59 protein-coding genes and 1 pseudogene (1 of these 60 only partly in view) are annotated in these 56013 nt (G+C 61.7%); 16 read left to right on the top strand and 44 right to left on the bottom strand.

The window, feature by feature from the left end; all coding sequences use genetic code 11:
* The 5 genes in view from tsaD to O148_RS16235 are tightly spaced (at most 44 nt apart) and all read right to left on the bottom strand, a layout consistent with a single transcriptional unit that may run on beyond the window.
* Nucleotides 1–434 carry the 5' portion of a tRNA (adenosine(37)-N6)-threonylcarbamoyltransferase complex transferase subunit TsaD gene (gene tsaD / locus O148_RS16245; RefSeq protein ID WP_084157274.1) on the bottom strand. It extends 1189 nt beyond the left edge of the window, so 434 of the gene's 1623 nt are visible here — the first part of the coding sequence; the start codon lies at nt 432–434; its stop codon lies off the left edge, out of view.
* Between the two features lie 44 nt (nt 435–478).
* Nucleotides 479–1141, bottom strand: coding sequence for a tRNA (adenosine(37)-N6)-threonylcarbamoyltransferase complex dimerization subunit type 1 TsaB (gene tsaB / locus O148_RS0111165; RefSeq protein WP_026530981.1), 663 nt, complete (start codon nt 1139–1141; stop codon nt 479–481).
* Between the two features lie 3 nt (nt 1142–1144).
* Nucleotides 1145–2875: an alanine racemase gene (alr, locus tag O148_RS16240; protein WP_240470855.1), complete on the bottom strand. Its 1731-nt coding sequence runs from the start codon at nt 2873–2875 to the stop codon at nt 1145–1147.
* Between the two features lie 28 nt (nt 2876–2903).
* Nucleotides 2904–5471 (bottom strand): MMPL family transporter, encoded by a 2568-nt coding sequence (locus O148_RS0111155; RefSeq protein WP_026530980.1) that lies wholly within the window; start codon nt 5469–5471, stop codon nt 2904–2906.
* Between the two features lie 2 nt (nt 5472–5473).
* Nucleotides 5474–6097, bottom strand: a complete 624-nt coding sequence (locus tag O148_RS16235) for a TetR/AcrR family transcriptional regulator (protein ID WP_051620127.1) — start codon at nt 6095–6097, stop codon at nt 5474–5476.
* Between the two features lie 181 nt (nt 6098–6278).
* On the opposite strand from O148_RS16235, the gene O148_RS0111145 reads away from it, so the two are divergent.
* A complete protein-coding gene (locus O148_RS0111145; protein ID WP_026530979.1) occupies nt 6279–6647 on the top strand; it encodes a DoxX family protein in 369 nt (122 codons plus the stop codon).
* 29 nt (nt 6648–6676) lie between these two features.
* On the opposite strand, the gene O148_RS0111140 is transcribed toward O148_RS0111145, so the two are convergent.
* Genes O148_RS0111140 through O148_RS16230 form a run of 3 tightly spaced genes read right to left on the bottom strand, consistent with a single transcriptional unit; the run spans nt 6677 to nt 9486 of the window.
* Nucleotides 6677–7720, bottom strand: coding sequence for an L-idonate 5-dehydrogenase (locus tag O148_RS0111140; RefSeq protein ID WP_026530978.1), 1044 nt, complete (start codon nt 7718–7720; stop codon nt 6677–6679).
* Between the two features lie 36 nt (nt 7721–7756).
* Nucleotides 7757–8530 carry a glucose 1-dehydrogenase gene (locus tag O148_RS0111135; protein ID WP_026530977.1) on the bottom strand — a complete coding sequence of 258 codons (774 nt, stop codon included), beginning with the start codon at nt 8528–8530 and terminating at the stop codon, nt 7757–7759.
* Entirely contained in the window at nt 8527–9486 is a 960-nt protein-coding gene (locus O148_RS16230) for an NAD(P)-dependent oxidoreductase (protein ID WP_051620126.1), read from the bottom strand. Before O148_RS16230 ends, O148_RS0111135 begins: the two co-directional genes overlap by 4 nt.
* Nucleotides 9487–9632: 146 nt before the next feature.
* Between O148_RS16230 and O148_RS0111125 the strand changes: the two genes are divergently transcribed.
* Nucleotides 9633–10673, top strand: a complete 1041-nt coding sequence (locus O148_RS0111125; protein ID WP_026530976.1) for a D-2-hydroxyacid dehydrogenase — start codon at nt 9633–9635, stop codon at nt 10671–10673.
* Nucleotides 10674–10678: 5 nt separating this feature from the next.
* Here O148_RS0111125 and O148_RS0111120 read toward each other — a convergent pair whose 3' ends face one another.
* Both O148_RS0111120 and O148_RS0111115 read right to left on the bottom strand, forming a co-directional pair.
* A complete protein-coding gene (locus tag O148_RS0111120; RefSeq protein ID WP_051620125.1) occupies nt 10679–12013 on the bottom strand; it encodes an MFS transporter in 1335 nt (444 codons plus the stop codon).
* A 217-nt stretch (nt 12014–12230) separates the two neighbouring features.
* Nucleotides 12231–13013 (bottom strand): IclR family transcriptional regulator, encoded by a 783-nt coding sequence (locus O148_RS0111115; RefSeq protein WP_026530974.1) that lies wholly within the window; start codon nt 13011–13013, stop codon nt 12231–12233.
* A 211-nt stretch (nt 13014–13224) separates the two neighbouring features.
* On the opposite strand from O148_RS0111115, the gene O148_RS16225 reads away from it, so the two are divergent.
* Complete coding sequence (locus O148_RS16225) at nt 13225–14955, top strand: DUF885 domain-containing protein (RefSeq protein ID WP_084157269.1); 1731 nt, start codon at nt 13225–13227, stop codon at nt 14953–14955.
* Here the strand turns inward: O148_RS16225 and O148_RS0111105 are convergent.
* From O148_RS0111105 to glmS, 8 genes are all read right to left on the bottom strand, one after another.
* Entirely contained in the window at nt 14921–15247 is a 327-nt protein-coding gene (locus O148_RS0111105; RefSeq protein ID WP_205618187.1) for a DMT family transporter, read from the bottom strand. The two genes, O148_RS16225 and O148_RS0111105, sit on opposite strands and share 35 nt — an antisense overlap.
* A complete protein-coding gene (locus O148_RS0111100; protein WP_026530972.1) occupies nt 15244–15594 on the bottom strand; it encodes a DMT family transporter in 351 nt (116 codons plus the stop codon). Before O148_RS0111100 ends, O148_RS0111105 begins: the two co-directional genes overlap by 4 nt.
* Nucleotides 15591–16121, bottom strand: coding sequence for a mycothiol transferase (locus O148_RS0111095; RefSeq protein WP_026530971.1), 531 nt, complete (start codon nt 16119–16121; stop codon nt 15591–15593). Before O148_RS0111095 ends, O148_RS0111100 begins: the two co-directional genes overlap by 4 nt.
* 27 nt (nt 16122–16148) lie before the next feature.
* Nucleotides 16149–17171, bottom strand: coding sequence for an L-glyceraldehyde 3-phosphate reductase (gene mgrA / locus O148_RS0111090; protein ID WP_026530970.1), 1023 nt, complete (start codon nt 17169–17171; stop codon nt 16149–16151).
* Nucleotides 17172–17199: 28 nt separating this feature from the next.
* Nucleotides 17200–19323, bottom strand: a complete 2124-nt coding sequence (gene glgX / locus O148_RS0111085) for a glycogen debranching protein GlgX (protein ID WP_026530969.1) — start codon at nt 19321–19323, stop codon at nt 17200–17202.
* A gap of 30 nt (nt 19324–19353) precedes the next feature.
* A complete protein-coding gene (locus O148_RS0111080) occupies nt 19354–20889 on the bottom strand; it encodes a bifunctional ADP-dependent NAD(P)H-hydrate dehydratase/NAD(P)H-hydrate epimerase (RefSeq protein ID WP_026530968.1) in 1536 nt (511 codons plus the stop codon).
* Between the two features lie 9 nt (nt 20890–20898).
* Complete coding sequence (locus tag O148_RS0111075) at nt 20899–21249, bottom strand: holo-ACP synthase (RefSeq protein ID WP_026530967.1); 351 nt, start codon at nt 21247–21249, stop codon at nt 20899–20901.
* 184 nt (nt 21250–21433) lie between these two features.
* Nucleotides 21434–23317 (bottom strand): glutamine--fructose-6-phosphate transaminase (isomerizing), encoded by a 1884-nt coding sequence (glmS, locus tag O148_RS0111070; RefSeq protein ID WP_026530966.1) that lies wholly within the window; start codon nt 23315–23317, stop codon nt 21434–21436.
* A 230-nt stretch (nt 23318–23547) separates the two neighbouring features.
* On the opposite strand from glmS, the gene coaA reads away from it, so the two are divergent.
* Together coaA and mscL are read left to right on the top strand one after the other, a co-directional pair.
* Nucleotides 23548–24498: a type I pantothenate kinase gene (coaA, locus tag O148_RS0111065; protein ID WP_026530965.1), complete on the top strand. Its 951-nt coding sequence runs from the start codon at nt 23548–23550 to the stop codon at nt 24496–24498.
* A gap of 93 nt (nt 24499–24591) precedes the next feature.
* Complete coding sequence (gene mscL / locus O148_RS0111060) at nt 24592–24969, top strand: large conductance mechanosensitive channel protein MscL (protein WP_026530964.1); 378 nt, start codon at nt 24592–24594, stop codon at nt 24967–24969.
* Nucleotides 24970–25031: 62 nt separating this feature from the next.
* Here mscL and O148_RS16220 read toward each other — a convergent pair whose 3' ends face one another.
* Nucleotides 25032–25727 carry a TetR/AcrR family transcriptional regulator gene (locus O148_RS16220; protein ID WP_035745899.1) on the bottom strand — a complete coding sequence of 232 codons (696 nt, stop codon included), beginning with the start codon at nt 25725–25727 and terminating at the stop codon, nt 25032–25034.
* Between the two features lie 127 nt (nt 25728–25854).
* On the opposite strand from O148_RS16220, the gene O148_RS0111050 reads away from it, so the two are divergent.
* Nucleotides 25855–26787: a Rossmann-fold NAD(P)-binding domain-containing protein gene (locus O148_RS0111050; protein WP_026530963.1), complete on the top strand. Its 933-nt coding sequence runs from the start codon at nt 25855–25857 to the stop codon at nt 26785–26787.
* A 42-nt stretch (nt 26788–26829) separates the two neighbouring features.
* Here O148_RS0111050 and glmM read toward each other — a convergent pair whose 3' ends face one another.
* From glmM to rplM, 3 genes are all read right to left on the bottom strand, one after another.
* Nucleotides 26830–28176 (bottom strand): phosphoglucosamine mutase, encoded by a 1347-nt coding sequence (glmM, locus tag O148_RS0111045; protein WP_026530962.1) that lies wholly within the window; start codon nt 28174–28176, stop codon nt 26830–26832.
* A 144-nt stretch (nt 28177–28320) separates the two neighbouring features.
* Nucleotides 28321–28827, bottom strand: coding sequence for a 30S ribosomal protein S9 (gene rpsI / locus O148_RS0111040; protein ID WP_026530961.1), 507 nt, complete (start codon nt 28825–28827; stop codon nt 28321–28323).
* A gap of 36 nt (nt 28828–28863) precedes the next feature.
* The gene (gene rplM / locus O148_RS0111035; RefSeq protein WP_026530960.1) at nt 28864–29307 is read right to left on the bottom strand and encodes a 50S ribosomal protein L13; all 444 of its coding nucleotides are present in this window, start codon (nt 29305–29307) and stop codon (nt 28864–28866) included.
* 462 nt (nt 29308–29769) lie between these two features.
* On the opposite strand from rplM, the gene O148_RS0111030 reads away from it, so the two are divergent.
* The 4 genes from O148_RS0111030 (at nt 29770) to O148_RS17180 (ending at nt 33332) form a co-directional block, all read left to right on the top strand.
* A complete protein-coding gene (locus O148_RS0111030) occupies nt 29770–30819 on the top strand; it encodes an efflux RND transporter periplasmic adaptor subunit (protein WP_026530959.1) in 1050 nt (349 codons plus the stop codon).
* Nucleotides 30816–31535 carry an ABC transporter ATP-binding protein gene (locus O148_RS0111025; protein ID WP_035745896.1) on the top strand — a complete coding sequence of 240 codons (720 nt, stop codon included), beginning with the start codon at nt 30816–30818 and terminating at the stop codon, nt 31533–31535. The genes O148_RS0111030 and O148_RS0111025 overlap by 4 nt, the downstream gene beginning before the upstream one ends.
* Entirely contained in the window at nt 31532–32704 is a 1173-nt protein-coding gene (locus O148_RS0111020; protein WP_026530957.1) for an ABC transporter permease, read from the top strand. The genes O148_RS0111025 and O148_RS0111020 overlap by 4 nt, the downstream gene beginning before the upstream one ends.
* Nucleotides 32705–32807: 103 nt before the next feature.
* Entirely contained in the window at nt 32808–33332 is a 525-nt protein-coding gene (locus O148_RS17180; protein WP_051620123.1) for a PepSY domain-containing protein, read from the top strand.
* 74 nt (nt 33333–33406) lie between these two features.
* On the opposite strand, the gene O148_RS0111010 is transcribed toward O148_RS17180, so the two are convergent.
* Nucleotides 33407–34678, bottom strand: coding sequence for a HAMP domain-containing sensor histidine kinase (locus O148_RS0111010; RefSeq protein ID WP_026530956.1), 1272 nt, complete (start codon nt 34676–34678; stop codon nt 33407–33409).
* The gene (locus tag O148_RS0111005; protein WP_026530955.1) at nt 34675–35376 is read right to left on the bottom strand and encodes a response regulator transcription factor; all 702 of its coding nucleotides are present in this window, start codon (nt 35374–35376) and stop codon (nt 34675–34677) included. Before O148_RS0111005 ends, O148_RS0111010 begins: the two co-directional genes overlap by 4 nt.
* A gap of 113 nt (nt 35377–35489) precedes the next feature.
* Here O148_RS0111005 and O148_RS17990 point away from each other — a divergent pair, with 113 nt between their 5' ends.
* Entirely contained in the window at nt 35490–36023 is a 534-nt protein-coding gene (locus O148_RS17990) for a hypothetical protein (RefSeq protein WP_026530954.1), read from the top strand.
* A 9-nt stretch (nt 36024–36032) separates the two neighbouring features.
* Here the strand turns inward: O148_RS17990 and O148_RS0110995 are convergent, their stop codons facing one another.
* From O148_RS0110995 to infA, 7 genes are all read right to left on the bottom strand, one after another.
* The gene (locus O148_RS0110995) at nt 36033–36968 is read right to left on the bottom strand and encodes a tRNA pseudouridine synthase A (RefSeq protein WP_420805789.1); all 936 of its coding nucleotides are present in this window, start codon (nt 36966–36968) and stop codon (nt 36033–36035) included.
* A gap of 75 nt (nt 36969–37043) precedes the next feature.
* Nucleotides 37044–37655 (bottom strand): 50S ribosomal protein L17, encoded by a 612-nt coding sequence (gene rplQ, locus O148_RS0110990; protein WP_026530952.1) that lies wholly within the window; start codon nt 37653–37655, stop codon nt 37044–37046.
* Between the two features lie 70 nt (nt 37656–37725).
* Nucleotides 37726–38739 (bottom strand): DNA-directed RNA polymerase subunit alpha, encoded by a 1014-nt coding sequence (locus tag O148_RS0110985; protein WP_026530951.1) that lies wholly within the window; start codon nt 38737–38739, stop codon nt 37726–37728.
* A 177-nt stretch (nt 38740–38916) separates the two neighbouring features.
* Complete coding sequence (rpsK, locus tag O148_RS0110980; protein ID WP_026530950.1) at nt 38917–39315, bottom strand: 30S ribosomal protein S11; 399 nt, start codon at nt 39313–39315, stop codon at nt 38917–38919.
* 50 nt (nt 39316–39365) lie between these two features.
* The gene (rpsM, locus tag O148_RS0110975; protein WP_026530949.1) at nt 39366–39734 is read right to left on the bottom strand and encodes a 30S ribosomal protein S13; all 369 of its coding nucleotides are present in this window, start codon (nt 39732–39734) and stop codon (nt 39366–39368) included.
* A 190-nt stretch (nt 39735–39924) separates the two neighbouring features.
* Nucleotides 39925–40038: a 50S ribosomal protein L36 gene (gene rpmJ / locus O148_RS0110970; RefSeq protein WP_017833320.1), complete on the bottom strand. Its 114-nt coding sequence runs from the start codon at nt 40036–40038 to the stop codon at nt 39925–39927.
* A gap of 12 nt (nt 40039–40050) precedes the next feature.
* Complete coding sequence (gene infA, locus O148_RS0110965) at nt 40051–40272, bottom strand: translation initiation factor IF-1 (RefSeq protein WP_035745913.1); 222 nt, start codon at nt 40270–40272, stop codon at nt 40051–40053.
* Between the two features lie 1007 nt (nt 40273–41279).
* On the opposite strand from infA, the gene O148_RS0110955 reads away from it, so the two are divergent.
* Genes O148_RS0110955 through O148_RS0110945 form a run of 3 tightly spaced genes read left to right on the top strand, consistent with a single transcriptional unit; the run spans nt 41280 to nt 44548 of the window.
* Nucleotides 41280–42212 carry a carbohydrate ABC transporter permease gene (locus O148_RS0110955; RefSeq protein ID WP_026530946.1) on the top strand — a complete coding sequence of 311 codons (933 nt, stop codon included), beginning with the start codon at nt 41280–41282 and terminating at the stop codon, nt 42210–42212.
* The gene (locus O148_RS0110950) at nt 42209–43129 is read left to right on the top strand and encodes a carbohydrate ABC transporter permease (protein WP_026530945.1); all 921 of its coding nucleotides are present in this window, start codon (nt 42209–42211) and stop codon (nt 43127–43129) included. Before O148_RS0110955 ends, O148_RS0110950 begins: the two co-directional genes overlap by 4 nt.
* 54 nt (nt 43130–43183) lie before the next feature.
* The gene (locus tag O148_RS0110945) at nt 43184–44548 is read left to right on the top strand and encodes an ABC transporter substrate-binding protein (RefSeq protein ID WP_240470854.1); all 1365 of its coding nucleotides are present in this window, start codon (nt 43184–43186) and stop codon (nt 44546–44548) included.
* A 95-nt stretch (nt 44549–44643) separates the two neighbouring features.
* On the opposite strand, the gene map is transcribed toward O148_RS0110945, so the two are convergent.
* From map to O148_RS16210, 13 genes are all read right to left on the bottom strand, one after another.
* Nucleotides 44644–45474 (bottom strand): type I methionyl aminopeptidase, encoded by an 831-nt coding sequence (gene map, locus O148_RS0110940; RefSeq protein WP_026530943.1) that lies wholly within the window; start codon nt 45472–45474, stop codon nt 44644–44646.
* 86 nt (nt 45475–45560) lie between these two features.
* Nucleotides 45561–46136, bottom strand: a complete 576-nt coding sequence (locus O148_RS0110935; protein WP_026530942.1) for an adenylate kinase — start codon at nt 46134–46136, stop codon at nt 45561–45563.
* Nucleotides 46133–47446, bottom strand: coding sequence for a preprotein translocase subunit SecY (secY, locus tag O148_RS0110930; protein WP_026530941.1), 1314 nt, complete (start codon nt 47444–47446; stop codon nt 46133–46135). The genes O148_RS0110935 and secY overlap by 4 nt, the downstream gene beginning before the upstream one ends.
* A 212-nt stretch (nt 47447–47658) precedes the next feature.
* Complete coding sequence (rplO, locus tag O148_RS0110925; RefSeq protein ID WP_051620122.1) at nt 47659–48150, bottom strand: 50S ribosomal protein L15; 492 nt, start codon at nt 48148–48150, stop codon at nt 47659–47661.
* Nucleotides 48150–48365: a 50S ribosomal protein L30 gene (gene rpmD, locus O148_RS0110920; protein WP_026530939.1), complete on the bottom strand. Its 216-nt coding sequence runs from the start codon at nt 48363–48365 to the stop codon at nt 48150–48152. Before rpmD ends, rplO begins: the two co-directional genes overlap by 1 nt.
* Before the next feature lies 1 nt (nt 48366).
* Entirely contained in the window at nt 48367–49086 is a 720-nt protein-coding gene (gene rpsE, locus O148_RS0110915; protein ID WP_035745891.1) for a 30S ribosomal protein S5, read from the bottom strand.
* Complete coding sequence (rplR, locus tag O148_RS0110910; protein ID WP_026530937.1) at nt 49083–49466, bottom strand: 50S ribosomal protein L18; 384 nt, start codon at nt 49464–49466, stop codon at nt 49083–49085. The genes rpsE and rplR overlap by 4 nt, the downstream gene beginning before the upstream one ends.
* Nucleotides 49467–49468: 2 nt before the next feature.
* Nucleotides 49469–50005, bottom strand: a complete 537-nt coding sequence (rplF, locus tag O148_RS0110905) for a 50S ribosomal protein L6 (RefSeq protein ID WP_026530936.1) — start codon at nt 50003–50005, stop codon at nt 49469–49471.
* Nucleotides 50006–50025: 20 nt separating this feature from the next.
* Nucleotides 50026–50424 carry a 30S ribosomal protein S8 gene (gene rpsH, locus O148_RS0110900; protein WP_026530935.1) on the bottom strand — a complete coding sequence of 133 codons (399 nt, stop codon included), beginning with the start codon at nt 50422–50424 and terminating at the stop codon, nt 50026–50028.
* Between the two features lie 144 nt (nt 50425–50568).
* Nucleotides 50569–51144, bottom strand: a complete 576-nt coding sequence (rplE, locus tag O148_RS0110895) for a 50S ribosomal protein L5 (protein WP_026530934.1) — start codon at nt 51142–51144, stop codon at nt 50569–50571.
* Nucleotides 51141–51506 (bottom strand): 50S ribosomal protein L24, encoded by a 366-nt coding sequence (gene rplX / locus O148_RS0110890; RefSeq protein WP_026530933.1) that lies wholly within the window; start codon nt 51504–51506, stop codon nt 51141–51143. The genes rplE and rplX overlap by 4 nt, the downstream gene beginning before the upstream one ends.
* 3 nt (nt 51507–51509) lie before the next feature.
* On the bottom strand, nt 51510–51878 hold the full coding sequence (gene rplN, locus O148_RS0110885) for a 50S ribosomal protein L14 (protein ID WP_026530932.1): 369 nt from the start codon (nt 51876–51878) through the stop codon (nt 51510–51512).
* A gap of 737 nt (nt 51879–52615) precedes the next feature.
* Nucleotides 52616–54751: a catalase gene (locus tag O148_RS16210; RefSeq protein ID WP_338035377.1), complete on the bottom strand. Its 2136-nt coding sequence runs from the start codon at nt 54749–54751 to the stop codon at nt 52616–52618.
* A 223-nt stretch (nt 54752–54974) separates the two neighbouring features.
* On the opposite strand from O148_RS16210, the gene O148_RS0110875 reads away from it, so the two are divergent.
* Nucleotides 54975–55553: an isochorismatase family protein gene (locus O148_RS0110875; protein WP_026530931.1), complete on the top strand. Its 579-nt coding sequence runs from the start codon at nt 54975–54977 to the stop codon at nt 55551–55553.
* A 237-nt stretch (nt 55554–55790) separates the two neighbouring features.
* Nucleotides 55791–56013, top strand: a pseudogene (locus O148_RS17985) (hypothetical protein); the annotation flags it as partial.

The following is a 56013-nucleotide window of genomic DNA, read 5'->3' as shown; positions in this document are numbered from 1 at the left end:
GCGCCGAGTTCCTTCCGCATGACCGCCGCGTCTGCGCCGTCGCCGTAATATCGCGGCCTTTCGCCGATCGTTTCAAAGCCAAAACGCTCGTAAAGCCGAGTAGCCCGCTCATTGTCCTTGCGCACCTCAAGCATGATCGCTTCGGCACCGCGGCGAATGCTTTCGGAAATCATCCGCTGCAACAGGCTGCTCCCGATGCCCTGACCCTCATAATCCGGGTGCACCGCGATGGTTTGAATATCGGCAATCGGGGACAGGTACATGAGCCCCGCATAGCCGATGACTCGCCCGGGTTCCGCCTCGGATTCGACCACCCAATACCAGCGGGTGTCCTCATGGGTGAGCTCGGAATGAAACAGTGCCAGCGGCCACGCATCATGGGGGAAGAGCTCGGTTTCCAGATCATGCACCACGTGGATATCGGCGAGTTGCATGCTCCGGAAGCGAACCGCGGAAGGCGACCTCACGCCGTCGTTCATCATGCTTTTCCCCCGAGTTTCCGGGCCGCGGGGATCTTCGCGTCCGAGTCGCGTAAGTACAACGGTTCAGTGCCGGGCAACGCGATGCCGGCCGCAAGCGCACCCTGGCCATAACGCCCCAGCGATGCGGCGCCGGGTTGGCGGTGTGCAAAGTCTGGGTCCACGTGGAAGGCGTCCGGATAGAGTCCGGCGCCAAACCCGAAGGCCCGGTAGTGCGCGTAGCTCGACGGCACCTCGGTGGGTGCGCTCACGTGTGGCCCGTCGAGCAGAGTGCCTTCGGCAGAAAACGCGCTCCAATACACCTCGCGGCGGCGCGCGTCGGTGACGATCAAGAATGGCGCGCTGTGACCGGATGCCATGACGTCCCAGGCAAGCGCATAGTGCGCCATCACCCCGTAGAGGGGCACACCCCACACTTCGGAAAGGACCCGCGCCTCGGCGATGCCCACTCGCAAACCCGTGAACGGCCCGGGTCCCACCGACACAAAAATGCCGTCGAGGCGTTCTGGACCCACCCCGGCCTCGGCCAAAACGGCGGCGACCTGTGGCACGCTCACTTCGGAGTGCGAACGGGTGTCCTGGGTGGAGGTTTCGGCCAGGACGATGCCGTTGGAAATGAGTGCGGCGCTTGCGGTAGCGGAGGTATCAATGGCCAGGTGCATGCGTTACTCCGCGCCCGTCAACTGCGGCGGTTTGCCGCGCCAGCGCTCACCGAAGGCACGGAAAGTGATGGTGCGTTGGTCCTCGTCTTCGGCGGAAAAGTCGGTTTGAACCTCGGCGTCGGCGGGATGGGTGTGACCGGGCGATGCCGTCTCGCGCCGCAGCGATACCTGAACAAAATTTGGCGTCAAATACTCCACGCGTTCCTTCCCCCACTCCACGACCGTGACGGAGGTATCCAAGGTTGATTCCAAATCGAGGCTATCGAGCGCATCCGGATCCTCGCCCAACCGGTAGGCGTCAACGTGGATGAGGTCGGGGCCGCCGCGAAGCGAGCGGTGCACCCGCTGGAGCACAAAGGTCGGCGAAATGATTCCGTCTTCCACGCCCAACCCCGCACCGAGCCCCTGGGTGAAGGTGGTCTTGCCGGCGCCGAGTTCCCCATCGAGGATGATGAGGTCGCCCGGCCGTAACGCTTGAGCAAACTGGGCGGCAACGGATTGTGTTTGCTCCAGGGAGTCCGTCGAGACCGTGATCTGCCACTGCGCCTCGCCCGGCGTCTGCGGCTCGGCAGAATTCACAAATTCGCGGGTGACCCGCGGACCGATCCTGGTGACGATTTCATAGTTGATGGTTCCCGCGGCCCGCGCCCATTCGTCGGCTAGCGGCTGCTCGCCGTCGGCGCCGAAGAGGATGGCCTCGCTGCCCACAAGGTCGCCCGGATTCTCGTAGGCGCGGCCCATATCCACCACCAGCTGGTCCATCGCGATGGTGCCGACCACCGCACGTTTGTGCCCGTCCACCAGTACGGGACCGCCGGACGCGGAACGCGGAATGCCGTCGGCATAACCGAGGGGAATCAGGACCAGTGTGGTTGCTTCCGGTGTGGTGTATCGCAGCCCATAAGACACGCCGTGCCCGGCGGGAACGTTTTTCGCGTTGGCAACAACGGTCGCCAGCGTCATCGCCGGGACGAGCCCCAAATCCGCCGGGCTCAAATGTTCAAAGGGCGAGAGCCCGTACATGCCAATACCCACGCGCACCAAATCAAAGTGCGTATCGGGGCGGGACAGCGCCGCCGGGGTGTTGGCCAGATGGCGCACTTCCACATCTAGCCCGGCATCCTCTGCCATCGCGATGGCTTCATGAAATTTCGCGAGCTGTTCATCGGTCTCGGTGCGGTGCGGCTCATCGGCCACAGCCAGGTGAGAAAAAATTCCGGTGACGCGGATCAAGCCGGATTCTTGTAGCTCCAGCGCCTGACCGAGCAAGGCATCCCAATTCTCAGCGGTGGCACCGTTCCGGCCAAGCCCGGTATCGATCTTGAGTTGGACCCGGGCCGGCTGCTCCAGCCGACGCGCCGCTTGCGCGATGTGCGCCAGCTCCCAGCCCGACGTGGCGACATCGATCCCGGATCGAATGGCAGCGTCAAAATCGGTTTCACTGGTGTGCAACCAGGTCAAAATCGGGACGCTCACCCCGGCACCGCGTAGCTCGACGGCTTCGCTGACGTGGGCGGTGCCCAGCCACGCCGCACCGCCTCGGATGGCGGCCTGCGCAACCGGAACCATGCCGTGCCCGTAACCGTTGGCTTTGACCACCGCCATCACCCGGCTGGGCGAGACCATGCTACGGATTCGCTCCACGTTGGCTTGAATGGCCCCGAGGTCGATGCGCGCCACCCGCTCGGGCAAGCCGGCGCGAGAGAGAACGGGTTCATCTAGTGGAGCACACACGCTCCTCATTCTCTCACTTTCGACCCGCTCACACGGTTTGGGCGTGGCGTCCGCGAGTACTGTTCGCCCCGGGCTTACTGAGCTTCGCGCCCTCCACATCCACATCGGGCAGAATGCGGTCGAGCCAGCGCGGGATCCACCACGCCCACTTGCCGAGCAAGGTCATGACAGCGGGGGTAAAGGTCATGCGGACAATGAACGCATCCACCAGCACACCGAACGCCAGCCCCAACCCGAGCGGCCGCACCATGGCCAGGTGCGCGAAAATGAAGCCGGCAAACACCGAGATCATGATGATCGCAGCCGCGGTGACCACCCGGGAACCGTGGTTGAAACCGTCAACGACCGATTGCCGCGCGCCGGCACCGTGCACAAAGGATTCACGCATCCCGGATACCAGGAACATTTGGTAGTCCATCGCCAGCCCGAAGAGCACACCGGTCAGAATGAGCGGCGCAAAACTCAGGATGGGCCCCGGGTTGTGCACGCCGAACAGGTCCGGCAGCCAGCCCCAGCTATAGACCGCAACCACCGCGCCAAACGTGGCACCGATGGTGAGAACAAAACCGATGGTCGCAACAATGGGCACCAGGATGGAGCGGAATACCAACAGCATCAACACCAAGGAAAGTCCGACGACGACACTCAAGTACACGGGCAGCGCTTCGGTGAGTTTCTCGGAGACATCGATTTGAATCACCGGCACGCCGGTGATCTTGACCGTGGTGTCGGTTTGGGCGCCTATCTCGCCGAGCGAGGTGCGCATGTCCTGCACGAGCTTCTCTGTCGCCTCATCCGAGGGACCGGTGGTCGGGATGATGCGCAAAGTGGCGGTGCTGTAGTCGGCGTTGAAACCACCGGGGGTAATGGCGGCAATGTCGTAGCGGTCCCTGACCTGGGTAGCGACCTGCGCCAACGTCTGAGTGCCGGTGGTTTCGTTGGAGCCCTGGGGCAGATCCACCACCATCAAGAGCGGCGCGTTGTAGCCGGCACCGAAGTTGTCCTCAATGCTCTTATAGGACTTGTACGCGGTGCTTTCGGCTGGTTCGAACCCGCCGTCGGGCAGGGCCAAGCGGAGCGAGGCGGCCGGGATGGCCGCGACGCCGAGAACCACGATCGTGGCGATGCCCACGAGCCAGGGATGCTTGGTCGTGACGTTCGCCCAACTGCGGCGCGGGGTGTGGACCACTTCGCCGTCTTCGCCTACCGGTTCGCTGCCAACCTTGGCCCACTGGCGCTTGGAGAGGATGCGTGTACCAATCAGGGACAAGAGCGCCGGTGTGAGCGTGATGGCCACCAGGACGGCCACCGCAACGGTTGCCGCACCGGAATAGCCGATGAGCGAAAGGAACGGGATCCCGGGCACCGCGAGCGCAATGAGCGCGATGATGACGGTGATTCCAGCAAACAGCACCGCGTTGCCGGAGGTGCCAATGGCGCGGGCTATGGACTCGCGCAGGTCCATGCCGCCCAGCAACTGGTTGCGGTGTCGGTTCACAATAAACAGCGAGTAGTCGATACCCACTGCGAGCCCCAACATGAGGCCGAGAACCGAGGTCATGGACCCCATTTCCACCCAGGCAGTGAGCACATAGGTTCCGCCTACCCCGACCGCGACGCCCACCAGCGCCATCAGCAGCGGGAGTCCGGCCGCGATTAAGGTGCCGAGCATGATGAGCAGGACCGCTACCGCGACCGCGACACCGATCGCCTCGGAGGGGCCAAAGAGCGAGATCTCTTGGACGATTTCTTGGCTGAGATTGACCTCGACCCCATTGCCCTGGGCCGTGTTCGCCGCTTCCTTGACCGCGTCGCGTTGTTCCGCAGTCAGATTTTGCAGCGCGTCGGTGAACACCACCTGGGCGTAGGCGACATCCCCCTCCGCGTTGACCGTGCGGTACCCTTCGGTGATGGTTTGCTGCGCTTCGCCCTGGCGAAGTTTTTCGGTGTTTTCGGCGATCTGGGTGTTTGCCTCATCGAGCTGCTTCTTCGCCTGGTCATACTGCGCTTGACCCTGCTGATATTGCTGCTCTCGCGGCGCCAGTTGGGCGGCGGCGGCATCGGCGGCGGCGCTCTGCCCGGCGTCGCGCAATTGCTGGATTTGCGTCTTGGCGGCATCGATCTGCTGTTTGGCCGCATCCAGGACTGGCTTTTGCTGATCTAGTTGCTGTTGGCCCTGCGCAACCTCGGCCTTGGCCTTATCGAGCTCTTGCTGGCCGCTGGCAATTTTTTCGGCGGCACCATCGAGTTGCTGCTGCACCTCAAACGGGTTGGCGACCGCTTGCACCGTGTCCTGACGGCCAATCTCTTCCAGCGCGCTGGTGATGGACTCGCGCTGCTCAGCAGTGAACGCCTTACCGTCACTAGTGGAGAAGGAGATGACGCCGAGCCCGCCGGTGGAGTCCGGGAACTTCTTCTCCAAATCATTCAAGACTTCTTGCCCGGGTGTGCCGGGGAGTTCAAAGTTGTCTTTGAACCCCTTGCCTAGGCTCAGCGCACTGGAGGCGACGGCAATAACAATGAGCGCCCACACCGCGATAAACCACCAGCGCTGGGCGGCCGCGGACTTGCCTAGTCGGTAAAGAAAAGTAGCCACGTCTAACTCCTCGAGGTGGGGGAAGTGAATCCAGAGCGGAGCGCCTGGATGGAGCGGATGAGGTTGGAACGGAAATCTTGCATATCTATGGGGTTGGAGCCGTCATACCGGGAGGCGGCGCAGTCCATGGCGGTCTTGCCGCAACTGAAAATCGCGGCGGCGGCGGTGGCCAAGAAAAGCTCGTCCACGTCGGCGGGGAAGCGGGAGCGCAGGCCCTCTTGGAGCCTGGATTGGGCCTCATGCCACATTTGCAGTTCGTAGCGCTCTAGGCTCGGCCGGTCTTGGGCGGTCACCATGAGCGTGCACACGGTGGTGAAGCTCTCATCGTCGATGTCTTCGGCGAGCGCCGAGAGCACGGCCTCGAGCAGATCTTCCTCTGCGGGCCGGGCAGACAAGCGGGAAATGGCGCTTTCCAGGAAATCCCGCACCGGCGCCATGATGGCCTCATCCACCGAGGAAAAGTAGTTAAAGAAGGTACGCCGGGAGATTTCGGCGCGTTCGGCCACCGCGTCGGCGGTCAAGTTTTCGTATCCGGACGCGCCTAGGTCGAAGGCGGCCTGCACAATGGCGGAGCGGGTACGTTCGCGGTTGAGTTCGCGGCGCCCGGTGACAGCTGATTCACTCACACTCCTACACTATGGGCAAGTTTGCACACTGTGCAAACTACCTGGTTGTGCGATCGCTCACATCCGCACGCAAACTCGCCCAATGCGCTCCGGCTCGCAAGCATCCCGGGGAATGTTTTTGCCCGCGACACGCTTGATGTAGCCGAACATCCGGGCAACCCGCCCGGAACCTCGCAACCTAGTGAACAGGACACCGACAATGTACCCCGATCCGATTTGGCCCGTCATCGTCATGGCCGCACTCATGATTCTCATGGGCATCGGTAGCATCAAACCCGCCCCGCAAATCGCGCAAACTTTTGAAACGGTCAATCTGCCCAAGCGCGTCTGGCCGCTCATTGCGCCGCTCAAGTTTGCGGGTGCACTGGGGCTGATCCTGGGAATCTGGATTCCCGTGCTCGGCCTCGTGACCATCCTTGCGATCGTCGCGTATTTCGCCCTCGCGCTCGCCTCGCACGTGCGCGTGAAGGACTTCGGCCAGGGCATTGTCGGCTCGGCCGTGATGCTCGCGGCATCCCTCGCCGTGCTCCTGATTTCCTTCGTTTTCTAGCCGCGGCCGAGCCGCCGACCGCGCGGGTGCTAGTCCTGAAAATCCAGGAGGACCTTGGAGGATTGGCTGGAGTCCCGCGCGGTCGCAAACGCGGCGAGCGCTTCATCCGCCGGGTAAACATGCGTAATAATCGGGTCTACAGCAAGGCTCCCGTCCGCGAGCGCGGCAAGGACCTCATCCATCTCGGCGTTGAACCGGAAGGACCCTGAAAGCCGCAGTTCTCGGGAGATCGCCTTGGCAATCTGCACCGGCTGCTCTCCTGCCGGCAACAGACCCACCATGACCACTTCCCCGCCGCGCCGAGTGCCGGTGAGCGCCGAATCCAGTCCGCGCGCGCTGCCGCTGGACTCAAAGGTCACATCCGCGTGAACCTCGGCAAGATCGGACGCCGACGGCGCCTTCAACACCCGATCCGCCCCCACTTGCCGCGCCACCTCAAGCGGCACCTCGGCCAAATCTACCGCGGTGATCGACGCTGCTCCGGCACGCTTGCACACCGCCACAATGAGCGCGCCGATCGGCCCGGCACCGATCACCAAAACATTTTTCCCGGCAACTCCGCCGGAGCGCGCCACCGCATGCCAGGCCACCGACGCGGGCTCGGCCAGCGCGGCCAAACGCAAATCCAGCCCGTCCGGTAGCGGGCGCAACATTCGCGCCGGCAACACCGCTACATCGGCAAACGCCCCTTGGGTGTGCGGGAAATGCGCGGCGCTGCCCAAATACGTTCCGCGCGGGGATAGGTTCGGGCTGTCGGCAGGATAGGGCTCATCCCCGGCGATCTCGGTGGCAGGATGCACCGCGACCCGCGTTCCCACCTCGGGCCCGCTCCCGTCGGCCGCCGCACGCAGCACCGTGCCGACCACCTCGTGCCCGAGCACCATCGGCTCTCGCAGAATCGACAACCCGGCAGCCCCATGTTGCCAATAGTGCAGGTCCGAGCCGCACACCCCGCCAAACGCGATACGCACCATCGCCTCGTCGCGTGCGGGTTCGCCGAGCGCGCGATCCTCCACGCGTACATCCTCCTTGTGATGTACGACGACGGCACGCGTCTTTGTCTCTTGGCTCACCGGGGCACCTCCTTGCCTAAAATTTTCGCTCGCGCTCTAGACGACGGTGGTCATGCCGCCGTCAATAAAGATTGTTTGGCCGTTGACATAGTTGGAGCCGGCCGAAGCCAACCAAATGGCGGGTCCCTTGAGGTCCTCGGGAGAGCCCCAGCGCCCGGCCGGCGTGCGGCCAATGATCCACGAGTTAAACGCCTCGTCATCAACGAGCGCTTGCGTCATGCTGGTGTGGATGTACCCGGGGGCGATGGCGTTGATTTGCAGACCGTGCTTGGCCCACTCGGCGCTCATTGCGCGGGTGAGGTTGCGGACGGCACCCTTAGATGCGGTGTAGGCCCCGATCGTGGGCCGGGCGAGATCGACCTGGACCGAGCCGACGTTAATGATCTTTCCGGAACCGCGCTCAATCATGGAGCGCGCCACTGTGCGTCCGACCAAGAACGCGCTCGTGACGTTGGTGTCCATGACGCGGTGCCAGTTCTCCAGTTCCAGATCCAGGAGCGGAACCCGGTGCTGTAGGCCCGCATTGTTGACGAGGATGTCGAGGTGGCCGACCGTATCTAAGACCCGAGCAATTCCGGTTTCCACGGCGTCGGGGACGGTGACATCAAAGGTCGCGGTGAACACGCGGTCTTCGCCGAATCGGTCCGAAAACACGGAAGCCGCCTCGGCAACTGTCTGCTCGTCGCGACCGTGGATGACAACGGACGCCCCAGATTCCAGCAGCCCCTCGGCAATGGAGTTGCCGATCCCGCGGCTGGAGCCGGTGACCAGCGCCGTCTTTCCGGTGAGGTCAAACAAGGAATCGGTCATGGCGCTTCTCCTTCACAAGAGTGTGGCTTGGCGGTTTGGGCGAGTTCGATGCTGCGCCGAATGACCGATAGGTCATCATCGCCCAAGCCTTGATCGACTAGACGCTGGTACATCGTTGCGGCCGCCGGGACCAGCGTGAGATCAAGGTCGGCGGCGCGGGCGGCATCGGCGGCGCTGCCGAGGTCCTTCACCATAAATTTGGCAGGGCCGCGCACCGTATAGTCACGTTCGGCGAGCCGTGGGGCCATCATGGAGAGAACGTTACTCCCTGCGAGCCCCGCAGACAGCACCTCGTAGAGCGCCGGCAGGTTGAGTCCGTTTGTTTCGGCAATGACCGTGGCTTCGCCAAGGGCGGCCGTCGTTACTCCGACCAGTAGCTGATTGCAGGCCTTGGCAACCGAACCGGCACCCAATTCCCCCATCCGCAAAACGGTGGAGCCCATGGTATCCAGGAGCGGTTTAAGGGCGGCGAAGTCTTCCTCGCTACCGCCCACCATGATGGCCAGCGTCCCGGCTTCGGCGCCGGTGGTTCCGCCGCTGACGGGTGCATCAAGTAAGTGGACCCGGCCGGAGAATCTCTCGTTCAGGCGCGCGCCCAAGGTGCGGATACCGTCCGGGGACACCGAGCTTCCCACGACCAGTCGCTTTTTATCCAGGTCACCGCTGGCAAGGTCGTTGTCCCATTGCGCCCAGAGCGGCTCTAAGACGGATTCAATCTGAGCCAGATCGGGGAGCATCACGAAGATCACGTCGCTCGCAGAAAGTTCGTCGACGGAGGGCACGCCACGCGCACCTGCCGCTTGTAGCGCCTCGAGCGCGGGTATGGAACGGTTCCACACGGCAAGGTGAACGCCCGCCTTCACCATATTGAGCGCCATCGGTTTGCCCATGAGACCCAAACCGACAAACCCCACGGTGAAGTCGGGCTGGATATGATCGGGGTGGGTGTCGCTCATGCGGCGTGCTCCTTTGAAGGCCGGGGCAATTCTGCACTGAACACACTCAGTACACACTCAGAATCACCTGTTCAGTATATTATCCGATATACAGCATATTGAACACCCGCTCGTGAAGGCACGGGTTTCGGAAGTGAGGATAGGCCATGCGCATCGCCATTGCGGTACCCCTGGAAGAAGAACTTGTCGCGAAGATTCGCGAGCAGTTCCCCGAGCACACCGTGGATTATCGGCCAGAGCTCCTGCCGCCGCGCCGCTTCCCGGCCGATCACGCCGGGGACCCTGCTTTTTCCCGGAGCGATGACGCCGAGAAAGAGTACTGGGACATGCTCTTGGACGCGGACATCCTGTACGGATTCCCCAACGAATCCCCCGAAGGACTCGCACGGATTGTGCGCGAGTCGAGGAAGCTCAGGTGGATTCAGGCGATGGCGGCCGGTGCCGGCGGAGCCCTCAAGTCCTCCGGCCTCACTCCCGAAGACCTGGGAGACATTATTATTACCTCCTCTGCCGGAGTGCATGCGCGCCCGCTCGCCGAATTCGCGGTTATGGGCGTGCTGGAGGGCTTCAAAGACGTAGCCGGGCTCCGCGAACAACAAGCCAAGAAGGAGTGGCCAACGGTACGTCAGCCCGTCCGCCTCCTCGACGGTTCCACTGTGGTGATCACCGGCCTGGGCGAGATCGGCATGGAAACCGCCCACTTGCTCGGCACCCTCGGTGCGAAGATCTATGGAACCAAGCGATCGCCGTCGGACATCACCGGCGTGGGAAAAGTGGTGACCAACGCCGAACTCGGTGATTTGCTTCCCGCCGCCGATGCGGTAGTCAATACCCTGCCGGGCACCCCGGAAACCGAGAAGCTGTTCGACTCCGCGGTGTTTGCGGCCATGAAGCCGGGAACGGTGTTCGTGAACGTGGGGCGCGGAACCGTGGTGGATGAGGAAGGACTGCTCGCCGCATTGAATGACGGCACCGTCTCCTACGCGTGCCTTGACGTCTTTGCCGTGGAGCCTCTGCCCGCAGACAGCCCGCTGTGGGAGCACCCGCGGGTGCTCGTGTCCCCGCACACCTCGGCCCTGAGCGAAGCCGAAGCGCGGCTGATCTCCGAGCGCTTCGTGGCGAACCTGCGCGCCCTGGAGCGCGGCGAAACGCTCCCGCACACCGTGGACCCGGTGCGCTTTTACTAAAGCGGCTACTTGTGGGCGTCTTCCGGGGTGACCAGGTCGCGGCCGCGGGTTTCCGGAAGGGTGAACGTGGTGGCGAACGTGATCAGCGAGAGCACGAGCGAGACGATCGCCATGACGAGCCAGGAGTTATCGGTCGCTTTCAGGAGCGCGACGATCAGCACCGGCACGAGCCCGCTGGCGATCATGGCCGAGATTTCGCGGCTGAGCGCGACACCGGTGAAGCGGTGCGTGGAGCCGAAGAGTTCGGGAAGGAGCGCGCACTGCGGTCCGAGCATGGATTGCACACCGAGCGCGATGCCGATCACGATCACCACAATGACGAGCCACGACTGGCCCAGGGTCATGAGGTAGAACGCCGGGATGGCGATGACGGCCTGGAAGAGCGAGCCCCATTTGTAGACCGGGACGCGTCCCACGCGATCAGAAAGCCAGCCAAAGAACACGACCGTGACCGCGGAGAATGCGGCGGCGATTAGGAGGGCGGTGGGGCCGAGCGACTTTTCTTGCGAGAACGCTGCCATCGCACCGATGAAACTGACGGTGACGGCGGAGTAAATGCTGGAGTTGCCGTTTTCGGCCAGGCGGATACCGATACCTTTCAGAATGTTCCACCGGGACTCGTGCCAGACTACGCCGATCGGGTTTTTCGCGACCTGCTTGTGCTTTTCCAATTCTTGGAAGACCGGGGTTTCTTTCAGACGCATCCGGATGATAATCGCGACGACAATGAGGATGAAGCTGGCGAGGAACGGGACGCGCCACACCCAGTCGAGGAGCAACTGCTTGTCGACGAGGCCCAGCAGAGCAAACGTTCCGGCGCCCAAGAGGGTTCCGAGCTGGATGCCGACAAAGGGCAGCGCGGCAAAAAAGCCGCGGCGTTGACGCGGGGCGACCTCGGAAATGAGTGTGGTGGCGCCGGCTTGTTCCGCTCCGGCGCCAAGGCCCTGGAGAATGCGCAGACTCACCAGCAGAATGGGGGCCGCCGGGCCGATCATCGCGTAGGTCGGGAGCAGTCCAATGAGGAAGCTGGCGCCGCCCATTAGCGCGATCGTGGAGATCAGCACCATTTTGCGGCCGAACCGGTCGCCGATGAAGCCAAAGAGCAGGCCGCCCAGTGGCCTTGCGACATAGGCGATACCGAAGGTCGCGAAGGAGGCGATGGTCGCCGCGTCGCCAAAGGGCGCGAAGAAAAGCGGGCCGAACACCAGGGCGGTGGCCAGACCGAAGATGTAGAAGTCGTAGTACTCCAGGGCGGAGCCGATGGAGCTTGCTAGGGTTGCCCGACGCAACTGGTCGGCATCGAATTCATCGCGTTTGGTGACTGCGGTGTCCACGCTCATGGCGTCTCCCTTGACGGCTATGGGGTGACCCTCGTCACCACTATGCTGAACAGCGTACAGCATAGTGGACGAATGCGGGAAATTTTCTTGTTCGCGTGGCTCGCGGGCCGCCCGGTCGCCACACGGCAGCCGCCGTTAGACTCTTCTGCACCGAACTCGCACCGAATTCGGTGCAGATGAGTCTAACGGCGGAGATTCGCCGAGAGCGGGCCCCCGGCTAGGCGTTCGCGAGGAACGGGTCGCCCAAGATATTGGCGAGATTCTTCAACTCACCCACGAGCGCATCCTCCAACTCCTTGGTGAAGGTCGCCTTGAGTGCGGTAACGGAGAGCCCCAGGTTCGCCCCGTGGGTGCCGCGCGTGGGGATCGGGACGGCGACGCACACTACGCCTAGCGTGTTCTCCTCGTCCTCAAACGCCCAGCCGCGCTTGGCAATCGCCTCGAGATCGGCGCGGAGTTTCTTGGGATCGGTGATCGAGTGTTCGGTCAGTCCGGGCAGCGCCGTGCCGTCGGGGAACATTTCCAAGACGTCTTCCTCGTGGCGGCGCGCCAACAGCGCCTTGCCGACCGCGCATAGCGACGCGGGCATCCGGTCTCCGACGTTGGATGTAAACCGGACCGCGGGGTGACCCTCATACCGAGCCAAGTAGATGACATCCTTGCCATCCAGCAACGCCATCCGCACGGTCTCTTTGGACAGCACTGGCGAGGATTCGCAGTAGGAGTGGAACTCTTGGATTTCGTCTTGGCGCCGCAAGTAGGCGCCGCCGAGTTCTACGAGCTTACGCCCCAGCGCGAACCCCGCTTGGGTGCGCGCCACGAGTCCGGCATCCTCTAGCGCCTGGAGCACATTGGAGGCGGAGGATTTGGGAATGTCGAGCTCGCGCGCTAAGTCGCTGAGCGGCAGGCGGCCGGTCTCGGATGCGGCAATCGCGTCCAGCGCGGCGGCCGCGCGCACCACGGCGGGGGCGGAATTCGGGGCAGAAGACTCTGCGGTCATGGGTCTCACTTAAAGTCGATCACTATTTCGTATTCTGTTCAGTATACTGAACAATAGCCACTCTGTGCGACGCGCGGCTCCCAGTGGCCCTCCGGCACGTGCAGCAGCACCCCGGCAGCGCCCTGGCAGCGCGCCCCCGCATCAGTCCGCGGCCCAGCGCGCCCCGTGACCGCGTTCGCCGTAGCGAGCTCGGTCGGGTAATTTGTGCACTATGTCGCCTGACTCCCCCGCCGCGCCCAAGAGCGCGTCCGCCGCGCCGCCCCTCGGGCCGGACACCGCCCTCGCCACGCTGATCGAAACGGACCGGGCGCAATTAGAAAAAGCGGGTTTAGTCCCCCCGGACACCACGGACCCCTTTGCCGCCGCCCTCCCCCGCGTGGATGCCGAAAGCGATGACGAGCGCGCCCGCATTACGGATGCCACCGCTCGAACGCTCGCCACCATCGATCGAGACGCGCTGTCCACCTCGGCGCGAATCGACGCCGAGGTCTTCGATTACCTCTTGCGGGTGCGCGCGGATATGGTCCGCACTCGTGCGCGCGAGTGGCCCCTCAACAGCGACGCGACCTTTTGGACCGGCCTGAATGCCTTTGCGCCCGCGTCTCTTGCCGACCGCGCCATGGCCGATCGTTACCTGAATCTGCTAGCGCAGGTCCCCCGCTTCTTCGCGGAAAATCTGGAGAATTTGCGCGCCGGCGTGGCCCGTGGTTTCGGGCCGGCGCGCCCGGTGATGACCGGTGCCGCGAACTCCTTGGAAGCTCTCGCCCGGTCGACCGGCGCGGAAGCGACCCCTTACTGGAAAGGGTTCGCCGCGCTCGCGGCCTCAAGACCCGGTACCGCCACGCAGAAGGTTCTCGACTCGGCCAGGAAACTCATTGAGGGCACCCTGATTCCGCTGCACCGCGACGCGCACGAATTTCTCACCGCCGACTATTTGCCGCACCTCCCGGAATCGCTCGCCGCCACCTGGCGCCCGGGCGGCGAGGATTATTACCGCTCCTTGATTTTTGAGGCGACCACCGAAGACTGGGACCCGGAACAGCTGCATGCCTTGGGCCTGGAGCAGGTCGAATTGATTCGCGCCGAAATGGAGCAGCTTGCCGCCAACCTCGGCCACCGCGGCGACCTTCCCGGCTTGCTCGCCTTCATGAAAACGGACTCGCAGTTTTATGCGCGCACGCCCGAGGAGTTGCTCCACTTTGCCGCGTGGCAAGCCAAGAAGTTCGACGGCGTTGCGCACCACTATTTCCCTCGCGCGCCTAGGCGCCGGTTTGGCATCTTCGAACCGGCACCCGAAATTGCGCCCACCTATACCGCCGGTCGCGGCGGACCCGGCCTCTACATTGTTAACACTTATGACCTTCAATCCCGCCCGTTGTACGGTATCCCGGCGTTGACTTTGCATGAGGGAGCACCCGGTCATGCCTGGCAAATCCCCTTTGCCCAGGAAGCTCCGGAAGTGTCTGATTTCCGCAAGAAGGTTTATATGAGCGCGTACGGAGAGGGGTGGGCGCTGTACTGCGAACGGCTCGGCGAAGACATGGGCATCTACGCTAACGACTATGAGCGCATGGGCATGTTGAGCTATCAAATGTGGCGCGCCGTTCGCCTGGTCGTGGATCCGGGCATTCACGCGCTTGGGTGGACCCGAGATCGGGCGGTCGCCTATCTTGGCGACAACACCGCGCTGTCCGCGCATGAGGTGGGAACCGAGGTTGATCGCTACATCACCTGGCCGGCTCAGGCGACCTCCTACTATCCCGGGATGTTGCGCATTCAGGCGGCACGCCGGCGCGCCGAAGATGCCCTTGGCGACAGGTTTTCGCTACCGGATTTCCATCACGCCGCACTGACCCTGGGCTCCGTGCCCATGCCCACCTTTGATCGCGAAATCGACCGGTACGTGGCTAGTGCGCTTGCGACCCCAGTTCCACAATCATGACGCCGAGCCCAATGAGCACAATGCCGATCCCCATGATCCAGGTCAGCGGTTCTTTGAAGATCAGCCGCCCAATAATGGCGGTCAGCGCGACACCGACGGCCGCCCAAATACCGTAAGCGATTCCTACCGGCATCCCGAGCGAGAGCACCACCGAGAGCAGCGAAAACGCCACCACGTAACTGGCCACGACCGGAATGATCCAAGCACGTTTTTTGAATCCCTCGGAGGCCCGGAGCGACATGGTTCCGGTGACCTCGAAAATAATTGCTCCAGCGAGCGCAAGCCACATCATTGCACGCGCTCCTCAACTTGGGCGTGGGCCTTTTGCGAGCCAAACTCGACGAGCAATACACCGGCGATAATGACCGCAATGCCCAGGGCAATGACCCAGGTGAAGGGATCACCGAAGACGATGGCCGCGATGATGGCGGTCAGCGCGACCCCGCTTGCCGCCCAGATACCGTAGGCGACGCCAATAGACATGCCCTGCCGCAAGACCAGCGCTAAAGCGACAAAAGCAATCCCGTAGCCGAGAATGACTCCGGCGTAGAGCCAGGGCTGGTCCATGGCCCCGCGCAAACACAGTGTCGCGCTGACCTCACTAATGATGGCAATGCTCAGGAAGAGCCACTTTTTCATGATGTGACACCGTTCTGCAGCAAGCCCTTAAGGTAGGCGGCCTGCCCTAGGTGCTGGGCACAGTCGTCCACGATCGAGACGAACCGAACCCCAAGGGTCACCGGCGGGTCCCAGCGCTGATCAACCACGCGGTCCAGATCTTTATCGGTGAGGCTCGCAAGGTAGCTAGTGGTGGTCTCGGCGACCTTCGCATAGTAGTCGGAAAGCAACTGGGGATCGCTGAATTTCACGGCAGCGACTTGCTCTGGCGTGTGCCCATACCCGGTGGAGTTTTTCGGCAAATCCAGGGCGGCGCGTTCGGCGAAACTTCCCTCATCTGCAGACGCGAGCCACACCTGTTCGGTTCCGGCCGCTTCGGCGACCTGGGCGTCTTCTACGCGCGCGGTGTGCCACAGGAGCCAACCAATACTGTTGGCTCCGGGTTGCACTTGCCAGGCAAGCTGTTCCGGATCGAGCCCGGTCGCGATCTCTGGAAAGCCGTCATGATTGCGGCTCAGCGCGTCCTTCAATACTTCTGTTGCCAGCATCCCTCTCCCCCGTTTTTGTCACGGCGTCTACTCTTTGCGCAACGCCCTTGCGGTATCGATCTCTTCCAATTCCTGTGCGCTAAAGTCAAGATTCTTGACTGCCTCGAGATTATCTTCCAGCTGTGCGACCGAGGACGCACCGATCAACGCGGACGTCACCGGCGCCACCCCGCCGGGTTGCTCTCGCAAAATCCAGGCGAGCGCCATTTGCGCGAGGCTTTGCCCGCGGGCACTGGCGATCTCGCCCAGGGCGCGGATGGATTCCAGCGTGGACTCGGTGAGATTGCGTTCGCTCAAGAATTGGCCTTGCGCGGCACGCGACCCTTCGGGAACACCGTGCAGGTAACGGTCGGTCAGGAGCCCCTGGGCCAGCGGCGAATACGCAATCGACCCCGCACCCACGTCGGTGAGGGTGTCCAAAAGACTCGGGTCTCCATCCTCGACCCAGGTGTTGAATATGTTGTACGTTGGCTGATTGATGAGCAGGGGGGTTCCCAGCTCGGAAAGGAAGGCCGCGGCACGCGCGGTGGTATCGGCGTCGTAATTGGAAATGCCCGCGTAAAGCGCCTTGCCGGAGCGCACCGCGCTATCAAGGGCGCCCATGGTTTCTTCTAGCGGGGTGTCCGGGTCGGGACGGTGGCTGTAGAAAATATCCACGTAGTCCAGACCCATGCGCTCCAGCGACTGGTCCAGGCTCGCGAGCAGATACTTGCGCGAGCCCAGGTCACCGTAGGGGCCGGGCCACATCAAGTGTCCGGCCTTGGTGGAGACGATGAGCTCGTCGCGGTACGCGCCGAGGCCCTCGCGCAAGTGTCGACCGAAGTTGAGCTCGGCGCTGCCCGGCGGCGGTCCGTAGTTGTTTGCCAGGTCAAAGTGATTCACGCCCAAGTCGAAGGCGCGGCGCAAGATGTCGCGTTGAACGTCGAAGTTCTTGTTGTCCCCGAAGTTGTGCCACAGCCCCAGCGACACGGCAGGAAGTTTAATGCCGCTGCGTCCGGTGCGGCGGTAGGGCATGGTCTCGTAGCGATTATCGCTGGCGTGAAAGGTCATACTGGTATCTTGTCACGGCCGGCACCGGTCAGGGAGCGACACAGCGCAACACGAGGGCGCTGTGCGCAGCCATCACGACGGTGTCCCCCGCGGACAATTCCTCACTCTCGGCCTCCGAGCGCACGCCATTGCCCGAGCCGGTATTGATTTCCGCGACCCAGCGCGCACCGTATGCACCATCCGGGATGGTGATTTCGGCTTCCTTCCCATCGGCGTTGAAGTACAGGATGAACGAATCATCGACAATGCGCTCCCCGCGCTCATCGGGCTTGCGAATCCCGTCCCCGTTGAGGAACATGCCCAAGGTTTTGGCGTTTCCGTTGCTCCAATCGTCGCCCTCCATGACGTTGCCGTTAGCCTCCAGCCAGACAATATCGGGGAGTTCGCGGCCATTGGCGCCGCGCACCATGTCCCCGGTGAAGAAGCCGCGCCGCCGGAAGGTGGGGTGTTTGGCGCGCAACCCGGTGATGGCCCGGGCAAAGGTCAGCAAATCCTGATCGGCCGCCGCCCAGTCAATCCAGGACAGTTCGTTGTCCTGCGCGTAGGTATTGTTATTGCCCAATTGGGTGCGGCCCAGCTCGTCGCCGTGCGAAATCATCGGTACACCCTGGCTGAGCAGCAGCGTTGTCCAGAAGTTGCGTTGCTGGCGGGCGCGCAAACTGTTAATGGCACCGTCATCGGTATCACCCTCAACCCCGCAGTTCCAGGATCGGTTGTCATTGGTGCCGTCGCGATTGTCTTCGCCGTTGGCTTGGTTGTGTTTCTCGTTGTAGCTGACCAGGTCCCGCAGTGTGAATCCGTCATGCGCGGTGACAAAGTTGATTGACGCCATTGGTGTGCGTCCGCTGCTTTGATACAGGTCGCTGGATCCGGTGAGCCGGGAGGCGAGTTCCCCAATGGTGGCAGGCTCCGAGCGCCAGAAATCGCGTACCGTGTCCCGGTATTTGCCGTTCCACTCGCTCCACTTAGGCGGAAAGTTCCCCACTTGGTAACCGCCGGGACCCAAATCCCACGGTTCGGCAATCAGTTTGGTCTGTGAAATCACCGGGTCCTGTTGGATGAGGTCGAAGAAGCTGGAGAGCCGGTCGACATCGTAAAAATCGCGGGCGAGCGTGGACGCCAAATCGAATCGGAACCCGTCCACGTGCATCTCGGTCACCCAATACCGCAGCGAGTCCATGATGAGTTGCAGGGTATGCGGGCTTCTCACGTTCAGCGAGTTACCGGTGCCGGTGTAATCGACATACACCGACTTGTCCTTCTCATCGAGCCGGTAATAGCTCGGATTGTCGATACCGCGCAGGTTCAGCGTCGGCCCGAGCCCGCTGCCCTCGGCGGTGTGGTTGTAAACCACGTCCAGGATCACCTCGATCCCGGCGTTGTGCAGACCCTTGACCATGTCCTTGAACTCGGTGATCTGTTCGCCGCACGCCCCGCTCGCGGAGTACCGATGCTCGGGCGCGAGAAAACCGAGGGTGTTATACCCCCAATAATTGGTGAGACCGCGTTTGATGAGCGCATCATCATTAATGAATTGGTGCACCGGCAACAGCTCAATAGCGTTCACATTAATGGACTTGAGATGCTCGGTAATGGCCGGGTGCGCCACGGCGGCGTAGGTTCCGCGAATGTTCTCCGGAATGTCCGGGTGCGTTTCGGTCAACCCCTTGACGTGCGCCTCATAAATGACGAGGTCGCGGTAGGCGTGTTGCGGGCGGGACTCGCCGCTCCAGTCATAACCGGTGTCCGCCACCACGGACATCATCGTAAATGGCGCAGAATTCTCCGCGTTGGCGGTCTGCGGTTCGCCAAAGGTGTAGCCGAAAACGGCCTGTCCCCATTCGATATCCCCGCAAATTGCCTTGGCATACGGGTCAAGCAGCAGCTTGGCCGGGTTGCACACGACGCCCTGCGCCGGATCCCACGGCCCGGACACCCGAAACCCATAGCGTTGCCCCGCCTTGATCCCGGGCACGAATATGTGCCAGATAAATGCGTCCACCTCGGTGATGGGCAGGCGGGTTTCCTCGCCTTGATCGTCAAAGAGGCAAAGTTCGACGGCGGTAGCCACCTGGGAGAAGAGCGCAAAGTTGGTTCCCTCCTCGCCGAGCGTCGAACCGAGCGGGTAGGACTTACCGGGCCATGACTGCATGAATCTCCTAGCGTTGGGTCGATTGTCGGACTAATCGGAAGCGAGTTCGCTGGCGGCCAGGATGGCCTCCCGGATGGCAGGAATCAGATCGCTCGCGCCAATGGGAACCCGGTTGTTAGCACTGGCAATGAATGCCGCATCGGAATGGAGCCTGGACGCCAGTGCCGCACGAGTGAGTGGTGAAGGCAGCTGATCCCTCGCACTCAGCGCACCCATGATCCCAGCTTGCACGTCTCCGCTGCCCGCGGTAGCAAGCCGAGCCGTCGCGGACTCCTGCACAGCAACCCACGGCGATTCCGGAGATGCCACAATCGTGGTGAAGCCTTTGAGCAACACAGCCGTCCCCGTAAGCTCCATTGCCTTACGCACCCAATATAGGGGTCGCGTCATGACCCCGTGAGCGCTGACGTCTTGTCCTGACCGAGCGCTCATCAGGCGTGCAAGTTCACCGGCATGCGGGGTCAGTATGGTGTTTACGCGCTGCGGCTCGGGAACGTCGGAAAAGAGTTCGATGGCCCCGGCATCCAACACAATGCTGCGGGCGCGGGCGATTGCCTCAATGGCAAGAGCGCGCGTCTCGGCGATATCAAAATCGACGCCTGGTCCCACCACCAGCGCATGCGGAGATTTCTTTGCTGGACCCAGAACCGTTTCGGGGTGCGCCTGCACCACCATCCTGCCGACGGTCTCTGGACCGTTGTAGCACAGCATTCCCACACCGGTTGCCAGCGCCGCCCCGGTGCACAATATACCCGCGCCAGGGTACTTCTCGCTCCCGGCCATCAATTCGAGCACGCCGTAGGTGTACTTGTTATCGGTGCGTGCCGGCTCGTCAAAGGCGTGCGCCAGGTCGGCGGACCTGACCGAAACAGCGGCCTGATACCCGGCGGGCACGCTCATGTCCAGCCCAATGTCGACGACCGAAACCGTACCGGCATGCGCGGCCCCCGGATCTACCCACAGCCCCAGCTTGTGCGCACCAAAGGTCACCGTGTGATCTGCCCGCAACACCGGTGGCGTCACTTCGCCAGAATCGGCGTCGATTCCAGAGGGCAGATCACACGCGATCACGGTAAACGCGCGAGAGTCCTGCGGCTCGCCCTCGTGGCGCAGCGCCCGCACCAGATCGGCGATAATCCCGTCGAGTCCGCCTCGAGCGCCGGTTCCCAAAACGCCGTCCACCACAATTTCACTCGACTCACACGCGGCGACCGCGCGCTCCAAGGTGTCCGCGCGCAATTCCAGTACGTCGCCACCGGCCGCTTCAAAGTCAGCCAGCGCTTCGGGATGCGCCGCCGAAAAGGCGAGTATCGCCGTCGTACTTAATCCCGAACGCGCCGCCTCGGCGAGCGCAAAGAGCGTGTCGGCCCCGTTATTGCCTTTGCCCACGAGCCCGCTCACGCGCACTTCCCCGGCGGGGTCTGCGTTGCGCGCGCTCTCGGTGAGTTCGCGGATGCGCGCGAAGAGTCCGTGCGCGGCGCGTGCCATCAGGTGCGGGCCCTCGCCGGCCTCCAACAGCGGCCGTTCGGCTTCTCTGATCTGGGTTCCGGTGTAGGCGTCCTGCATGGGTAATCCTTAGGATTCGGCGATGACCATTGCGGTTGCGAGGTCGCCGTCGTGGCTGAGGGACAGGTGCCATTGCTTGACGCCCTTGGCGCGTTCGACCTCCGCGACGCTCTCGATCGTTTCGACGAAGGGGTCGCCGTGCGCGTCGACGCTGATCCAGCAGTGCTGCCAATTCATGCCGGCCGGGGCGCCGAGCGCTTTGGCGACGGCCTCCTTCGCGGCGAATCGGGCGGCGAGCGAGCGCGTGTTGAGTTCGCGTTCCGCGGGGGTGAAGAGCCGTGTGACGAGACCTGGGGTGCGCTCCAATTGCTTCCGGAACCGTGGTACGTCCACCACGTCGATGCCAATGCCTACGATCATGCTTCCACCCTATCCTCATCTGTGTAGCACTTAATGCCCATGTTTGTGCTCGGCATGGGCATTAAGTGCTACACAGATGAGGAACGACGGCGGGAGGTCGCCTGATCAGGCGACCTCCCGGGAGCGTGTGGTTCAGTGGGCGGGGTTGACGTGCGCCCACCTCAATGGGGTGCGTTGCGGAGTGTTACTCGACGGTGACCGACTTGGCGAGGTTGCGCGGCTGGTCGACGTCATAGCCCTTTGCGGTGGCGAGCTCGCAGGCGAAGATTTGCAGCGGTACCGTGGCCAGGAGCGGTGCGAGCAAGGTCGGCGTCTCGGGGATGTAGAAGACGTCTTCGGCGTAGTCGCGGACGGCGTCATCGCCCTCTTCGGCAATAACAATCGTCTTGGCGCCGCGGGCGCGGACTTCCTGGATATTGGAGACAACCTTGGCGTGCAATGAGTCGCGGCCACGCGGCGAGGGCACCACCACGAACACGGGTTGCCCCTCTTCGATGAGTGCGATCGGGCCGTGCTTGAGCTCGCCAGCAGCAAAGCCTTCGGCGTGGATGTAGGCAAGTTCCTTGAGTTTCAGGGCGCCTTCCATGGCGACCGGGAAGCCGACGTGGCGGCCCAAGAAGAGCACGGACTTGGTGTCCGCCATGGAACGGGCCAGGTCCTTGATTTCGTCCTCGCGGGCCAGGATGTCCTCGATCTTGGCTGGAATCTTGCCGAGGTCGGCCAAGATGTCCTTGATTTCGCCCTGGAACTTGTTGCCGCGCAGCTGAGCCAGGTAGAGGCCCAGCAAGTACGCGGCCGTGATTTGCGCGAGGAACGCCTTGGTGGAGGCCACCGCGATTTCCGGGCCCGCGTGGGTGTAGAGCACGGCATCGGATTCGCGCGGAATGGTGGAGCCGTTGGTGTTACAGATTGCGACCACCTTAGCGCCCTGTTCGCGAGCGTAGCGCACGGCCATGAGAGTGTCCATGGTTTCGCCGGACTGCGAAATCGCGACGATCAGGGTGCGGTCATTGACGATCGGGTCGCGGTAGCGGAACTCGTGCGAAAGCTCGACCTCGACCGGGATACGGCACCAGTGCTCAATGGCATACTTGGCGACTTGGCCCGCGTAGGCGCTGGTTCCGCAGGCGAGGACGATGATCTTGTCGATGTCCTTGAGCTCTTCGGGATCGATGCGCAATTCATCGAGGGTGAGGCGGCCGTCGGCGTCGGCGCGGCCCAGCAGAGTGTCGCCGACGGCGGCCGGCTGGTCATGAATTTCCTTCTCCATGAAGGACGGGAAGCCGCCCTTTTCCGCGGCGGCCGCGTCCCAGGATACGTTGAATTCGGTGCCCTCGGCGGGGTTGCCCTCGAAGTCGGTGATCTCCACGCTGTCCGGAGTGATAGTGACGACCTGATCCTGTCCAAGCTCCACAGCTTGACGGGTGTAGTCGATGAAGCCGGAGACGTCAGAGCCGAGGAAATTTTCACCCTCGCCGAGACCCACCACGAGCGGCGAGTTACGGCGTGCCGCCACAACGGTGTTCGGCTGGTCCTCATGAATGGCGAGAAGGGTGAATGCGCCCTCAAGCTTTTGGCATGCTTTCTGCATCGCTTCGGTGAGCGAGATGTTGTTGTTGGAGTAAATATCGCCGAGCACATTTGCGGCGACCTCGGTGTCCGTCTCCGAGGTGAATTCGACGCCCTTGGCGAGGAGCTCTTCCTTGAGTTCGGCGTAGTTTTCGATAATGCCGTTGTGAATGACGGCGAGCTTCCCGCCGTCGGCCAGATGCGGGTGCGCGTTCTGATCGGTGGGGCCGCCGTGCGTGGCCCAGCGGGTGTGGCCGATTCCGGTCAACGCCTCGGGAAGCGGGTTCTCATCGAGTTCGGCCGAGAGGTTCGCCAGTTTGCCGCTCTTCTTGCGGCTCTGGACGCCGTGCTGAGTCAAAACGGCGACACCTGCGGAGTCATATCCGCGGTATTCCAGGCGACGAAGGCCTTCCATGACCACATCGAGAGCACCTGGATGCCCGGCGCTCTTGCTTGCATTGGCGTCCACCACGCCCACGTATCCCACAATTCCACACATAGTATTCGATTTTACCTGGCGCGAGGCTCCACCCTTGACCGAGGGTGCGCCAGGTCACGTTGCGCCTCGAGCCCTGCCCATTGTTCGCGAGTTGCCACTTGCGACGGGATACGCGCGGCCTAAAGCGTTGGACGTGGCAACTCGCGGTGGAGGAGGGGGCCGTTTTGATATTGGCTGTGCGCCCGTGCAGAATTCCAATGGTGAGCGACGCGAAACCGACGACGGGCCCGATGAGTCAGGCAGACAGCCATGTCACGCCCTTCATGGAATTGGACCGTGCGGCGTGGGCTCGGCTTGCCAATCAGTTAGAGCAACCGTTTAACTACGATGACCTGGCCCGGATCCGGGGCTTGGGCGACCAACTGGACTTGGCCGAAGTGCGCGAAGTGTATTTACCGCTTTCCCGCTTGTTGAGCCTTTATATCGACAATGCTCGGCAACTGCACGCCGACACCTCCGCGTTCTTAGACGCCAGCAATTCCCGAGTACCTTTTGTCATTGGCGTGGCCGGTTCGGTCGCCGTCGGCAAATCGACGACGGCACGCCTTTTGCAGGAGATGTTGCGCCGCTGGCCCGGGAGCCCGAACGTAGAACTCGTCACGACAGACGGGTTCCTCTACCCCAATGCGGAACTCGAGCGGCGCGGGCTGATGCAGCGCAAGGGCTTTCCCGAGTCTTACGACCGCCGAAAACTGTTGCGCTTTGTCTCTGAGGTGAAAAGCGGCGCCGAAGAAGTACGTGCGCCACAGTATTCTCACCTGGTTTATGACATTGTTCCGGGGGCCGAAACCGTCGTCAGACGACCCGACGTGCTCATTGTCGAGGGCTTGAACGTGTTGGCGCCGGCTCGGGTGCGCGCCGATGGCAAGTCCGGGCTCGCGCTAAGCGACTTTTTTGATTTCTCTATTTACGTGGACACTAAGACGTCCTACATAGAGCAGTGGTATATCCAGCGGTTTAAGTCCTTGCAAAAGGGTGCTTTCGCGGATCCAGACTCCTACTTCCACCGGTATGCCTCGCTCAGCGATGAGGAGGCAGTCGAGACCGCGACCCGCATTTGGCGCACCATCAACCAACCGAACCTGGAGCACAACGTGTTGCCCACTCGCGGGCGCGCGACCCTAGTTTTGACGAAAGAAATTGATCATTCGGTTCGCCGAATTCTTTTGCGCAAGACTTAGTGAGTGCACTACCCAAATGCGTTGCTTAAAGTTTCTCGAAAATTTTGCCTGTATATACTCGCCAAGGCATACGTGGCGCGGTAATCTGGCCTCATGATTCAGGGATTCAAGAATTTCATCATGAAGGGCAACGTCATTGACCTTGCCGTCGCTGTCGTCATGGCTTCTGCATTCGGACTGGTTGTTACCGCAATTGTGGAAGGCCTCATCACGCCACTTATCGGAAAACTATTCAATGCCAACGGCATGGCCGAGATGCAATGGGAAGGCTTCATGTACGGCCGGGTCATTGCTGCCGTGATCAACTTCCTCCTTGTTGCCGCCGCGGTGTACTTCATCATTGTCGTTCCGATGAACAAGATGATCGAAGCCCGCAACCGCCGTCTTGGCATCGAAGAGGAAGAGGAAGCAGCCGATCCGCAAATCGTACTGCTGACCGAAATCCGCGATTCGCTTCAAGCACGGCAATAATCCGCGTCATTTACTCCAAAAGCGAGCGGGGTTGGGATTCATTTCCCGGCCCCGCTCTTCTTTTACTCCTTTCCGAGCAATCGGTCCCACCACATGTCCATGACCGCTTCGAAATACTCTGCGTAGTTTCCTACGGCGTTGACGAAATGCCCGAACAGTTCAAACGAGATGAGTCCGTAGAGCTGGTTCCACGCCGCGATCCCAACCGCGAGTACATCGGGATCAGCATCCGGCATTGCCGCACGCAAGGGAGCGATACCGTCGATAAGCTGCGTACTGGCTTCCACTCTGGGCGCTTTCGGGCCGCGGGATCGCGCCTCGACGATTAGGGCCAGCATGAGCTCGCCCACGCGGCTGGCCGGAGCGACGGTGTCTTGCGGCGCTTGATAGCCCGGGATCGGCGTGCCGTAGAGAAGTGCAAAAAGGTGCGGGTTGTCGACAAAGAACTCCCGGGTGGCGCTCGCCAGCACCCGCAACCGGACCCGAGGAGTTTCCTGGCCATGGGCGCCCACCGCCGCGGCCACCACATCCGAGATCGCATTGAATCCGTTAATGATCAAATGCGTCAGAAGAGCATCCGAGCTTTCGAAGTAACGGTAAATGGCTGATGGGGCCATCCCGAGGTCGCGGGAAATGGCCCGTAATGAGAGACCAGGAATTCCGCCCTCGCGCAACTGCTCCCCGGCAATCTCCTCAATGCGCTCCAATGTGCGCGCCCTAGCTTCGGCGCGAATCCCCTGCTTCGGCGTAGAAGTCATCCCTCCATTGTGCCCAACGTGAGCATTCGACACAAATGTGAGCAGTGCTCTTGTTTAAGAATCCGAAGCACCCTAGACTCACATTTGTGAGCAGTGCTCACAAACACTTTGAACTCAAGGAGACCACATGAAACACCTCATCATTGGCGCCGGACCTATCGGCCGCAACGCGGCGAAAGCACTCCTGAACCTCGGCGATTCCGTCACCGTCGCGACTCGCTCCGGCACGAGCGTGCCCGGCGCTCGGTCCATGTCGCTCGACGCGAGAAACCCAGAATTACTCAAGCCCGCGGCCACCGGGCAGGACACGATCATCGTGGCAACAAACCCGCCTTATCCCGCGTGGAAAAAAGAGTGGCCGTCACTCATCGACTCGGTCATAACAGCGGCACAGTCGTCCGGCTCCAATGTGGTGCTCATGGGGAACCTCTACGCCCTGGACCCCACCTCTGGCCCCATGACAGAAAGCAGCCCGCTGCTCCCCCGCGAATCCAAAGGAGAAGTACGCAAAGCCATCTGGGAACGGCTACTCGCAGAACAGAAGCGCGGAACTATGAGAGTCGCCGAGGTGCGCGCCAGCGATTACTTCGGCCCCGGCGCCGGTTCCAGTGCACATTTAGGGGACATGTTCTTCAAACCGTTGCTCGCCTCGAAAAACGCCTACGGCGTCGGCAAACAAGAGATTCCCCATGCCTGGGCATACCTTCCGGACATCGGCGCTACGATTGCAGCCGTGTCACGCCGCGACGACACCTGGGGCACGGCGTGGCTGGTGCCGCACGCAACCCAAGACGACCGCGTCACGCTGGCAGGCAAAGTGAACGGCCTCGCTGGCACCAGCGGTACCGCACGCGCCGTCCCGCAGTGGGCGCTTTCAGTCATGAGCTGGTTCAGCCCCATGACCCGAGAAATCCTCAAAAGCTCCTACCAGTTCCGCGAGCCGTTCCTGGTGGACTCAAGCCTCAGCGAGCGAGCTCTTGGGCTCGCAGCGACACCCCTCGAGGAAGCGCTTGAAGCGACCATTGAGTCTTATCAATCGGCGGCGAAAGCGAATATCTGAACCACCCAACGCAGATGTGCAAAACACCCGCGCGAGGACACACTAAATCGCGAGCTGCGCCTCCACAACGCGTGCCAACCGCTCAGCGACGCCCATCGCGGTGTCCTCATCGGCCGCCTCGACCATGACGCGCACTACCGGCTCGGTCCCGGAGGGACGCAGCAACACCCGTCCGCTCTCCCCGAGCTGGTTCTGCGCGTCTAAGACTGATTCTTGCACCGCGACGTTACTTCCAACCGCGGCCTTGTCCACGCCTTTAACGTTGATCAGCACTTGCGGAAGTTTGGTCATGATGGTGGCCAGGTCAGCCAGTGAGCGGCCGGTTCGCGCGACCTGAGCCGCCAGATGCAACCCGGTCAGCACGCCGTCACCGGTCGTCGCGAACTCACTCATGATGACGTGCCCGGACTGCTCGCCGCCCAAGGTGTAATCGCCGGCTCGCATCGCTTCAAGGACGTAACGGTCTCCCACGGCGGTTTCGCGAAGCGAGATTCCGGCCTCCCGCATGGCCAATTTCAGGCCCAAATTGCTCATGACCGTGGCCACCAAGGTGTTGTCTTTCAAGTGACCCGCCGCGTTCATCGACACCGCGAGGATAGCCATGATTTGGTCGCCGTCGATCACGGCGCCGGTGTGATCGACCGCGAGGCAACGGTCCGCGTCGCCGTCATGAGCAATACCCAGGTCAGCGCCCTCAGCGACAACCCGCTCCTGCAACGGCCCTAAATGGGTGGATCCGTATCCGTCGTTGATATTCACGCCGTCCGGATCGGCACCGATGACAATCACTTGAGCACCAGCATCGGCAAACACCTGCGGCGAGCATCCGCTCGCCGCACCGTGCGCGCAATCCAGAACAATCTTCAAGCCCTCGAGGCGATTGGGCAGCGTGGACAAGAGGTGCAAAACGTAGCGATCCTCCGCGTCCGCAAAACGCTGAATGCGACCCACCGACGCGCCGGTCGGCAACAGGGGACCCGAGGACATTTGCTCTTCGATCGCGTCCTCCAACTCATCCGAGAGCTTTTTCCCTCCGGCGGCCAAAAACTTAATGCCGTTATCCGGCGCGGGGTTGTGGCTCGCGGAAATCATGACCCCGAAGTCCGCGCCCAGGCTACCCACCAAATAGGCGGCTGCGGGAGTTGGCAACACTCCGGCGTCGTACACGTCAACACCCGAGGAGGCGAGCCCGGCCTCCACGGCCGCCGCAATGAACTCCCCGGAAATGCGCGGATCCCGCGCCAACACCGCAGTGGGCCGAGCCCCCGGCTCCACGTGGTTATGCCCCAACACTACGGCGGCCGCTTGCGAGAGCTTCAACGCCAAGTCTGCCGTCAACACGCCGTTTGCGAGCCCACGAACCCCATCGGTACCAAAGAGACGAGCCATGATTCAACTTTCTAGTTTCCGGGCGCGCCAGCCGCCCCCCAGCTACAGACGCATTTCTATGAGTTTAACGCGACACAGCCTGCACCCCAGAAAATTGGGGCACAGGCTGTGCGGCTATATGTATGAGTAGTGCACGAGCACCGATTAACGCTTGGAGTACTGAGGCGCCTTGCGGGCCTTCTTCAAACCAGCCTTCTTACGTTCCTTGATGCGTGCATCGCGGGAGAGGAATCCAGCCTTCTTCAGGCCCGGACGGTTGTTCTCCACATTGATTTCGTTCAATGCGCGGGCAACACCCAAGCGCAGAGCGCCGGCCTGACCGGAGGGTCCGCCACCGGAAATGCGGGCAATAACGTCATAGGCGCCATCGAGATCGAGAATCTTGAACGGTTCCTTGACTTCCTGCTGGTGCAGTTTGTTCGGGAAGTAGTTGTCCAGTTCGCGGCCGTTGATGGTCCACTTGCCGGAGCCAGGGATCACGCGGACGCGAGCAATGGCTTCCTTCCGGCGGCCAACAGCGCCACCGGCAACGGTGAGGGCCGGGCGTTCCTTGGCGACAACGTCGGTTTCGGTCGAGGACTCCGAGGTGTAGCTGGTCAGCTCTTCCTCGGTTTCGTTGACCTCTGGGTTGAGCTCTTCAGTCTGAGCCACTTTTTCTCCTAGATATTGGTTTCAGGTGGCCGGAGCTTACTGAGCTACCTGGCTGATTTCAAAGGTCTTCGGGTTCTGAGCTTGGTGCGGGTGCTCAGCGCCGGCGTAAACCTTAAGCTTGGACAGTTGCTTGGCGGCAAGGGAGTTCTTCGGGAGCATGCCCTTGATCGCCTTTTCCACGGCGCGAACCGGGTTCTTTTCGAGGAGCTCGGCGTAGTTCACGCTCTTGAGGCCGCCCGGGTAACCGGAGTGGCGGTAAGCGCGCTTCTGCTCAAGCTTGGCGCCGGTCAGGGCAACCTTCTCGGCGTTGATGATGATGACAAAGTCGCCCATGTCTTGGTGGGGCGCAAAGGTTGGCTTGTGCTTTCCGCGCAGCAGTGTTGCGGTCTGGCTGGCAAGCCGGCCTAGGACAACGTCGGTGGCGTCAATGACGTGCCACTGACGATCTACGTCGCCTGGCTTCGGAGTGTACGTACGCACGTGTTTGCCTTCGTTTCTTAGGTATTCAATGGTGGCGCGGAAGCCGCGCCGAACGGTCTTGTGCGCTCATCGGATCAAGAGGTGAGGACTCTTGGATATCCAACATCCAGTGCTTCGCGCAAGACATCCGCGTGATCATGGCCGACGCAACTAGGCCGAACGCGGGGCTCCAATGGAAACAGGATTGGCACAACAGCACTTAATCTTACTAGTTGCGCGCTAAACAGGTCAAAACGCCCAGGCGACCAGCAATCTCAGGTGCCATTGACACCTCAGGCGAGCAACGCCGTCGTGCTTCTCCTTGGTCTCAATTCGGCAACGTTGCCGTGACACGAACCCACTACCTATTGTGCATTCCGTAATAGTGCGCTTAGTGTAATGACTGCGAGGGGGCGGCGCGGTAACCGGCACACCCGGCCCGCCGTCCCAATCGCGCCAAACGAACTCAAAGGAGAGCCGCTCGTGTTCAAAAAGGTGATATTCCCGGCGTTTTGGGCGATCGCGGTCATCGCAATCGCGGCCGCGCTGCTCAAGCTCGCGTTCTTTGGCGACGATCCCAGCGCGCAGGTGCAGGCGCAGCCGCAAGTGGGGCAGGCGGCCGCCGCGATTCCGGTCAGCCGCGGCGACATTAAGAACGAGGTGACCGTCAAGGGCACGGTGCAAGCCGATCCCGCAGTGCCCGTCAAGAGCACCGCCGAGGGCGAGGTCATTTACTTTTATGTGGCGCCGGGCACTCAAGTGCAGGTCGGCACCCCGCTTTTTCAGGTGCGCAAACCGGTCGAATCGCCAAGCGGGGCGGGCTCGGAGGCGGGCACCGAGGCTGGCACGGAGGCTGGCAGCGAGCCAACCGGTCCGACCTTCCAGTACCTCGACATCTATTCGACCGCGAACGGCACGGTTGCCCCATTCGACCTGCTGCTCGGCCAAACGGTGAGCATCGGCTCGGACGCAATGAGCATCAACCCGGGCACCTTCACCGCGAGCGGGCAGCTCACCTCGGACGAGCAATTCCGCCTCTTCAACAAGCCCACCACCGCGACGCTTACGATCCGCGGCGGCCCGGCGCCCTTTGAATGCAAGGGGGTGAGCATTGGCGAGGCGAAACCCAGCGACAAGGAAGCCGCGCCGCAGCCTGCGGGCATCGAGTACGGTCCGAGCGGGCCCCAACCCGTTGACACCGCTGCGGTGACCGGCTCCGTTTCCTGCCCCATCCCCGCCGAGGCCGCGGTGTTCGCGGGTCTCGAGGCGGAGATCGCGCTCACCGCGGGCGAGGCAAAAAACGCGCTCTTGGTGCCCACCACGGCTTTGCTGGGCGGCGCGGGTTCCGCGCAAATTTGGGTGATGGACGACGGCGATACGCCCCAAAAGCGCGAGGTGACAGTTGGCATCAACAACGGTGAGCAGGCAGAAATTACCGAAGGGCTGAGCGAGAGCGACATGGTTTTGCAGTACGCGCCCGGCGAGCCGGCGCAAAACGATCCGAATGGCCAAGGCATGGTGTACGGCGGATGAGCACGCCGATCTGCGAGGTTCACGATGTCACCCGGACCGTCGAGCTGATCGACCAGGATCCGTTGCACATTTTGCGCGGGGTCTCGCTCACTGTAGCGGAGGGCGAGCATATCTCGATTCAGGGGCGTTCCGGGTCCGGGAAGTCGACGCTGCTGAATATCTTGGGGCTGCTCGACTCCCCGACCTCCGGGTCGGTCAGTATTTTAGGTAAGGACACGGCGCGGATGCGGGAGAAGAAGCGTGCGCAGTTGCGCGGGCGTTCGGTGGGGTTTGTGTTTCAGCAGTTCAACCTGTTGCCAGGGCGGACAGCGCTCGAACAGGTCAGTATGCCGCTCTTTTATGATTCGGGGCCGGGGTTTTATCGCCGTGCGGATCGGGCGCGGGAACTGTTGGAGAGTGTGGGACTTGGTGAGAGATTAGGCGAGTTGCCGAAGAAACTCTCCGGCGGCGAGCAGCAGCGGGTGGCAATTGCGCGGGCGTTGGCGCGGCGGCCGCGGCTGATTCTGGCCGATGAGCCGACCGGTGCGCTAGATATTGGTACCGGTCAGGAAATTATCGACATTTTGGAGGCCGCCGCGGCCGGCAGCAATGCGGCGCTCATTACGATTACCCATGATCCCCATGTAGCCGCCCGCGCCGACCGCGGTTTCCGGTTAGAAGACGGGAAATTGCACCCCATTGAGCTTGGCGTGCCTTTGGAAGAGGTGTCGCGATGACGGCGCTCTTGTCCACGATCGCCGAGGCCTGGCAAGAGGTGCGGGTGCACCGCGGCCGCATCATTCTGGCGCTCAGCGGGGTGGCGCTGGCGGTCGCGATCCTGTGTTCGGTCTTTGCGATGGGGCAGATCTCCACCGCGGCAACCAAGTCCGCGATGGAGAAGCAAAACGGACGGGCGGCAACGATTATGGTGCAGCCGCCCTCCGCTGCACAGTCCTCGCAACAGGTGTCAGAGAACTTTGCCGGAATCGTGGAGCGCTATCAGGTCAAGTACTGGAGCACGGAATTGAACGGCCAGGTGACGTTCCAGTTTCCCGATGGCACGCGCTCCACCCAGACCTCGTTTGGGGGTGGCGACTACAACACGGTACTGACGGTTGCGATGAAGAAGGGGGCTTGGTTTTCCTCGACCGATGCGCAACGGATGGCCCCTGCGGTGATCGTGAATGAGACGATGTATGACCTTCTTGGCCAGCCTGCGTTAGATTCCAATCCCTCGATCACGATCGCGAGTCCGCGCGAGATGACCGGGGTGATTGTGGGTGTCGCGAAGAACCAGTATCAGTATGACCCCATTAGGGCTTATATGCTCCAGGGCCAGGCCGAGGCAGTGTTCCCGATCAAGCAGTCGCAGTTTGCGAGCCTGCGCATGTGGGTCCCCACCGATCGAGCCGACGAGTTGACCGCACAAATGAGTGCTGAGCTGACGCCCACGGGGCAAAACGTGCAGCGCGTCGATTACCTCTCCTATGGTGACCCCTTCCTGGCTATGCAACTCACCATTGCTGCCATTGGCGTCCTGGTGTTGCTCCTCGGCGCGGTGGGACTGCTGAACATCAATCTCGTGACGATCAAGTACCGGGTGGCGGAGATCGGAGTGCGCCGAAGCTTCGGTGCGACAACCGGCCGCATTTTCGCCGGCATCATTCTCGAATCCGTGGTGGCAACGTTCCTGGCTGGCATGGTGGGAGTTGTCTTTGTGGTGCTGCTTTATAAGAGTCCGCTGTTGCCCACCATACTGGCCGGTACGGGTGCCCAATTGCCGCCCTTTCCCATCGAGGCGGCGATCGTCGGGGTGGTTTCGGCGACCGTGGTCGGCGCGCTGGCAGGATTGCTCCCCGCGCTCTACGCCGTGCGCGCCAAAGTCATTGACGCGATCCGGGTCTAGGATTCTTGACGGTCCGTTAACGTTTCGCTAGTGCGGCGCTAAGGCGGGTCCCGGAACAGTTGGTGATGCAAGGCAATTCCCACCGATTGAGAAGGACACGACCATGAAAACGCCAACCAAGATCATTGCCGGATCCGCAGCAGCCCTGCTCCTCACCGGAGCGGTCGCCGGAACCGCTATCGCTTCCGACGATTCCTCGGATTCGCACAGCAAGACGGCCAAGACCTCGCAGTCTGCGCCAGCGTCGCAGACCCCGGGTGGTCAAAGCGCTGACGGCCAAAGTACTGCGAGCCAAAGCAATGGAGCCCAGCCAAAAGTCAGTCAACAGCAAGCCGAGAAAACTGCTCAGGCGAAGTTGCCCGGCTGGACGGTCACCGAGACACACTTAGAAACCGAGGACGGTGTTCGGGTCTGGGAGGTCGACCTCAAGGATCCAAAGAACACTGGCCGGGATGCGGACGTTGACGTCAACGCCAGCACCGGCGCCGTGATCAAGGTCGACAAGGACGACTCCGCCGATGCAAACCACCGGGACGATTCCGGACGCGACCATGAGGAGAGCGGTCAAGATGACACAGACCACAACCGTCCGGGAAAGGATGACTCGGGCGATCGAGATGATGACTAACATTTAGCGTCCCCCGCCGAAACATGAGTCAAGCTGCGGGCACATCGCCGAGGTGTGATGTGCCCGCACTTTTCTTATGTGGTGAGCTTCAACCGCACCACGATTTTGGCGCCGCCGCTATCGCTCAGACCGAACTGCACCGTGCCGCCGCCGCGCTCGGCGGTGCGGACCACAATGTCGAGTCCAAGTCCTGTACTTCCAGCTCCCGATTCCCCGCGTTCGGCAATTCTCGCCAGGTCCGAAAATCCGGGCCCATTATCTTCTGCCGTAAGAACCAGTGCATCCTCTTGGATACCAGCAGTGACGGCAAGGACCGAACCGTCCGGCGTGTGAGCGAAAAAGTTTTGGATGATGGCATCCAGAAGTGCCTCGAAGTCGGACGGGGCAAGGGACACGCGCGCCTGGGCAACTTGCGTCGCCACGGTAATAGTTCGCTCGGTATCTGTGGCGAGCGGCTCCCAAAACGCGACTCTTTCGGCCAGGGCTGCGATCGCATCGGTGCTGACCGATGCGGCGCTTGCCCGCAGCCGCGCCTCGCGGATGGTCCGATTGACGGCGTCTTCCAGTTCGTCGATTCGCTCGTTGAGTGTCGCGGCGGTGTCGCCGTCGCGGACCGAGTCGACGGCAAGGCGAAGCGATGTCAAAGGGGTGCGCACCCGGTGCGAGAGGTCGGCGACGCGTTCGCGTTCGACGTTCAAGAGTTCACCGACGCGTTCGGCAAGCTGGTTTTGCCGAGTACCCAGATCCTTAATCTCGGCCGGCCCCGACGGGCGCACGCGGGCCGCCAGGTCACCTTCGCCAATGCGGGCAGACGCCTCCATGAGACTGCGTAAGGGCCGTAAGAGCGTCAGAGTTAACAGGTACGCCAACACGAGCCCGACGCCAAAGAGCACGAGCGCCAGTAATCCTAAAAAGAGCCAAGTTTGTCCGACGCCAGCGTTCAGTTGCGTATCCGAGACAAAGCCGCGCACCACAATCACCGATCCGCGCGATTGTTCCACAGCAAAAAGCACCTCTTTGCCGCCAGGAGTTTCGGCAGTAAAGCTTCGCCCGGTGCGTGCCAGTTCTATGGGCGCATCAACGGTGATCGGCGCACCGATCACCGTGTTATCGGGGAAGATGACCGAGATGTCGACGCCGTCTCCCTGAACCGTATCGACAACCCTGCTCAGTTCCGCCCGTGGCCCCTGCGCCGCCAGCCCACCCAAATACTGAGTGCGCGCCTCTGCCCGGCCCAGCGCCGATTCCTCGCTGTAGTGCTGGACCAACAGCGCCAGCGGGATGACAAATGCCGCCAACAATAGCGAGCTGACCGCCGCCGTCAGTAGCAGAATCCTTCCCTTCACGTGGCCGTCCCCGCGCCGTGATCCGGGTTGACGAGCTTCACACCGACCCCGCGAACCGTGTGCAGGTACCGCGCATCCTGCGCGGATTCGCCGAGTTTGCGCCGTAACCAGGACACGTGCACATCCACGGTGCGGTCCGCACCGCCGTAATGCGCTTGCCAAATTTCGGACATGAGTTCGCTCTTGGTCACCACTTGTCCCGGGCGCTGGGCGAGATAGGCGAGCACATCGAACACTTTCGGGGTCAGTTCCAGTGCACTCCCCTCCAACGTCACCACCCGTCCGGAAAGATCGATCCGCAATGCCCCCACCTCGAGAATCGTGGGCTCATCGGTCAGTTGGCTTCGACGCAGCACCGCCCGAAGCCGTGCCTCCAAGCGGTCGGCGCTGAAGGGTTTTGTCACGTAATCGTCGGCACCAGCATCCAACGCCTTGACGAGTCCCGATTCCTCTTCCCGCGCCGTCACCACAATCACCGGGACCGTGCTCACTCCGCGCAACATCTTGAGCAGATTCATCCCATCGATGTCCGGCAAACCGAGATCCAGAATGATGGCATCAAGGGGTTCTGTGGTGGCACGTTGCAGCCCCGGCATCCCGGCCAGTTCGGAAATGACGGTGTGCCCGCGTTCGGTCATGGCTTTCACCAAAGAGTGGCGAATGGCGGGGTCATCTTCGATCAAGAGAAGCCGGGACATGGCACCCAGCTTAGCGGGCCGGGCGTGCGCGCAGACCCCCGCACGGCCCCGATTAACCCTCTATTAACATGGTGTTGAGGCTTCCTTGAGCATCGAGAACGGAGACTGGTTCGGTGAAGAGATTTGCGCGCCTCGCCTCTACGGTCTCGCTCGCCCTGTTGTTGTGGGCTGCGGGTGTAGCGGCGGCGGCCGTCATCGGGGTGTGGGCGGTGTCCTCCATGATCGCCTCGTCCTCCGATCGCAGCGTGCTCAACACCGAGCAGGTCAACGCTGCGCTCGCGGCCAATGCCAGCAAAGGCACTTCCGCATCCCCCACGCCCACCGCCACCGCCACCGCGACGCCCAGCTCAACGTCAACCGCCACCGCGACCCCTACTCCCACCAGCTCGCCGAGCCCTGCCACGGAGATCGTGTCCTACTCGAGCGACGCGGGCACTCTCAGCGGACGCTGCACCGGAACAAAAGCGGAAATACTCTCCGTCACGCCGGCACAGGGCTACGGCATCGAAGACAGGGAGGACTCAGACAACGGCAGCGCAGAGGTCCAGCTCAGCAATGGCCGCAGCGACGTCACGATCCAACTCTCCTGCGCGTCCGGCAGCCCGCAATGGACTCTCGCCAACCTCGGCCACGACAGCGACGACTAGCTCCCCTGACTAGGTCCGCTTCGCCCGGGTCTGCTCGGCTCGCAACGCCCACAGCGATTCGTCCGGGTATTCCACCGACTCCAACACAAGCGGATGCGGCGCCGCCATCACGACCTCCCCCTCGCGGCGCGGCGAATCCAGCAGGTCCGCAAACCACTCGCCAGATCGCTCCCCCGCGCCCACCTTGAGCAGCCCGCCGACCAAGGACCGCACCATGTGGTGACAGAAAGCATCGGCTTGCACTGTGAACGTCACTCGCGCGCCCGAGCGCGTCACCGACAACGCCTGCAACTCCCGCAGCGTGCTCGCCCCCTCGCGCGGCTTGCAAAACGCCAAAAAGTCCCGCAGCCCAAGCGCATGCACCGCTGCGGATCGCATCGCATCCACGTCCAGCGGCGTATCCACCCACAGCTCAAACCCGCGCCGCAACGGATCCCACGCCTCGCGCGCATCGCACACCGTGTAGGTGTAGGTCCGGGAGAGCGCGGAGAATCGCGCGTCAAAATCCTCGCGCACCTCGGTCAGCGCGTGAACCGCTAGCGCACCCAACAGTGAGGCCCGACGACGCCCCTCACCCCCCGGCGTCTCCTCGCCAATCCTGGTGGGAACCTCGAGCGCCAGCGCCGCATCAGGAATCCGATCCGCAGGGAGCCGCCCGGCGAGCAATAGCCCGATCACCGAATTGAGTCGCGCCGTCACCTGCGCCGCGCCGCCGCCGTGGGTTTGTTCGAGCAGCCTCGCCCACTCATCCTCGGTGAAGTCCACGTGCGCCACTTGCCCGCGAGCGTGCACGCCCGCGTCGGTGCGCCCGGCCACCGTCACGGCAACCCGTCGCTGCACCATCACCGAGAGGGCGGCCTCGACAATCGCCTGAGCCGACCACTGTCCAGGCTGCCGTGCCCACCCAACGAAGGGCGCGCCGTCGTACGCCAGATCAATCCTCACGCGCACAGGTGACTCTCCTCGTTAACGCAAGCGGCCCGCCCCGCGAATGCGGTGGCGGGCCAACTAGGCGGGTGCTTATTTCTTGTCCTTGTCGGCTGCCTCTTCGGCTTCCTCAAGGTCCTTTTCGGCGGTCTCAACAGCCTCGGGAGCGTCCTCTTCGACCTGGGTCGCTTCCTCGGTGTCGGCCTGCTCCTGCTCGCTCGCTTCGGCGGCATCCACGTTGGTGTCCTCGGCGGCCGTCTCAGCGTTAGCCTCGATGGTCTCCTCGGCCGGAGCGGACGTCTTCGCCGCGGTCTCGGCTTCCTTCACCACGGCCTGCTTCGGGGAAACGGGCTCGAGGACCAGCTCAATGACAACCATGGGAGCGTTGTCACCCTTGCGGGCGCCGATCTTGGTGATGCGGGTGTAGCCGCCTTCGCGGTTGGCCATCGCCGGAGCGATCTCGGTGAAGAGCTCGTGCACAATCGTCTTGTTGTTGATCTGAGCGGCAACGCGGCGGCGTGCGGCAAGGTCGCCGCGCTTGGCGATCGAGATGAGGCGCTCGGCGTAGGGGCGCAGACGCTTGGCCTTGGTCTCGGTGGTGGTGATACGACCGTGCTCGAACAGCGAGGTTGCCAAGTTCGCGAGCATCAGGCGCTGGTGTGCCGGGCTTCCGCCGAGGCGCTTACCCTTGGTGGGCGTAGGCATAGTGTTTTCTCCTAGAATGAGCCGGTTGCCGTTGCGCTCTCGCGCGTGGGCTCCCTGGCGTGGTGGCTAATTAGAGCTCGTCGTCTTCGTCAAAGGTCTCATCGTCCTCGTCATCGAGCGAGGCGCGAGCGGCCAGATCAAAATTCGGAGCGGAATCCTTCAGGGACAGACCCAGTTCCTGCAGCTTCGCCTTGATCTCATCGATCGACTTGGCGCCGAAGTTGCGGATATCCATCAGGTCCGCCTCGGAGCGGGCAACCAGCTCACCGACGGTGTGGATGCCTTCGCGCTTCAGGCAGTTGTAGGAACGGACGGTCAGATCCAGGTCCTCAACCGGGAGGGCCATGTCGGCGGCGAGCGAGGCGTCTGCCGGGCTCGGACCGATCTCGATGCCTTCCGCGGTGGAGTTCAGCTCGCGGGCGAGACCGAAGAGCTCAACCAGGGTGGTACCGGCGGAGGCAACCGCGTCACGGGGAGCGATCGAATCCTTGGTTTCCACGTCCAGGATCAGACGGTCGAAGTCGGTGCGCTGCTCAACACGAGTAGCTTCCACCTTGAAGGTGACCTTCAGGACCGGGGAGTAGATGGAGTCAACCGGGATGCGGCCGATCTCCTGGTCTCCGGCCTTGTTCTGCGCTGCCGAGACGTAGCCGCGGCCACGCTCGATGGTCAGCTCAAGCTCAAACTTGCCCTTGTTGTTCAAGGTCGCGATGTGCAGTTCCGGGTTGTGGAACTCGACGCCGGCGGGAGGGGCAATGTCGGCGGCGGTGACAACACCGGGGCCCTGCTTGCGCAAGTAGGCCACGACCGGCTCGTCATGCTCGCTGGAGACCGCGAGGTCCTTGATGTTCAGGATGATCTCGGTGACATCTTCCTTGACACCGGGAACCGTGGTGAACTCGTGCAGCACGCCGTCAATGCGGATGCTGGTCACGGCGGCACCGGGGATCGAGGACAGCAGGGTGCGGCGCAGGGAGTTGCCGAGGGTGTAACCGAATCCGGGCTCCAACGGTTCAATGCTGAAACGGGAGCGGTTCTCGGTGACGACTTCTTCTGTGAGGGTGGGGCGCTGTGCAATAAGCACTGATATTTCCTTTCAGCTGTGCGTCCGCTATATGACGCAAGCAATGGGTGGAAATGAGATGTTCGACGGCGTGTGGCTGGCACGGATGCCTTCGCTCACCTCTGGCGGGCTTGGGTATTCGATTTCAGTTGGTCAGGCCGCCCCGTTTTGAGGCGGGGCGGCCTGACTCACACAGCATTAGACGCGGCGACGCTTCGGCGGGCGGCATCCGTTGTGCGCAACCGGGGTCACGTCCTGGATGGAGCCGACCTCAAGACCGGTGGCCTGCAGCGAACGAATCGCGGTTTCGCGACCCGAGCCCGGTCCCTTGACGAAAACGTCAACCTTGCGCACACCATGTTCCTGGGCGCGCTTGGCGGCCTGCTCGGCTGCCATCTGCGCGGCGAACGGGGTCGACTTACGCGAACCCTTGAAGCCGACCTCGCCGGAAGAAGCCCAGGAGATGACGGCACCGGTCGGGTCCGTGATGGAGACGATGGTGTTGTTGAAGGTGCTCTTGATATGCGCTTGACCCAGCGCAATGTTTTTCTTGTCCTTGCGGCGCGGCTTACGGGCCGCTGACGACTTTGGGGGCATGTGTTTCTCCTACAAAACGTGGTTGCCCCGGGGCGTTGAAAGCTCCCGGTTTACTTCTTCTTACCTGCCACGGTCTTCTTGGGTCCCTTGCGGGTACGGGCGTTGGTCTTGGTGCGCTGACCGCGTACCGGCAGACCACGACGGTGGCGGATGCCCTCGTAGCTTCCAATTTCCACCTTGCGGCGAATGTCAGCAGCTACTTCGCGGCGAAGATCGCCTTCAACCTTGTAGTTGCCTTCAATGTAGTCGCGGAGTTGAACGAGCTCGGTGTCGCTCAAGTCCTTTACGCGGGTGTCCGGGCTGATGCCGGTCTCCGCGAGGGTTTCGTGTGCACGGGTCTTGCCCACGCCGTAAATGTAAGTCAGGGCAATTTCCACGCGCTTTTCGCGTGGGATGTCCACTCCTGCTAGACGGGCCATACTGGCTGTCTCCTTGATACTTTGCGGAGGTCTGAGGCAACGCGTTCCCTCGCTTGTTCGCGAGGGTCCCCGGCCTCCGTGCCCGGGGGTGTGGAACGTGATGTTCCTGCGTTACCTATATGTATTTACTGTGCGTTTCAAGCGTTGCGTGGGCTGTGCACCCTGGTCGGCGGGAGCCGACCAGCGGTTCTTAGCCTTGGCGCTGCTTGTGGCGCGGGTTTTCGCAGATCACCATGACCCGGCCGTTGCGGCGGATCACTTTGCACTTATCGCAGATCGGCTTAACGCTTGGTTGAACCTTCATGATTTCCTTTGACTAGCGGTAGCGGTAGACAATACGTCCACGAGTCAGGTCATATGGGCTCAGCTCCACCACTACGCGGTCTTCAGGAAGAATCCTGATGTAGTGCTGACGCATCTTCCCCGAAATGTGGGCAAGCACAACGTGACCGTTCTCCAACGTAACGCGGAAATTCGCGTTCGGGAGAGCTTCACTGACTGTGCCCTCGACTTCGATGACTCCGTCTTTTTTGGCCATATCCTCCGCTAACTCTTTGTGTTTTTCTACGCATAACACAACGCCGACGTTCGGGATTTGATTCCAGAAAGAGGGCACAGCAGAGCGCAGATAACCAACAGTCAACTGTACTCTATTGCGCGTCGATCCGCCAATCTGCCCGCCCCTCCCCACAATCGACTGTGCGGAACACGCACACGACACGCCGCGTAAGCATGCATTATCTGCACAGTCGATTTCGAGTGTGCGCCTTTTCGGCGGTAGCGTTCAGCCCGGTACAAAGTTCGCGCTCCGTGTACCTGAGAGCCATCCCACCTCTCACCATCCGGCGTTTGGGTTCTCCCCCAAAAGCCTTATGAGCCCGGCTGTACGCGGAACCGAATATCCGAGATATTCTTCATCATCCATCTCGACAAAAAGCTCAAAGCGTCGCCCCCCGGCCTTCTCACGAATCCATGACAATACCTGATCAATGTCGGCGAATCCCACGAGTATTTGAGCATCCTGACTCCAACCCTGCCCACTCGCCGGACGTGCCCAAAAATTAACACGATATCTTGGGTGCTCAACTCCCCATCGTGGCTCCGCATGTACTGTGCTTAAAAATTCCTGTGACAAAATCGCTCCTTCTAAAGGTCGGTCGTTCAGAAATCTCAAATAGCCCAACGAAGTCAGATACCCGAGGACGTACAGGGCTGAAACTCACTCACTGACTAGATCAGAGCGTGTGAACGTTACGGACATTCTCTCTATTGGCCGCGCATCGGAAGGATCCGCGAAAAAGTTCAACCCGCAACCACCTGACCAGACGGGGCCCCATTTGCAATAATTTTAAAAGTCTTCAGCACGCCAACCCCCAAATACCCAATCAACCTCGAAACGCTTGTGAACTATATCACATCATGGGGTTCCCTCGTCCCAATATGTCCACGTGGAGATGAGCGTGACCGTTCGCTCTCAGCAAAGTGTTCGCGCCGCGTTTACCTCGCCGCCACCTATTAGACCCATTGACCCGTTGAAGTGGCCGTGTGCCTGTCCATAGCCAGGCTGCCGCGAGCGCACCACCACCCGTTCGCCGCCGCAGCCGTCAAACCCGCCGCGACTTTTGGATCTTCCTTGCGTTCGTCGCCCCGAACGTCGCGCTCATTTTGATGTTCACCTACATCCCGCTGGTGAACAATGCCTACTTCTCCACCCTCGACTGGACACTCGGCTCCCGCACCGCCACGCCCGTCGGCCTCGCTAATTACATTGAATTCTTCACCTCCGGGGACGCGGCCACCGTCTTAAGCACGACGGCGATATTCACTTTGGTCACGGTCCTCGCCCCCATGGGGCTCGGCTTGGCATTGGCGGTGGTGCTCAATCGCAATGTGCCGGGAACAACGTTTGCACGGGCGACCGTCTTTGCACCGTACGTCCTATCCGGCGTGGGCGTTGGCCTAGTCTGGTTGTACATTTTCGACCCGACGTACGGTCTCCTCTCCAGCGTGCTGCGCATGTGGTTCGGCGCCCCCAGCCCGGAGTGGTTTAACAACCCCACACTTGCCCTCGTCATGGTCATGATCGTGTACACCTGGAAGACGCTCGGCTACTGCGCGATTGTCTACGTGGCCGGGTTACAGTCCCTGCCAAAGGACGTCATGGAGGCGGCCTCCTTAGACGGGGCGACCGGCCTCACCCGTTTCTTCCACGTGGTGTTCCCGCTCTTGTCTCCCACCACGTTCTTCTTGCTCATCACCTCGGTTCTCTCCTCACTCCAGGCTTTTGACCTGATCCGCATCATGACCCCATCCGGAAACGGCACCCAGACCCTGATCTATGAGGCCTACATTCAAGCCTTTGGTGGCTACAACCGCGCCGGATACTCCGCAATGATCTCGGTCGTATTGTTTGTTCTGCTCCTGATCATGACCGCGGTGCAGTTCCGATTCGTGGAACGGAAGGTGCACTATTCATGAGCACGGTCTCGACAAGCCCCGACACGCAAGCACCGTCGCGCTCTCCCTTGGTGAGCGCCCCGCCGCCACGTAAACGCATCTTCACCGCGCAGAATCTGGTGGGCACCCTCGTCGGATCGTATGTTCCGCTCATCATCGCCACCTTGATAGTTGCGCTTCCGCTGCTGTGGATGGTCAGCGCGTCGCTCAAACCGACCGACGAAATCGTGACACTGTCCCCCACGCTGTTTCCGGAGAATCCGACGTTCCAAAATTACGTGGAAGCTTCCCGCACGGTGTCCTTCGGGCGGCTGTTCTTGAATTCGACGATCGTCACGGTTCTGGGTGCCAGCATCAAGGTTGTCCTCGCGATCCTGACTGCGTACGCGCTCGTTTTCATTCGCTTTCCTGGTAAACGCTGGGTGTTCTTTTTCATCCTGGTCGCACTCATGGTGCCGCCGCAGGTCTCGATTCTGCCGAACTTTCAACTCATCGCCGGGTGGGGCGGCATGAACACGTATTGGGGAATCATCCTGCCAGGGCTCGGGACCGCCTTTGGCACCTTCCTCTTGCGCCAACACTTTCTCACGCTGCCCGCATCGATGCTGGAAGCTGCGCAACTGGATGGCGCTGGGCACTTTCGCCGGCTCTGGCAAGTCGTGGTCCCGGTATCGGGTCCGGCCATCGCCACCGTTGCGCTGGTCACGATTGTCAATGAGTGGAACGACTACCTGTGGCCGCTCATCATCACCGACCGCGCCGAAATGATGACGTTGCCGGTCGGTCTCACGCTCTTGCGCAATAACGAGTCCTCGCTCGCGTCCTTTGGCACATTGATGGCCGGTGCCGTGCTCGTCGTGGTACCGGTGCTCATCGTGTTCGCCATGCTGCAAAGGCATATTGTCACTGGGCTCACACAAGGTTCCACGACCGGTTAAGCCGGGAACACGCCGTCGTACATCAGCAAACTCAACCACCACCGAAAGGCAACCATGTCCAACTCTATGAGCCCGCTCTTTGACCGCCGCGGCTTCCTCACCCTTGCCGGACTCGGCATCGGGGCCGCCGCCCTCGCCGGGTGCGCAGGGCCCTCAACCTCCGCGGCCGACGCGCCAGCCACCGAAGCTGACCTCGACTTTTCCGGGGTGAAACCGGCCGCCGAAATCACCTTCTGGTCCAACCACCCGGGCAAGAGCCAGGAGGTGGAGAAGAAGATCATTGAGAAGTTTCATGCGGCGCAGTCAGATATCAAGGTGAACTTGGTGACCGCGGGCTCCAATTATGAGGAGGTGGCGCAGAAGTTCCAGGTCGCCGGCTCGGGCACCGATCTGCCGGACATTGTGGTGTTCTCCGATGTGTGGTGGTTCCGGTATTTCCTGGCGAAGTCGATCATTCCGCTGGACGAGTTGTTTGTGGCCGTGGATGAAGATCCGGCGACGTACCGGAAGGGGCTGTTCGCGGATTATCAGTATGACGGCAAGCAATGGGCCGTCCCCTATGCGCGCTCCACGCCGCTGTTCTACTACAACAAGGATCAGTTCAAGGCGGCCGGGGTGCCGGACCGCGCACCGAAGACGTGGGCCGAATTTGCCGAGTGGGCGCCGAAGATTCAATCGGCGAACGCTTCGGTGTCCGGGTTCAAGAACGCGTACTACCACCCGGCGCCCAAGGACTATGCCGGCTGGACCTTCCAGAATTTGCTGTGGGGCGAGGGGGGCGGCTGGTCCTCGGAGTGGTCGATGACCGCGGACTCGGAGGCGAACGTGAAGGTGTTTCAGTTTGCCCAAGACAGCGTGTACAAGGACAAGTGGGCGGGGGTGTCCTCCGATGACGTCTCTACCGACATTGCGTCCGGGGCTGTCGCCGCGTCCTTGTCCTCGACCGGTTCCTTGGTCGGTGTGCAAAAGGCCGCGAAGGCGCCCATCGGGGTGGGATTCTTGCCCGGTGGCTCGGTGGCCGAATCCCCCGTGTGCCCGACTGGCGGTGCTGGATTGGGGATTCCGCGCGAGATTTCCAAGGAGCGGCAGTTGGCGGCGGCGACGTTCTTGAAGTTCCTAACCTCGCCGGAAAACACTGTGGAATTTTCGGCGGCGACCGGGTACATGCCAGTGCGCGAGAATGCGGATACGTCAACTTTGTTGGCGGCGAACCCATTGATTGGGACTGCCATTGAGCAGTTGGCGGTGACCCGGCCACAGGATTATGCGCGGGTGTTCCTGCCCGGCGGGGATCTAAAGATGGCGGATGCGTCCGGCGCAATCCTGACCCGGCAGGCCGATGTCGCTTCGACGCTTGGGACGCTCAAGACCGACTTGGAGAAGATTTACACCTCCCAAGTCAAACCCGAACTCCCCTAACCCCCCGCAAATTTCATGGCCTCCCGCACGTTTCATGGCGTTATAAGACCATGATTCGTGCGGGAGGCCATGAAATTTGCCTCGACTGGGCGGGCTTAGGCGGGGATGGGCTGCGGGGTGATGCCGAACTCGGCAAGCTCCGCGGCTCCCCCGTCCTCGGCGGTCAGCACCCAAATGCCGCCCTTGTGCTTGGCGACCGAGTGCTCCCAGTGTGCGGCGCGCTTCTTGTCTGCGGTCACAACGGTCCAGTCATCATCTAAGACCTCGGTCTCGAGGCCGCCGAGCACCAGCATCGGTTCGATGGCCAGCGCCATGCCATTTTGCACCTTTGGGCCGCGGTGACGCGACCGGTAGTTGAGCACATCCGGGGCCATGTGCATGGCCGAGCCGATGCCGTGACCCACATAGTCCTCGAGGATGCCGTAGTCCCCGGACACACCCCGCACGTAGTCATCAATCGCGTCGCCAATCTCGCCGACCCGGCTCGCCTTCGCGAACGCCGCGATGCCGTGCCACAGGGAAGCCCGGGTGACTTCGGACAGTTCCCGATCCGCCTCGCTCACATTCCCAATCAAGACGGTGCGCGCCGAATCGGAGTGCCAGCCGTTGACAATGGAACCGCAGTCAATCGAGAGAATGTCCCCGTCCTGGAGCACGCGAGGCCCGGGGATGCCGTGAACCACTTCCTCATTGACCGAGGCACACACCGTTGCCGGGTAACCGTGGTAGCCCAGGAAGTTTGGTGTCGCTCCGGCCTCGGAGATGACCCGCGCGGCCGCGGCATCCACGTCCGCGGTGGTGGCACCGGCCACGGCCGCAGCCGACGCAGCGTCCAGCGCCCGGCTTGTGATGACTCCGGCGCGCGCCATGTCTGCCAGTTGCGCGTTGGTCTTCAGTTCAATTGTTGGAGCGCCGAACCTGGCCATTGCCCTATCCCTTCACTTTTAAGCGCCAAACTCACGTTTCCGCGCCTTCTAAGGCTCTGAAACGTGAGTTAGGCGCTGAAATTTGCCTAGGCGAGGGCGGCGGATAACGCCACCATCACCCGATCGGTCACCTCGTCGATCGCACCGATCCCGTCCACCTGCACCACAATGCCGCGCGAGTCATACGCGGACACCACGGGCTCGGTCTCGGAGTGGTACAGCGCCAACCGGTGCCGGATCACGTCTTCGGAGTCGTCGCTGCGCCCATCGGTCGCCGCGCGCCCCTTGAGCCGCTTGACCAATTCTTCATCATCAGCGGTCAGCTGCAGTACCACATCCAATGACACCGCATTCGAAGCCAGGATGTCATCCAGCTCTCGCACCTGATCCAGCGTCCGCGGATACCCGTCCAGCAAAAAACCCCCGGCCACATCGGGGGCCGCCAGCCGGTCCCGCACCATGGAGTTCGTCACGGAATCCGGAACGTAGTCGCCACGGTCCATGTACTTCTTCGCCTCGATACCCAAGGGCGTCGCTTCGCGCACATTCAAGCGGAAGATATCGCCGGTGGAAATCGCCGGGATCCCCAGCCGGGAAGATATCTGCGACGCCTGCGTCCCCTTACCAGAACCGGGAGGGCCAATAATCAACATGCGGGTCATCGCAACAATCCTTCGTAGTGACGTTGTTGGAGCTGGGCGTCAATCTGCTTGACGGTCTCAAGACCCACACCCACCATGATCAAAATCGAGGTACCGCCGAACGGGAAGTTCTGCGAGGCGCCAATGGCCGCCACCGCGAGAATCGGGATCACAGCAATGATGCCCAGATAGATCGACCCGGGGAACGTGATTCGCGAGAGCACGTACTGCAAGTAGTTCTCGGTCGGCTTGCCTGCCCGAATACCCGGGATGAACCCGCCGTACTTCTTCATATTGTCAGACACTTCCTGCGGGTTGAACGTGATTCCCACGTAGAAGTACGCGAACGCGATCACCAACAAGAACATCAGAATCAGGTACAGCGGGCTATTTCCTCCGGCGGTATTCAGATACGTATTAATCCAGTTGACCCATTCCGGCGGGTTTCCGCTACCCATATTGAACTGAGCGATGAGCCCGGGAATCGTCAGCAGCGAGGACGCGAAAATCACCGGGATCACGCCGGCCATGTTGACCTTGATCGGGATGTAGGTGCTGGTTCCGCCAACGGTTCGGCGTCCCACCATGCGCTTCGCGTAGTGCACCGGAATGCGGCGTTGGCTCTGCTCCACGAACACCACAACGCCAATGACCACCAAGCCAATCAGGATCACCAGGAAGAAGGTGGTCGGCCCTTGGGCGGCCCAAATGGCACCCATCGCACCCGGGAAGGACGCACAAATCGAGGTGAAGATCAGCAAGGACATGCCGTTGCCGATGCCCTTTTCGGTGATGAGCTCGCCCATCCACATGATCAGGCCGGTACCGGCGGTCAAGGTAATGATCAGCAGCAGAATCATCATCAGCGAATCATCCGGGATCAAATCCAGCGAACACTGGTTATTGAACAGCGCACCGGTGCGCGCCAGCGTCACCACGGTCGTCGCGTTCAAGAGCCCCAGACCAATGGTCAGGTAGCGGGTGTACTGGGTCAGCTTCGCCTGCCCTTGTTGCCCCTCTTGATAGAGCGTCTGGAAACGTGGAATCACCACGCGCAGCAGTTGCACAATAATGCTCGCGGTAATGTACGGCATGATGCCCAGCGCAAAGATCGACACCTGCAGCAGCGCACCGCCGGAGAACAGATTCACAAAGTTGAACAGCCCGCCGGTCGTGTCCGCGGTCACCAGACACTGTTGCACATTCCGATAATCCACACCCGGCCCGGGGATAAACGTTCCGAAGCGGTAGATGGCGATAATGCCAAGCGTAAACAACAACTTGTTACGCAGGTCTGGGGTTCTAAAGGCCCGGCCTATAGCGCTTAGCAAGCGTCCTCCTGAAAATTAATGCCCCGGGCGGGACAGGTCACAGTCAACCAGTCTAACGGCTAGATGAGTGAGCTAAGAATCGGTGCGAAAAAGATGTACGACGGCGATGCTCGCCGTGGTTGCCTACACAAAAGGCTTGCTGTGCTCACCTGAATCGATGAGCACAGCAAGCCAATGTTTAGACGCGGTAGGCCGCGTGTGCACTCACGTGCTTAGACCTCGTCGGTGCTTCCACCGGCGGCGGCGATCTTTTCCTTCGCGCTGTTCGAGAAGGCGTTCGCCTTCACGTCCAGCTTGACGGAAACCTCGCCGGTACCCAGAACCTTGACCGGCTGGTTGCGGCGAACCGCACCCTTTGCGACCAGGTTCTCGATGGTGACCTCGCCACCTTCTGGGTACAGCTCGGAGAGCTTATCCAGGTTCACAACCTGGAAAGTGACCTTGAAGGGGTTCTTGAAGCCGCGCAGCTTGGGAAGACGCTGCAACATGGTGACCTGGCCACCGGCGAAACCGGGACGAACCTGGTAACGCGCCTTGGTGCCCTTGGTACCACGGCCAGCGGTCTTACCCTTGGATGCCTCGCCACGACCCACACGGGTCTTAGCGGTCTTGGCACCCGGTGCGGGACGCAGGTGGTGTACCTTGATGGCTGGCTCGCCGGTGGTGTTATCCACGGCGTCAGCCTTTGCAGTTGCTTTTGCCATTAGTTGGTCTCCTCAACCTTCACCAGGTGCGGAACGGTGTTGACCATACCAACCGTGACGGCGTCGGCGGTGCGGGTCACTGAATCGCCAATGCGCTTCAGGCCCAAGGACCGCAACGTGTCGCGGTGGTTTTGCTTGCCACCGATTTCGCTCTTGACCTGGGTGATGACTAGTTGTGCATCGCTCACTTTGATCCGCTTGGGAGTGGTCTGCATGTTAGACACCAGCCTTTTCATTAGCAGCGGCGCTGCGAGCAGCCTGGGATTCCTGGATGGTGCGAAGCAGTGCGTGCGGCACAACTTCATCCAACGGCAAGCCGCGGCGGGCAGCAACGGCGGCAGGCTCTTCGAGCTGCTTCAGCGCTGCGACGGTCGCGTGCACAATGTTGATCGCGTTGGAGGAACCCAGCGACTTGGACAGCACGTCATGGATACCGGCGCATTCGAGTACGGCGCGCACCGGACCGCCGGCGATCACACCGGTACCCGGGGAAGCCGGACGGAGCATGACCACGCCTGCGGCGTCCTCACCCTGCACACGGTGCGGGATGGTGGAGCCGGCGCGAGGAACGCGGAACAGAGACTTCTTGGCCTCTTCCACGCCCTTGGCGATTGCTGCCGGAACTTCACGGGCCTTGCCGTAGCCAACGCCGACCATGCCGTCGCCGTCACCGACAACAACCAGGGCGGTGAAAGCGAACCGACGTCCACCCTTGACAACCTTTGCCACGCGGTTGATGTGCACCACGCGCTCCAGCATCTTGTCCTTGTCATCGCGAGCGTTGTCGCGACGCGAGTCACGGCCACGGCCGCCATCGCGGTTGCGGTCGCCACGGCCACGGCCCCGGCGCTCGTTGTTTTCGCTGGCCTCGGCAGCGGGTGCCTCGGTCGCGGCGGTCTCTTCGCTCACAGTGTTCTCATTCGTGTTTTCGCTCATAGTGCCAATCCACCTTCGCGTGCGCCGTCCGCAATTGCTGCAACACGGCCATGGAACTTGTTGCCACCGCGGTCGAAGACCACAGAGTCAATGCCTGCCGCCTTGCTACGCTCGGCAACCAATTCGCCAACCTTCTTGGCCTTGGCGGTCTTATCACCGTCGAGGTTGCGAAGCTCGGGCTCCATGGTGGAAGCGTAGGCCAAGGTGACGCCCTTGGAATCGTCGACAACCTGAACGAACACGTGACGTGCCGAACGGTTGACAACCAGACGCGGACGGGCGGCGGTGCCTTCGATGTTCTTGCGGATGCGCATGTGACGGCGCGAGCGTGCAGCTGCACGGCTCTTGCCATTGCGCTTCTTGTTGATGGTCAAAGCCATAATTACTTACCAGCCTTTCCGACCTTGCGGCGGATCTGCTCGCCGGCGTAGCGAATGCCCTTGCCCTTATAGGGATCAGGCTTACGCAGCTTGCGAATGTTGGCTGCCACCTCGCCGACCTGTTGCTTGGAGATACCGGAGACCGAAAGCTTGTTTGCGCCCTGCACGTTGAAGGTGATGCCTTCCGGCGCCTTCACCGTGATCGGGTGGGAGTAACCCAGTGCAAACTCCAAGTCCTGGCCCTTGGCCTGGACACGGTAACCGGTTCCTACAATTTCAAGGTCCTTGGTGTAGCCGTCGGTGACGCCGGTAATCATGTTGGCGATAAGGCTACGGGTCAGACCGTGCAATGAACGCGATTCGCGCTCATCGTTGGGACGGGTAACGGTGACAACGCCGTCTTCGAGGGAAACCGCGATCGGGTTAGCGACCTCCAAGGACAACTCGCCCTTGCTTCCCTTGACTGCAACGTTATTGCCGTCGATCTTGACCTCTACTCCGGAAGGAACCGAAATGGGGAGACGTCCAATACGTGACATAGTTTTCTACCCCTTTCCTGTTACCAGACGTAGGCGAGGACTTCCCCACCTACACCCTTCTTCGCGGCCTGCTTGTCGGTCAAAAGACCGGAGGAGGTGGAGAGGATCGCGATACCGAGGCCACCGAGCACGTGAGGCAAGTTGGTGGACTTGGCGTAGACGCGAAGACCGGGCTTGGAGATGCGGCGAACGCCAGCGATGGAACGCTCGCGGTTCGGACCGAACTTCAAGTCCAAGGTCAGCTTCTTGCCGACCTCGGCGTCTTCGACCTTCCAGTCGGCGATGTAGCCCTCCGCCTTCAAGATGTCAGCTACGTGACCCTTGAGCTTGGAAAATGGCATGGTCACGGTGTCGTGATATGCCGAGTTTGCGTTGCGCAGACGCGTAAGCATGTCTGCGACAGGATCTGTCATTGTCATGTGGGCTTTAGCCCTTCCTCGAACCGGTTTCCTGTTCTTTCCGGTGACCCCGCGCTCAAGCTGAGCCGATGCACTCGTGGCGAGCATCGCCGTCGTACATCTTTTGGGTGTCCCGTGGAGAAACGGACCCTGTTCGTAGTTGGATTAGTTATCTGGGGTGAACGGGAAGCCGAGCGCGCGCAGGAATGCGCGGCCTTCTTCATCGGTCTTGGCGGTGGTCACAACCGTGATATCCATGCCGCGCACGCGGTCGATCTTGTCCTGATCGATCTCGTGGAACATCACCTGTTCGGTCAAACCGAAGGTGTAGTTGCCGTTGCCGTCGAACTGCTTGGGCGAAAGGCCGCGGAAGTCGCGGATACGCGGCAGTGCGAGGGAGATCAGGCGATCGGTGAATTCCCACATGCGGTCGCCACGCAAGGTGGTGTGCGCGCCGATGGGCATTCCTTCGCGGAGCTTGAACTGCGCGATCGACTTCTTGGCCTTGGTCACCATTGGCTTTTGGCCGGTGATTTGGGTCAAGTCGCGGACGGCGCCGTCAATAACCTTGGAATCGCGGGCGGCTTCGCCAACACCCATGTTCACGACAACCTTGACCAGGCGCGGAACCTGGTTGACGTTCTCATAGTTGAACTGGTCCTGGAGAGCCTGCTTGATTTCGCTGTTGTAGCGTTCCTTCAGGCGAGGAGTCACCTTGGTTGCTTCGAGAGTCTCACTCATGGCAGATCCTTCCCTGATGCCTTGGAGACGCGAACGCGAACGTTCTTGGTCTTGCCATCGCGCTCAACGGTCTCGGTCCGGAAGCCAACGCGAGTGGGCTTCTTGGTCTCGGGATCGATCACAGCGACGTTGGACACGTGGATCGGGGCCTCAACGGTCTCGATGCCACCGGTCTTGGTGCCGCGCTGGGTCTGACCCACCTTGACGTGCTTGGTCACACGGTTGATGCCCTCGACAAGCACGCGGTTGCTCTCCGGGTACACCTTGAGAACCTTGCCCTGCTTGCCGCGGTCGCCGCCGCGTGCCTGGGTTGCACCGGTGATGACCTGAACCAGGTCACCCTTCTTGATTTTTGCTGCCATGAGTTAGAGCACCTCCGGAGCAAGCGAGATGATCTTCATGAACTTCTTGTCACGCAGTTCGCGTCCAACCGGCCCGAAAATACGGGTGCCGCGGGGGTCGCCGTCAGTCTTCAAGATGACCGCTGCGTTCTCATCGAAGCGAATGTAGGAACCGTCCGGGCGACGGCGTTCCTTGCGCGTGCGAACGACGACTGCCTTGACGACATCGCCCTTCTTAACGTTTCCGCCAGGAATCGCATCCTTGACGGTGGCGACAATGGTGTCACCAATACCTGCATAGCGACGTCCAGATCCGCCGAGCACACGAATGGTCAAGAGTTCCTTGGCACCCGTGTTGTCAGCAACCTTTAGTCGCGATTCTTGCTGAATCACGTGTTTTTCTCCTATGTTGTCTCACTGGTTCTTGCCTCGCTCTGTGGCTTTTACGGTCCTTGCGCACCGTGTGTGGTTTTGCGGGCAAGCCTGGTGGAACGTCCGTGAGGATTCTCTAAACCTGTCTGGATTCGGCCAGATCAGGCCTAAATCCCCATGCCAGATGCACTTTCCGTTGCCTGTTTTGGGCGTGCGATAGTTTGCAGTGGCACGTGGATTTACGAGTAGCGCGGCCAAGAGTGGCCACACAAGCACTTAACTCTACCAGAATCGGGGTGTTCGCCGCGAGCTGGCGTTTGGCACCTTCCCCCTCCATCCGCGCCACTCACGCCGAGTCGGCACGTATTCCGGTTATGGCCCGGTCTTTAGCGGAAGAGGTGCCGACTCGGCGAATTCGCTGCCTCGCCGCGAGCTGGCGTTCCGCCCCTCCCCCCTCGTTTCGCATCCCCTGAGCGCTTTTTCATCCCCGTGTGCGGGTCTAAATTTGCGGTACCGGGATGTGGAACGCAGGAATTACGACGGCGATGCGCACCTAGGTGCGCATCGCCGTCGTCCTTCTGGGGTGCTAAGGTGACGGGCCCGCGCAGGCTCTCGCCGCGTCGCCCATCCCCCGCCACCCGCGCCACCCACGCCACCCGCGCCGAGTCGGCACGTTTTCCGGTTATGGCCCGGTCTTTAGCGGAAAACGTGCCGACTCGGCGAATTCGCTGCCCGGCGCAGATCGCGCTAGGACGGCCCTACGGCTTTACTGGGCGGTCCCAGTAGCGAAGGTCGGCGAGGGTCTTGGCGAACTGGGTCGGCTTCGTTGTCGCAAGGTTGATAAAGCCGTCATCCAACTTCTCCGCGACGCCGGCCTCGTCCAGGAGTGGTTCCGCTTCCGGCGTGTAGCCCACGAACTTTTGGTGGGCAAACGCATCGGAAACGAAGTCCTGAGCGGTGGCGAGCTCGGCGACGTCGGCCGCCGAGTCGGCGCCGAGGACGATGGCAACCGCATCATAGAGAACTGATGGCGCACCCTGGATGTGCTGATCCGCCGCAAGTTTTGCGCCGTCGGAGAGCGTCGCGCCGCCAATCTTGGGGGCCACGATTTCCACCTGAGCCCCCGACTTGTCCATGGCGTCCTTGAGCCCGTTGACCAGCGCGGCGTCCGCCCCATCGGAGACGAAGATCCCGAGTTTGCGGCCGGCGAAGGTGGCCGGCGAGTTTTTCAGAATGCTGAGCGCATCCGAGGCAGGGAGGTCTTCGCGCGGGGCGAGTGCCGGTTCGGCGGCATCGGGGAGTTCCAGGGCGAGGCCGTCCGCGACGCGCGCGGCGAGGTCCTCGTGGACGTTGCGCAGGTGCGCGACGATGCGGGATCGAATCTCTTCAACCTCGCATTTGCCGAGCTCAAACACGTAGGCCGCGACGATGTGATCTTGCTCCACCGGCGTCTGGCTGATCCAGAACTGCCGGGCTTGGCTGTAGTGGTCGGCAAACGTCTTCGAGCGGTGCCGCACCTTCGGGCCGTTGACCTCTTCCGGGTAGGTGACGTAACCGCCGGCCCCGGCACGCGGGCCGCGCTCATCACCGCTCCAGCCGTTGGGTTGGTAGTTGGCCCGCCCGGAGGGGACGTGGGTCTGCATGTGACCGTCGCGCTGGAAGTTGGCGACCGGGCAGCGTGGGGCATTGACCGGCAACTGGGTGAAGTTCGTGGTGCCCAGGCGGCTGAGCTGGGTATCCAGGTAAGAGAAGTTGCGCCCCTGCAACAACGGATCATCGGAAAAGTCGATGCCGGGAACAACATTCTGGGTGCAGAAGGCGACCTGCTCGGTTTGGGCAAAGTCATTGTCGACCGCCTGATCCAGGGTCATGCGCCCCACGATGCGCAAGGGCACTTGCTCCTCGGGGATGAGTTTGGTGGGATCCAGCACATCGAACTCGAATTTCTCCGCAAAGTCTTCGTCAAAGACCTGAACCGCGAGATCCCACGATGGGGCGTCCCCGGAATGGATCGCGTCCCACAGGTCGCGGCGGTGGAAGTCCGGGTCGGCACCGTTGATCTTGACCGCCTCATTCCACAACACCGACTGCAGCCCCTGCGCCGTCTTCCAATGGAATTTCACGAAAGTGGCTTTGCCGTCCTCGTTCACGAAGCGATAGGTGTGCACGCCAAAGCCGTCCATGAACCGGAAGGAGCGCGGGATGGCGCGGTCAGACATCTGCCATAAAGTCATGTGGATGGCTTCCGGGGTGAAGGAAACAAAGTCCCAGAAGTTGTCGTGCGCCGATTGGGCCTGCGGGAAGCCGCGGTCTGGTTCTTCCTTGACCGAGTGCACGAGGTCCGGGAACTTGATCGCGTCCTGGATGAAGAACACCGGAATGTTGTTGCCAACCAGGTCCCAATTGCCCTCTTTGGTGTAGAACTTGACGGCGAATCCGCGCACGTCTCGTGCGAGGTCAAAGGAGCCCTTGTTTCCGGCCACCGTGGAGAACCGGACAAAGACCTCGGTCTTTTCCCCTTTATTGGCGAAGAGGTTGGCGCTGGTGATATCGGTCAGCGGGTCGAGAGTTTCAAAGGTGCCTCGAGCGCCGTACCCGCGGGCGTGGACCACGCGCTCGGGAATGCGCTCGTGGTCGAAGTGGAAGATCTTCTCTCGCATGGCGAAGTCTTCCATGAGAGTGGGACCGCGGTCCCCGGCTTTGAGCGAGTTTTGATCATCGGAGAGCGGGGTGCCCTGCGCGGTGGTCATGATATTGCCGTCTTCAACGGGCTGCTGGATGTCGCCGCCTTCGGCAACGTGTGAGGCTGGGGTTTTGGGCTTAGCGTTGTTGCCCGCCTTTGCGGCCGAAGCTTTCGACGTTTTCGAGGTTGTTTTTTGAGACGTTGTTGACACGGGAATCTTCCCTTACGTGAAACCAAGGTGAAATGCGCTGGCTGCTCAACGTGGATTTATCCGTAATGATCGTGGGGCGGCACACGGAGGTGACCGGACCCACAAACATTGCTCATATTAATCGGGTCGAATCGCCCAGGCTAGACCCCTTGTCCGGGTAATTCTTGCCGGGCATTTCCGAGCCAGGCGCGCGGGCGAAGCTCGCAGTAGAGTGGACGTCATGGTGAACCGCGCATTTCTAGCCGTCGATGTCCAGAACGACTTTGTGGAAGGCGGGGCGCTTGGCGTGACCGGCGGTTCTGCCGTGGCCGCCGGGATCGCGAAACGCTTGGCCGACCCGTCGCGGTACGCCGTGACCATTGCCTCGCAAGATTGGCACAGTGCCGAGGGCGATAACGGCGGCCACTTCGCAACCCCCGGCACCGAACCCGATTTCCGACACACGTGGCCCGTGCACTGTGTAGCCGGCACGCCCGGAGCCGAGTTGCACGCGCCGCTCACCCAGGAACTGTTCGCTGAAATTGTGCGCAAGGGGCAGGGAACGCCCGCATACTCGGCGTTTGAGGGTGTCACCGCGGATGGTCGGAGTCTAGAGGACATGCTGCGGGAGGCGGGCATCGAGGCGATAGATGTCGCCGGCATTGCCACAGACTTTTGCGTGCGGGCAACCGTGTTGGATGCGCTCAAGCTCGGCTTCAAGGTGCGGCTTTTCACCAACCTAATGGCCGGAGTCGACATGCGCTCCAGCCAACGCGCGGTCGCCGAGATGACCCGCGAAGGCGCCCAGCTAGGGATGGGCTAGCCCCCACAAAGTACGACGGCGATCCCCGTCTCCCAGCCGAGCGGCACCTAAGTGCCGCTCACCAGAACAACGGCGAGTAACGCCGTCGTGCCTCTCACAACCCGCGTTTCGCATCCCCGTAGCGCATTTTTTGAGCCGTATACGGGTCTGTGAAGTCTCAATACATAGTGGACAGTTAGGTCTCAATACATAGTGGACATTTGAGCGTGCTGGTTTGTGGCGGTTGAGAATGCGGGGATGACTCGTATTCCTGATCAAATTCGTCAGCTCGTTCTCTCCTGGCCGCAGAACGCCTCTCATGGTGATGTGGAAGCGTTTTGCTTGCGGCATGGAGTATCACGGTCGTGGTTTTACCGGGTCCGTGCGTTGGTGCGCGAGCAGGGTGTTCAGGACGCTGCGCTCAAGGGCTCGCGAAAGCCTCTCTCGCATCCTCGGCAGACCAGCGATTTCGTCACTAAAG

The organism is Haematomicrobium sanguinis DSM 21259, assembly GCF_000688395.1.
GTDB lineage: Bacteria > Actinomycetota > Actinomycetes > Actinomycetales > Micrococcaceae > Haematomicrobium > Haematomicrobium sanguinis.
The sequence above is the reverse complement of the archived record's forward strand: the minus strand, read 5'-3'. Positions and strand labels throughout refer to the sequence as shown.

What these genes read in the sequence shown, in the direction of transcription:
- mgrA (WP_026530970.1), bottom strand. Translation starts at nt 17,171, where the DNA reads ATGACCTTTCACGCCAGCGATAATCGCTACGAGACCATGCCCTACCGC.
- glgX (WP_026530969.1), bottom strand. Translation starts at nt 19,323, where the DNA reads ATGCAGTCATGGCCCGGTAAGTCCTACCCGCTCGGTTCGACGCTCGGC.
- glmS (WP_026530966.1), bottom strand. Translation starts at nt 23,317, where the DNA reads ATGTGTGGAATTGTGGGATACGTGGGCGTGGTGGACGCCAATGCAAGC.
- O148_RS0111005 (WP_026530955.1), bottom strand. Translation starts at nt 35,376, where the DNA reads ATGTCCCGGCTTCTCTTGATCGAAGATGACCCCGCCATTCGCCACTCT.
- tsaB (WP_026530981.1), bottom strand. Translation starts at nt 1,141, where the DNA reads ATGCACCTGGCCATTGATACCTCCGCTACCGCAAGCGCCGCACTCATT.
- rpsE (WP_035745891.1), bottom strand. Translation starts at nt 49,086, where the DNA reads ATGAGCGAAAACACGAATGAGAACACTGTGAGCGAAGAGACCGCCGCG.
- rpmD (WP_026530939.1), bottom strand. Translation starts at nt 48,365, where the DNA reads ATGCAGACCACTCCCAAGCGGATCAAAGTGAGCGATGCACAACTAGTC.
- O148_RS0111095 (WP_026530971.1), bottom strand. Translation starts at nt 16,121, where the DNA reads ATGCTGGCAACAGAAGTATTGAAGGACGCGCTGAGCCGCAATCATGAC.
- infA (WP_035745913.1), bottom strand. Translation starts at nt 40,272, where the DNA reads ATGGCCAAAAAAGACGGAGTCATCGAAGTCGAGGGCACAGTCAGTGAA.
- O148_RS0111050 (WP_026530963.1), top strand. Translation starts at nt 25,855, where the DNA reads ATGAAACACCTCATCATTGGCGCCGGACCTATCGGCCGCAACGCGGCG.
- mscL (WP_026530964.1), top strand. Translation starts at nt 24,592, where the DNA reads ATGATTCAGGGATTCAAGAATTTCATCATGAAGGGCAACGTCATTGAC.
- O148_RS0110945 (WP_240470854.1), top strand. Translation starts at nt 43,184, where the DNA reads ATGTCCAACTCTATGAGCCCGCTCTTTGACCGCCGCGGCTTCCTCACC.
- glmM (WP_026530962.1), bottom strand. Translation starts at nt 28,176, where the DNA reads ATGGCTCGTCTCTTTGGTACCGATGGGGTTCGTGGGCTCGCAAACGGC.
- O148_RS0110950 (WP_026530945.1), top strand. Translation starts at nt 42,209, where the DNA reads ATGAGCACGGTCTCGACAAGCCCCGACACGCAAGCACCGTCGCGCTCT.
- coaA (WP_026530965.1), top strand. Translation starts at nt 23,548, where the DNA reads ATGAGTCAGGCAGACAGCCATGTCACGCCCTTCATGGAATTGGACCGT.
- O148_RS0111105 (WP_205618187.1), bottom strand. Translation starts at nt 15,247, where the DNA reads ATGATGTGGCTTGCGCTCGCTGGAGCAATTATTTTCGAGGTCACCGGA.
- rpsH (WP_026530935.1), bottom strand. Translation starts at nt 50,424, where the DNA reads ATGACAATGACAGATCCTGTCGCAGACATGCTTACGCGTCTGCGCAAC.
- map (WP_026530943.1), bottom strand. Translation starts at nt 45,474, where the DNA reads ATGGCCAGGTTCGGCGCTCCAACAATTGAACTGAAGACCAACGCGCAA.
- O148_RS0111120 (WP_051620125.1), bottom strand. Translation starts at nt 12,013, where the DNA reads ATGAGCGTGGACACCGCAGTCACCAAACGCGATGAATTCGATGCCGAC.
- O148_RS17180 (WP_051620123.1), top strand. Translation starts at nt 32,808, where the DNA reads ATGAAAACGCCAACCAAGATCATTGCCGGATCCGCAGCAGCCCTGCTC.
- rplO (WP_051620122.1), bottom strand. Translation starts at nt 48,150, where the DNA reads ATGGCAAAAGCAACTGCAAAGGCTGACGCCGTGGATAACACCACCGGC.
- rpsK (WP_026530950.1), bottom strand. Translation starts at nt 39,315, where the DNA reads ATGCCCCCAAAGTCGTCAGCGGCCCGTAAGCCGCGCCGCAAGGACAAG.
- rpmJ (WP_017833320.1), bottom strand. Translation starts at nt 40,038, where the DNA reads ATGAAGGTTCAACCAAGCGTTAAGCCGATCTGCGATAAGTGCAAAGTG.
- O148_RS16225 (WP_084157269.1), top strand. Translation starts at nt 13,225, where the DNA reads ATGTCGCCTGACTCCCCCGCCGCGCCCAAGAGCGCGTCCGCCGCGCCG.
- O148_RS0111135 (WP_026530977.1), bottom strand. Translation starts at nt 8,530, where the DNA reads ATGACCGATTCCTTGTTTGACCTCACCGGAAAGACGGCGCTGGTCACC.
- O148_RS0111115 (WP_026530974.1), bottom strand. Translation starts at nt 13,013, where the DNA reads ATGACCGCAGAGTCTTCTGCCCCGAATTCCGCCCCCGCCGTGGTGCGC.
- rplF (WP_026530936.1), bottom strand. Translation starts at nt 50,005, where the DNA reads ATGTCACGTATTGGACGTCTCCCCATTTCGGTTCCTTCCGGAGTAGAG.
- O148_RS0111025 (WP_035745896.1), top strand. Translation starts at nt 30,816, where the DNA reads ATGAGCACGCCGATCTGCGAGGTTCACGATGTCACCCGGACCGTCGAG.
- O148_RS0111020 (WP_026530957.1), top strand. Translation starts at nt 31,532, where the DNA reads ATGACGGCGCTCTTGTCCACGATCGCCGAGGCCTGGCAAGAGGTGCGG.
- O148_RS16220 (WP_035745899.1), bottom strand. Translation starts at nt 25,727, where the DNA reads ATGACTTCTACGCCGAAGCAGGGGATTCGCGCCGAAGCTAGGGCGCGC.
- O148_RS0111125 (WP_026530976.1), top strand. Translation starts at nt 9,633, where the DNA reads ATGCGCATCGCCATTGCGGTACCCCTGGAAGAAGAACTTGTCGCGAAG.
- O148_RS0110935 (WP_026530942.1), bottom strand. Translation starts at nt 46,136, where the DNA reads ATGACCCGCATGTTGATTATTGGCCCTCCCGGTTCTGGTAAGGGGACG.
- O148_RS16230 (WP_051620126.1), bottom strand. Translation starts at nt 9,486, where the DNA reads ATGAGCGACACCCACCCCGATCATATCCAGCCCGACTTCACCGTGGGG.
- rplQ (WP_026530952.1), bottom strand. Translation starts at nt 37,655, where the DNA reads ATGCCTACGCCCACCAAGGGTAAGCGCCTCGGCGGAAGCCCGGCACAC.
- rplE (WP_026530934.1), bottom strand. Translation starts at nt 51,144, where the DNA reads ATGAGTGAGACTCTCGAAGCAACCAAGGTGACTCCTCGCCTGAAGGAA.
- rplR (WP_026530937.1), bottom strand. Translation starts at nt 49,466, where the DNA reads ATGGCTTTGACCATCAACAAGAAGCGCAATGGCAAGAGCCGTGCAGCT.
- rplX (WP_026530933.1), bottom strand. Translation starts at nt 51,506, where the DNA reads ATGGCAGCAAAAATCAAGAAGGGTGACCTGGTTCAGGTCATCACCGGT.
- O148_RS0111080 (WP_026530968.1), bottom strand. Translation starts at nt 20,889, where the DNA reads ATGCAGGACGCCTACACCGGAACCCAGATCAGAGAAGCCGAACGGCCG.
- O148_RS0111075 (WP_026530967.1), bottom strand. Translation starts at nt 21,249, where the DNA reads ATGATCGTAGGCATTGGCATCGACGTGGTGGACGTACCACGGTTCCGG.
- rpsM (WP_026530949.1), bottom strand. Translation starts at nt 39,734, where the DNA reads ATGGCCCGTCTAGCAGGAGTGGACATCCCACGCGAAAAGCGCGTGGAA.
- O148_RS0111100 (WP_026530972.1), bottom strand. Translation starts at nt 15,594, where the DNA reads ATGAAAAAGTGGCTCTTCCTGAGCATTGCCATCATTAGTGAGGTCAGC.